A 57,671-nucleotide genomic window follows, 5' to 3' on the forward strand; every position below is an offset into this window, starting at 1 on the left:
AATTTTTGCAAAACTTTTCCAATTTTCATATATATAAAAACTCTGACGACATACTTAATTTTCCTAGTATATCGTAAAAACGTTTTAAGCGATCAACAAGGAATTTGCATAAGATTTCATCGAATCAATATAATTAAGCAGCTCTCCTCTTCTTACTCAAAATGAGACCAGACTACTTGAAAAAGTGATACTATATTCCTTTACAAAATTTAGGTATTTTGATTCAGACGATAAAATTATCAGCTCTGTCGTGTATCTTTGATTACGTAAGAAGTACAATACATCAAATTTTATTTTAGGATACGGATCATATAATCATTAATCTCTATTAAAGATAAATATAAAAAGTGCATTGCTATAATCGAGATACGATGTCTTTTAAATCGCGGTAATCTTATATTTATCAAAAGGTATGCATAATCTCTCTAGCCCTTTTAAAATACAAAGAATCTATACAAAAGAAGGCTTTCCATCTTTACCTATTCAGAAATAAAAAATCTTTGCTCCCATAACATCGAAGTATCAAATGATCCGCAAATTGAAAAACAGTTTTACAATAAGGAAAACCTGAGATGAATGAACCATTCAAACGTACAAACAGCAGCAACATTAAGGGAAAATGATAATATAAATTCATTCATCATGAATGGCTTAAAGTTGTTGAATTTTCTCTGTATTACAATACATGTAGTAACATCTGCAGCACCTGAGCATTTTTATACCAATATGTAATTAAACAGTTTTCCGCTATATTACATCAGAAGGTGAGCTTCTCTAGTTTCTAAAGAAAGATATCAATTTTTTGTTTAATATAATCACAGAAACTTAATTAGAAATCATATGGTTGTGTATAAAATCTAATTTTTATATAATTTATCACAACTGCCCATGGTAGAAAAAACTAAACCAAAAATAAAGAAGAAAATTATTAAAGTAGAGCACTCCGGTTAAGAATTTTTACTGTTCCAGTAAATCAAATGAAATAGCGTTCCGTTATGAACGGCCGCATCAATTTTCATTTTTTAGGCAAGGATTCTCTGCCATAAAATGAAATTATTAATTTAAATACATTTCAATGATTGACCTTTTACGAGAATTTTGTAAGAAAGCGTATTAGTTTGGAGGGGTGGCCGAGCGGTTTAAGGCACCGGTCTTGAAAACCGGCGTGCAGGAGACTGTACCGTGGGTTCGAATCCCACCCCCTCCGCCACTGCACTTTTATCGTGCTATAACTTGTTGATTTTTGTAGCTTGCCACCAGGTTTTGCACCAATTTATTTTTTTTCAAAGAATTTTTAAAGGGCTTTCAAAGGGTCTTCAAAGGGGTTTTAAAGCCCTCTCAAAGAATATTTTTTCTTCTGCTAAAAATCATAATTTGTGATGATTAGTTCTTTAGCTACAGTATTATTTGAAGAGCCACATGTATAAGATGTGCTGACCTCTTTTATATTAAATTGGCTGAAGGTTTTTCGAATCTCTGGCACATCATTTAAAGAAAGAAGAAACTTCCCCTTTAATTGCGAAAGAATCGTTGCCATCACCTGATAATCTTCTCGCTTAAATAAATCTTTTCCGTAGTAATCCTCAACACCCCAATAAGGCGGATCAAGATAAAACAAGATATTTGGTCGATCATAGCGAATCATAAAGTCAGATCAGTTTGACTGTTCAATGCTAACTCCTGCTAAGCGGCAATAAATAAGCTTTAATGATGCTTCAGCCTTAAAATAATTAAATCGCGCACTACGGTCAGTTGAAATGCAAAACGCACGGTTAGCAACTTTGCCGCTAAAGCCTAATTTTTGTAGATATAAAAACCGAACAGCACGCTCTAGATCGGTTTAATCCTTTGGGTCTTGTCGGGAGAGGCGTTGGAACTCCTGACGGCTGCTGATCTGGAACCTTAGCATATCCATAAAGGGCTGATAATGGCGTTGCAACACTCGGAAAATTCACTACATCACCCACACGATTATTAATGACTTCCGCAGCTGATATCAATTTCCTCATGCCTAATAATTGCGTAAAAATACGTTCCTGCTCACTTATTTGGAGCGGCGTATAATGCCATTAACCAAATCAAAGGCACGCCGTAAATCGCTCTCAACCTGCTGTAAAGCAACCGCTACTTTCCGTTGTGCAGATGGCTCCATCTTCACCAGTTTTAGCAATTGTGCTTGATTTGATTATCTGCTAATGCCGTACCACGCAAAATAGACCGCAATTCTGGCTGTAAATGCTGAGCAATACAGTTAAGCCGTTTTACAACATCTTGAGAGAAATCAATGCGATCCGCTACATGTTTAGCAAAAGATAAAGTTCTCCTCTTGCAATCTTCTCCCTCTGTTTGAGAAATAGGTGCAAGTTGCACCAATTTCTCTAAATCTGCACCATCACCGATCAAAGGTGCAACTTGCACCTTTGATTTTCTGTCCCCTCCCCGCTTAATATCTCCATATTTCTTTTCCCATAATTTACGATAAATCTGGAGAAACAACGCACGATTAATCACCGACACAATTCATTCCGAAAAGATTTTCTGCTACCTCTAAAAGTGCGGCACTCTCTTTATCAGCCTTGCACCACAATGGCATCAATTTCACTGTAATTTAAAATCTCAGAAGTGCGTAAGCGATGCTTAGCAGCAATAATGGTATAATCCCCCACTTTGGAATTAAGGGTATGGCGTACTGTATGGGATACATCAATCCTTCTTGTTAGCCTTATGAAAAAGCTTGGTCGCGTAGCTTATACAACCTATCGTGATGCAAAAATTAAATTCCTCCCCCTGAAGATATAGCGTAAATCGCGGCCGAGCTCTTTGGAAAACTGTAGGAGTTTGTCCAAAACATCAAAGATATAGAAGAAGTTGAAGCAACTTTTTCTCTTCTAAAATTGCATTTAAAACGTTAGATCGAAGCTGAAAAAGCACATCTAACAACTACACAAGATACAGCTTAATGTCCCTCCAAAATGAAAAACTGATATGAAAATCTTTTTACATTAAAAAAATTATTTAACTATATGATTTATAATTATATATTGACTATAAAATATAGATAATCACAAATAAGTGAAAATCTTTTTTGCTTTTTTGATCATTTTGGGCTGTTTTTAAAGCAAATTTTACGGTTTGTTTGATTTTTTTCAAAAGGGTTTTCAAAGCCTTCTACTCTTTTTGCTGAAAAATTTTGATTTTTGTAATTTTTGCTCTTTTTTGCAATTTTAGGTGTCAAAATCTAATTTGATAAAAAACGCATTTAATAGTAAAAAATACACATAAAAACAATAAATTATCACATATTCTTAACTCATCCTACCTCTTCCCACTTGGTGCAAAATATACTGTCAAACTACAATCAGTAAAATTTATTTTTATGGATAAGCACTTAATGCTTTCGTTTTAACACACTTTATTTATATTTTACTTATGGAATAAAATTTATAAATTTCATTTTCGTAGCTTTCAAAAGCCATCCAAAACTTTTCTCCTCAATTGTTATCTTGAGAAATAAGCAGTATCTGAATAAAAAGTGGAAAGAGAGTAATCTGCATCAAAAATAATTAATATTTTATAAATTGCTATTACAGTGCAATTATTATTTTAATGTCAAAAACCTAAATAAGATAAAAGCTCATACAGATCTTAATTTATTCAGAAAATGTCTTTCTATAAAATTAAAAATACTTTTCACAAAAAAGATACATCCTATATAACACATAAAATAGCTGTGGAGATATCTTTATGCTAAATATACAAACTGCTTCAATTACATCTGCTTATTCCAAAATTAAAATGTTAAGACAATTTTCAACCACTACTTTCTTGGCAGTTTTAATATTATTTTTAAGTGGCTGCGGATTTAACACGATAGCAATAAACGAAGAAAAAGCACATGCTGCATGGAGTGAAGTGTTGAACCAGTATCAACGCCGTTCTGATCTTATTCCAAATCTCGTAGAAACTGTAAAAGCCTACGCTGCTCATGAACAATCTGTTTTTACGAATGTTATTGAAGCACGTGCTAAAACAACACAAGTAAATGTTAATGCTGATATGTTGAATAATCCGCAAATTATGCGGGAATATCTCAATAATCAAGCAAATTTATCAAGCGCACTTTCACGTCTTATGGCGGTTGTCGAAAACTATCCCGATCTTAAAGCAAATCAGAATTTTCTTGCTCTTCAATCACAATTAGAAGGAACTGAGAATCGTATTTCTGTTGCACGCCGTGATTATATCGAATCAGTACGTATCTACAATACTGCGCTAAAAACAATGCCAACAATGATTTGGGCAAAATTATGGTTTCGTGATGCAAAGCCTATGCCAAATTTTACCATAGAGACCAGTAGCCAAGAAACACCGAAGGTCAATTTTAATTAATGAAACTATTTCGTCACTCCATACAACGCAATATCCTTTCCTGCTTAGTGAATTTTTTAAGCACTTTATATTTGGTCATTGCATTAGGAAGTGTCGCTTACTCGCAGACTAAATTTCCTCCCTTAACTGGCTATGTAAACGATATGGCTCATTTACTTGACAAGGAAACAAAGGAGAATCTAACAAAGAAGTTGGCTGCGCTCGAAAAAAAAACAGGAGATCAAATTGTTATTGTAACTCTTCAGAGCCTTTTAGGAAATGATATAGAGATATATAGTAATTCTCTTTTCCGCGCATGGAAATTAGGTCAAAAAGAGCTCAATAACGGTGTATTACTGGTCATTGCACCAAATGAACGCTCAGTACGTATTGAGGTGGGCTATGGTTTGGAAGGAGAGTTAACAGACGCTATTTCCGCAGTTATTATTAATAACCTCGTGCTTCCAAATTTCCATGAAGGAAATTATCAAAAAGGAATTGCCGAAGCAATTCATGCAATTATTAAGGTAATTACAGAAAGTGAATCTGACTTTTCTTTTAGAATCAAGGAACAAGCTAAAATTATTGAAAAACAACATAAACAAGCTGAAAAAGAAGAAATGCTGACCAATATAGTTATGTTTTTAATCATTTTTATAATGGTTGGTTTACCCATTCTTGCAATGATTTTTGGTAAAAAAGTAGGTCCACAAAAATATCTCTGGATGGGTGTTATTTTCACGCCTTGGTTTTTAAATTTAAATGCTATTGGTAAACGCTCTGGAAGCATTTTTGGTAGTCATTCAAAACGTGGAGGATTCAGAGGTGGTGGTGGTGGATCTTCAGGTGGTGGCGGTGCAACAGGAAGATGGTAGAACGAGTATAGGCTTTTAAGTATAGAGAATTGTATTAAGACAAAATTCATTGCCATATTATTTTAACTTTAATAAACAATTTCAAAGCTTACTCTGTACTTTTTTCTAATTACAGCACAAATCCGAAAACCAGTATCAATATTACTAATGACATTTGAAATGAAACATACTAATCGTAGTAACTTATCACATAACTTTAAAACACTCTCCAGTAATCCACCAGTTGAATGGAAAACAAGCAGTAACTTTGTCGAATATCCTGAAGCACTGCGTTATATGCAAGAGCGTGTAGAAAATATTCTTGCAAAAAACGTGTCTGAACAAATTTGGCTTCTTGAACACCCCTCCCTTTATACAGCCGGTACAAGTACAAATAAAAAGGATCTTTTAGAACCTAATTTGTTTCCCGTTTATGAAGCGGGTCGTGGCGGTGAACTCACATATCATGGCCCGGGACAACGTGTTGTTTATATTATGCTTGATCTTAAACGACGAAAACAAGACATTCGTGCTTTTATTAGTGCATTAGAAGAATGGATCATACAAATGCTTGCAAAATTTAATATTAAAGGTGAGCGTCGCGAAGACCGAGTTGGTGTCTGGGTTCAACACTCTAATTTTTCATCAACACAAGGAAAAAACTTTTCCGAAAATAAGATCGCAGCTATAGGAATTCGCGTACGCAAATGGATAAGTTTTCATGGCATTTCCATCAATGTTAATCCTAACTTAGCGCATTATTCAGGAATTGTTCCTTGTGGAATTGCAAATCATGGCGTAACCAGCTTTTTTGATCTAGGTTTCCCTGTAAGAATGCACGATATTGATATTGCTCTAAAACAAACATTTGAACAAATTTTTGGCCCAACAATTGACGTATCCTAAGTGTGTTGATTTTCAAATGAAAAACAGGCATAAAATTTATTGTAATGAAACATTTATTCTAATGAGGTGGATGATCAAACGCCATGAGCGATAACAGAAAAGATCTTTTTAGTATTTTTAATAGTGCTCAATCTCCAACAAAAACAAAGGAAAAAAATCTACAAACTTCAGAAAGCTTAGAAGCAGTGGCTTCAAAAAAAAATACGAAAGAGGATAACTATAGTGCCCTCTCTATTCGAGTACTTGAGGGCTTAGAACCTGTACGTCTACGGCCTGGGATGTATATCGGTGGGACAGATAGTAGGGCTCTTCATCACTTATTTGCTGAAATTATTGATAATGCTATGGATGAGGCTGTCGCCGGCTATGCAGATTTAATTGATGTATCATTAGATAAAAATGGTTATTTAACGGTTACAGATAACGGACGGGGCATTCCTGTTGAAAATCACCCTCAAATGCCCAACAAATCTACTCTTGAAGTCATTATGACACAACTTCATTCAGGTGGAAAATTTGATAACAAAGTTTATCAAACTGCCGGCGGATTACATGGAGTAGGAATTTCTGTCGTTAATGCTCTTTCTGATGATATGGAAGTTGAAGTAGCACGAGAACGGAAACTTTATCGACAACGTTTTTCACGCGGTATTCCTAAATCTGGATTAGAGGATTTAGGTGATGTTTATAATCGTCGTGGCACACGCGTTCGTTTTCATCCTGATAAAAAAATTTTTGGTGAAAAAGCAGCTTTTGATCCAGAAAAAATTTATAAGATGGCACGCTCCAAGGCTTATCTTTTTGGCGGTGTCAAAATTCGCTGGAATTGCGATTCTACCATACTAGAAGGAAAAAAAAATATTCCCGAAAAAGCCGTTTTTCACTTCCCTGACGGACTTAAAGATTATTTACTCTCATCACTGAAAAATGAATATCGGGTAACATCGGGAATTTTTTCTGGCAAAACAAAACAACCTAACGGCCATGGCTCCGTTGAATGGGCTATCGCTTGGCATAGTGGCAATCCTTGCGTACAGTCTTACTGCAATACTATTCCCACTGGAGAAGGGGGAACACACGAATTAGGACTGCGTCAAGCTCTTTTACGCGGATTAAAATCCTACGCTGAGTTAATAGGAAATAAGCGTGCTGCTATCATTACATCCGATGATATTATGATTTCAACAGCCGCAATATTGTCAGTCTTCATAAAAAATCCTGAATTTGTTGGACAAACAAAAGATCGATTAGCAACAATAGAAGCACAGCGTATCGTTGAGAATGCAATACGTGACCCTTTTGATCATTGGCTGACAAATTCCCCACAAGAGTCAACAAAGCTTCTTGATTGGGTTATTGAACGTGCTGAAGAACGCGTTAAACGACGCCAAGACAAAGAAATAAATCGAAAGACTGCTGTTCGTAAATTACGTTTGCCTGGTAAACTTGCAGATTGTAGCCAAAACTACGCTGCTGGTGCTGAATTATTCATTGTTGAAGGTGATTCTGCCGGTGGTTCCGCTAAACAAGCACGGAACAGAGCGAACCAAGCAATTTTACCTCTTCGTGGAAAAATCTTAAATGTAGCCAGTGCAGCACACGAGAAAATGAACTCAAGTCAGACAATTGGTGATCTTATACTTGCCCTTGGATGTGGCACACGCTCTAAATATCGCGAAAAAGACCTCAGATATGAACGTATTATCATTATGACGGATGCAGATGTTGATGGTGCTCACATTGCCTCACTCCTCATCACCTTCTTTTTTCAGGAGATGCCCGACCTTATTCATAAAGGACATTTATATCTTGCCGTACCTCCCCTTTATAGAATATCGCAAGGAGGAAAAGTCGCTTATGCCCGTGATGATACCCATAAAGATGAATTGCTAAAGACTGAATTTACTGGAAAAGCTAAAATTGAAATTGGGCGTTTCAAAGGACTTGGTGAGATGCGTGCTGAACAACTTAAAGAAACGACTATGCATCCTCAAAAGCGTACATTGCTACGCGTTTCTATTGACACGACAACAATGCAAGAAACTAGAAGTACAGTAGAGAGTTTAATGGGAACAAAACCAGAAGCGCGGTTTCGTTTTATACAAGAAAACTCCACTTTCGCTTCCAATTTAGACATCTAATTTTCAAAAAATCCCTTTCAAATCACCGCAGCTGCATCTATCACGCGCAATTGTGGGCTGATGGTCCCATTCCAATAATTCAAACTAGGATTACCAGCTAAATGGATTATTTCCCCAATATTTTCAGAAAGAAAATCACCAAGAGATGTCCCTACAGCACGGAAAGCTATTCCTTGCAGTTTTTTTCCTTCAATATTGGACATAACAAGGCGCAAGTGCCCTTTACCAACTTCACACAGATTAATTAACCGATGAGAGGGAAGAGCAAAAACAGGTGCATTATTCCCTGAGCCAAATGGCCCAGCTTTTTCAATGGCATCAAAAAGCTCTTTGTTAACACCAGAAGCAGAAAGACAACCATCTATACTAAGGGACTTTTTAGCACGTAATTGTGAAACCATTAAAGAGACTTTTTCGTCAAACCACTCTCGAAAAGCTTCAATTTTTGTCGATTGAATTGTAATCCCTGCTGCCATACTATGCCCCCCACCCTTTTCTAATAAATTTAATATAACAGCTTCGCGAACAAGTGCTCCTAAATCTATGCCACTAATTGAGCGTCCAGATCCGACACCACTTCCATCTTCTTTCAAAGCAATTGCAAAAACAGGACAAAAAAAACGCTCTTTTAAGCGGGATGCAAGAATACCAACGATTCCTGGATGCCATTCTTTCTGAGCAATCACAAGTGACAGTGGTGTTGCTTGGTCCTGATAAAGAAAATCAATATAAGATTCTGCTTGTGCTAATTGAATGCCCTCTATTTCTTGTCGTTCTTGATTAAGTTGATCCAATTGTTTTGCTATTCTGTCAGCCTCATCTTTATCATCACAGCTGAGCAAACGCGCTCCCAAAGCTTGGTCACCAATACGCCCTCCTGCATTAATTCTAGGACCTAACAAGAACCCTAAGTGAAAACTATTAAGCGGCTCACCTATGCGAGAAACTTTTGTTAAAGCCGTTATTCCATGATTACACATAGAACGAGCAACTTGAAGCCCTTTAACCACAAAAGCACGATTAATACCTTGTAGCGGCACAACATCACATATGGTTGCCAATGCAACAAGATCAAGCATACTTAAAAGATCAGGAAGCTTCCCTCCAAATTGCTTCTTTCGCAATAAATTATTAACCCATACCAACGTAATAAAAACAACACCAGCAGCACATAAATGACCTTGCCCAGAAAAATCATCAGGGCGATTAGGATTGACAAGAGCAACAGCTTCTTGATGGACATCTGACATTTGGTGGTGATCTAAAATCACAACATCAGCCCCCGCATATTTTACTGCTTTGACTGCATCTTGACTGTTTGCACCACAATCAACCGTAATAATCAAATGGGCACCTTCTTGCACTAACATCCTCATTGCTTGTTCATTCGGACCATACCCTTCAACAATACGATCAGGAATATAAATTTTTACTTCAATGCCAAAATAACGAAGAAAGCGTGCTACGAGTGCTGATGAACAAGCACCGTCAACGTCGTAATCACCAAAAACTGCAACCTTCTCTTGATTCAAAATAGCCTTGACAATGCGCTCTGCTGCACATTGCATATCCGTAAAACTTTCTGGATTAGGCATTAAAGTACGCAACGTTGGATTGATAAAAGCAACAGCCTCAGATTCATCCACATCTCTTGCAGAGAGAACGCGAGCTAATGCATCTGGAAAACCAAATTTTTGAGAAATAGCGAGCGCATTATTTACTCCTTGAATATCAAGAGCATCTAACCAAGCTTGACCACAAGCAGAAGATTCAACATTGAGAAAATAACGGGATTGCTTCATTCCCACTTGTTCTACAACAAATGACAACAAAATACAATCTGAGAGTTAAAGACAAAAATACTCTTTAGTAGCATCCACTTTGGCTTAAAATATGTATAGGCATCTTTGATGATGATGTAGTACTATAATACCGCAATTATAACATATTGTTTTATAAGTTTTTATTTTTTCTTGACGTAAATAAAAAGACATTATATCAGAGTAGGTAATACGTGTTAAATGTTTCTTTATGGCAACAATTTTTAACGCAAAAATAAAAAATTCCCTCATTATAAAGGGTCTCAATAAAGGATACTTCTATGGCAACTTTTTCACAAAAGCCAACTGAAGTGGTGAAAAAATGGGTTATTATTGACGCAGAGAACCTTGTGTTGGGTCGTCTTGCCACATTTATTGCTAACCGCTTACGTGGAAAACATAAAGCTACATTTACTCCACATGTCGATGATGGTGACAATGTTATCGTGATCAATGCAAACAAAATCTTTCTTACCGGAAAGAAATATACAGATAAAAAATATTATTGGCATACCGGCTATATTGGTGGCATTAAAGAGCGTACAGCGCGTCAAATTCTTGAAGGCCGTTTCCCTGAGCGCGTTGTTGAAAAAGCTGTAGAACGAATGATTCCTCGTGGACCACTTGGCCGTCGCCAGTTAAAGAATCTACGTGTTTATGCTGGGAACCAACACCCACATGCTGCACAACAGCCTGAAGCTCTTGACGTTGGTGCTTTCAACCGCAAAAACAAAAGGATTTCTTAATTATGGCTGAAGTTAATTCTCTTTCTGAGCTTAGCATGGTAGCAACTGCTACAGAAGCTAATGAAAATCTCGCTCCTATCCACGTGCAAAAACTTGATTCACTAGGGCGTGCCTATGCAACAGGAAAACGTAAAGATGCCGTTGCTCGAGTATGGATCAAACTAGGATCTGGAAAAATTACCATTAATAATAAGGAATATGATAAATATTTTGCCCGTCCTGTTCTTAGAATGATCCTTCGTCAGCCAATCGTAGCAACAAATAGGGATACCCAGTTTGATATTATTGCAACTGTTTCTGGTGGTGGTCTTTCTGGACAAGCCGGGGCAGTACGTCATGGTATTTCCAAAGCTTTAACCTATTACGAGCCAGAGCTTCGTAAAATCTTGAAAAAAGGGGGATTTTTGACCCGTGATAGCCGTGTTGTTGAACGTAAAAAATACGGTAAAGCAAAAGCACGCCGTTCTTTTCAATTTTCAAAGCGTTAATTTCAGTCTTTGCGCAACACACAGAGCTCCGTTTTCAACGGAGCTTTTTTGTAATATAATTACAATTATTGCATTAATTTTCCAGTGTTTTTCCCTACTATCACTTAGTAAAGATTCAATTTTAAAGTGCTTTACTCCAAAAAATTTCTTACCATTGTAATAAAATGAGGAACAGAAATAGGTTTTGACATATATTCTTCACACCCACTTGCACGAATGCGTTCTTCATCCCCTTTCATAGCAAATGCAGTTACAGCAACAACAGGGATGGATTTAAGTTTTTCATCCTTTTTTAATTGTTTAATGACATCTATTCCTGATACCTCTGGCAACTGTATATCTACAAGGATAAGAGAAGGCATTGATGAACGTGCTAAATCTAATGCAATGAGACCATTACGTGTTTCAACTGTTTCATAGCCACTTGCCTCTACAAGATCACGGAATAATTTCATATTAAGTTCATTATCTTCCACGATCATGACTTTTTTTGACATCAAAATAACTCCGCACTTAGTCTAAAAAAACAGATAAATGAAACTAACACACATTACCTTTTAACAAAAATAAAACGATAAAAAAGTATAAATAACACATAAATTCAATAACTCCTGGTAAATGCAATTATTGACAACCACTCGTAGCACTAATCGTTATATTTTCAGTTTACCAGAATAAAATCCTTAATAACTGTAAGGTTGTACCATCACATATTTTAAAATTATTATGTAAGGTTTTTAGATATCCAAATTAATTCTTCGCTTTTTTAGTGTATCAAAGATATAAATCGTTGGAATTGGCTCAAACACAGAATTTTAAATAAAAAAATCAATAAAATCATTATATTAAGTAATGTTTACTAATATAAAATTTTAGAAAAAAAGTACAATACATTGATTATATTTATTTTTATAAGAAACTAATATAAAAATAAATATAATTCTAAAAGTTCTCAAAAACATTAATACTAAAAGAATTTTTAAAGCAATTGTAATGCTTTTCACTTTTATTTTTCCCCAGTAAAAACAAAAATTCTCAGGTTTAACTTTTAAAACGATAACGCAGTCCATCAAAGAAACGGATCTAGAAAGGGCAGCCTTAATGAAACTTATACTGATGAACTAAGTAACTGTGAAGTATAATTTTTTTAGATAATTGCAAAGTGGCATCAAAACCAACTTTTAAGAAAAAATCAAATTGGAAATAATTTTTAAAATGCACAAATTGTTTTCCTCCCCAATAATTAGTAAGATAAACCTTATCGTAAAAAGAAACACTACAATCTTTTTCAGATGCTGCAAATGCTTTTGTTACACGTCTACCAACACGCACTAACCATTATCAGTCTTTTTTATCTCAATATCGAATCCGTCAATATCATAAACCTTACTAATCTGATCACACACTCATGAATTTATACAAAATCACCTATAAGAAGGAGCTATATTATCAAGGGAAAATATACTAATTGCCCGCTACATTTTGAAATGTGCTTACAAAGGAACTATTATCGGGCATCCTTCTACCTTAAAATCATTCATCTTTGTATTTCTAACTTAATATTTATTCTTATTCCGGTATATTATATTTTTTGAATTATAAAGTTTAAGTACATAGAAGACAATAACAAGTCCTGTAATCCAACTAGCACCTACGATTAATACCGGCCGCGTATCATCAAAAGACCATAACAAAATAAAAATAAACCCCATAAATAAAATAGAAAAAATTGATCCTATTGGCCAAAACGGAACAGGAAATTTTATACTACAGTGTCGCTCTTTAGAAATTTTAAAACGCATACAAACTTGCGAAAATAGAATCATCATCCAAACAAAAACTGTTGCAAATGTTGCCATTGCTGCAATGAGAAAAAAAAGCCGCTCATGATAAAAATAATTGAGGATAACGCCAAGAAGAAAAATGCAAAAAATCAATAAAATAACAAAAATTGGTATGCCGTTTTTTGATAAATATTGAAACTTTTTAAACGCATAACCTTCTTGCGATAACCCATGTATCATGCGACCAGCACCATACATTGCACTATTCATTGCAGAAATAGCTGCTGTAACGACAACGATATTTAAAATATTAGCTGCTGATGAAATCCTAAGACTCTCAAATATGGCAACGAACGGACTATCCATAAGACCAATTTTATTCCAAGGATAAAGTGACATCAAAATGGCTAAGGTCATGACGTAAAAGAGCAAAATACGAATTGGAACAGAATTAATTGCTCTTGAGATGGTTTTATGAGGATCCTGTATCTCCATCGCTGCCATCCCGATAATTTCTATGCCACCAAAAGCAAAAACAACAACACTAAAGCAAGCTAGAAAACCAAACCAACCATTGGGAAAAACACCACCATTTTTCCACAAATTATGAACACCAACAGCCGAAAAAACTGTACTTTCCTCCCAACTATACAAAATAATTGCTATTCCTAAAACGATCATAGAAATGATAGCAATAATTTTGATAGAAGATAACCAAAACTCTAGCTCACCATATATTTCTACTGCTGCCAAATTAATTCCAGTGATAATCAGTGTAATGCTGAGTGCCCATATCCAAGGAGCAACATCAGGATACCAAAATCCCATATAAGTCGCAAAAGCCGTGATATCAGCTAAACCAACAAGAACCATCTCAAAAACATATGTCCATCCTGTTAAAAAACCAGCCAACGGAGAAATATATTTTGCAGCATAACGAGCAAAAGAACCAGGCAGTGGATTATGAACAATCATCTCACCGAGAGCCCGCATAACCATAAAAATAGCTAAACCAGCAATACAGTAAGCAATCAAAACACTCGGTCCAGCCAATCTAATCGCTTGAGCAGATCCGTAAAAAAAACCCGTTCCAATAGCAGATCCAATGGCTAAAAAGATAACTTGGCGCTTACTCATACCTTGTTTAAGTTCATTTGTTACCATTTCTTTTCTTCTTTAATACAAAGTCAACTAAAACATAGCTACACACAAAACCGGTTTCATGATGAACACAAGCTCACATTTTTCTTCTGAAAATATATTTTAAAAAGCATAGAACAATAGCTAGTCAGACATTCTGCCCTAGACAATAAAAAATATTTTTTGTGAATTACTCAGCTTGTTTAAATTAAATGCTAATGTAATTTTTGCTAATTGTCATTTAATTCATTTTTAAATTTTTTACTTTTTGCAGAAAAAATATAGAGATATTTGAGATAAACACGTTGAGATTTTTGCTGGAGCTCTGGGAAGAGCCTATATTATTTTTTAGTACACAGCACTATCGGCAATTAATGATACGAGACAAAATTAAAAAGCCTGGTGCACCCGACAGAATTCGAATCTGTGACCTCTGCCTTCGGAGGGCAGCGCTCTATCCAGCTGAGCTACGGGTGCTTACAACTAAACTGTGTTCTTTTAACTGATCATACTCTCGGCTTCAATGATGAATTATCATTATTAAGAAATAATACCCACTTATAGTTTATATTGCTATACAATCTTTTTATATTATCATTCCATAATACATTTACTTAAATAGACTACTCTTCATGCATAATCTCTTAATTCTTACACAAGTGGTTTTTATATACAGCTTAAAAACTCTAAAAAATAAGTTGTTAATATCAGGATAGCTCTTAATGATTACATTAGCAAATCGCTTTCATTTTATTTCCGCACAAACTGAAGAAGCCATGAAAGCTACAAAAAAATTAATTTCCATTTACGGACATTTTCCTCTTGAAAAAACCGATGTGGTTATTGCAATTGGTGGTGACGGAACAATGTTACAAACAGTGCGTGATGTTATGAACATCGGAAAACCTATCTATGGTATGAATCAAGGTTCTATAGGTTTCCTTATGAATGAATTTCACGAACAAGAATTGCCAAATCGTATTGCCATCGCACACAAAAAAGAAATTCATCCTTTACGTATGATTGCAAAAGTAGAATCTCAGGAACATATTGAAGCACTTGCCATAAACGAAGTATCTCTATTTCGTCAATCTTATCAAGCAGCCAAAATCCGTATCAGCATTGATGGTAACATACGCATGGAGCAATTAATTTGCGATGGTATTCTTGTTGCTACACCAGCGGGCTCAACCGCATATAATCTGTCAGCACATGGGCCTATTTTGCCTCTTATGGCTCCTCTTATGGCACTCACTCCTGTTAGTCCTTTTCGCCCTAGGCGCTGGCACGGAGCATTACTTCCCAATACGGCAACAATACGCTTTGATATGCTCGAATCTGACAAACGCCCTGTAAATGCCGCAGCCGATAATGTTGAAGTTAAATCTGTCAAGTCAGTTACTATTTCAACAGCAACAGAAGTAACAGCTACAATCCTTTTTGACTCTAATCATTCATGGGATGAGCGTATTTTATCAGAACAATTTCGATATTAATTGTTGTATTATGCTTTCTATGTATATATGGCTGTTATAGTTGACTTTTTTATGAATGCACCTTAATCCTCTCAAATAGTGTAGAATACCTTAATCTTGCAAATAGTCCGGATAGAGAAATTAAAATCGCAGAGCAATTGATAGATAGAATGATAGAACCTCTAAACAGTTTTGATGATCTAGGTCTTTCCACGAAGGTTATGAAAGCAGTAAAGTCAGCGGGATATACAGCTCCAACACCTATTCAGAGTGGGACGATTCCGCACGTACTTCAAAGAAAAGACGTTCTAGGAATCGCTCAAACAGGAACGGGAAAAACAGCCTCTTTTGTTTTGCCCATGCTCACACTACTTGAAAAGGGTCGAGCAAGGGCAAGGATGCCTCGCACTCTTATATTAGAACCAACCCGGGAACTTGCAGCTCAAGTTGAAGAAAATTTCGATAAATATGGAATGAACCATCGTTTAAATGTTGCACTCTTAATTGGTGGTGTTTCTTTTGAACAACAAGATCGTAAACTTGAGCGAGGGGCTGATGTTCTTATAGCAACGCCAGGGCGTCTTCTTGATCATTTTGAACGTGGTAAATTGCTCTTAATGGGGGTTGAAATTCTTGTTATTGATGAAGCAGATCGCATGTTGGATATGGGATTTATTCCCGATATTGAACGTATCTGTAAATTAACCCCCTTTACGCGTCAAACTTTATTCTTTTCTGCAACAATGGCGCCAGAAATCACAAAACTAACAAAGCAATTTCTACATTCTCCTGTATCTGTGGAAGTGACAAAAGCATCCTCAACAGCCACAACAATTACACAGCGACTCGTCAAATCTAAGGATAAATCATGGGACAAAAGAGCAGTTTTAAGAGAACTTATTCACAATGAAGGTGATCAACTTAAAAATGCTATTATTTTTTGTAATCGGAAAAGAGACATTTCTGAACTTTTTAGATCACTCGTCCGACATAATTTTAGTGTAGGTGCACTTCATGGGGATATGGATCAGTATTCGCGAATGAACACACTAGCTAATTTTAAAAATAATAAACTCAAACTTCTTGTTGCCTCTGATGTTGCAGCCCGTGGGCTTGATATCCCAGATGTAAGCCATGTTTTCAATTATGATGTTCCTACGCATGCTGAAGACTACATTCATCGAATTGGTCGTACAGGACGTGCAAATCGTAGCGGAAAAGCTTTTACAATTGTCACAGAAGCTGAAAAAAAATATATCAGCGCCATTGAAGAAATCAGCAATGAAAAAATCAAATGGCTCAACGGAGATCTCTCTACTTTAACGATTGATGATCAAGAAGGTGACATCCTTTTAAAGAAAAAGTCTCCAAAATTGTTAAAGAACACCACTCAAAAAAAGCGTATTGTCCAAACTAAAAAATCGTTAAAAGATGATAAGGTAGATTACGTTCAAACTAAGAATAATAATGCAAAACTACCTGAACAACATCGCACTCAAAAAAATAAAAACTCTACTCCCATTGGATTTGGCGATGATATCCCAGCATTTATGCTCATAAAAATCCGCAGTTAAACTAGGAGCTTACTATCTTTAATAGTGCAAAAACAAAAAAGTGCTTTGAAAAAGCTATCCTTATTCCCCTTGGATAGCCAATCTTTTTATTACTTTCTCTCGCCCTAAAAGCTGCAAAAATTTTCCCATTTCTGGCCCATGATCCATTCCGGTAAGCGCCTGACGCAACGGCATAAACAAAGCTCTCCCACTACGACCTGTTTCCTTTTTTAATGTCTTCGTCCAAATTTTCCAACTTTCATCATTCAGTACACCGTCCGGTAAAAAATGGATAGATTGCTTTACAAATGTACGGTCTTCAAGCGCCACTGTATCAAAATTTTGTTCATCATGAATAATTTTCCACCACAGAATAGCATCAGTTACTTTATTAATATTGCCTCTTATCGCATTCCAAAAACACTCCGCCTTTTCTCCATCAATAGAAAGACTGTTCAATCGCGTCTTAACTTCTGCATAGGTTAACTCATGAACAAGATGACTATTCAAACTGAAAAGATCATCAATATCAAATTTTGCAACTGATCTTGATGTATCTTGCAGATTAAAATGCTCTAAAAGCGCTGCTTGATTAGGATAAGAATGTACATTTTTCGATGTCCCAATTAAAACTGCAAAGCATTGAACAGCCATAGATTCCAATCCTTCCTCCCGTAAAAAACGGATAGAAAGATCATTGTTACGTTTTGAAAGTCCTTTTCCTGAAGCTGTAGTCAATAAATTGATATGCCCAAAAACCGGTAACTTTGCATTAAGAGCTTTAAAAAGGGCTATCTGAGCGCCTGTATTTGTAATATGATCATCCCCACGAATAATATGTGTAATAGCCATATCTATATCATCAACTACAGATGGCAACGTATAAAGGTAGCTGCCATCTTCACGAATTAAAACAGGATCTGAAAGAGAAGACAAATCAATCGTCTGCTTTCCCTTTACTGCATCATTCCAGCAAATCTCCGTTCGCTTTTTTTGCAAAGGATCATTCGCAAAATTAGGAAGAAGAAAACGCCAATGAGGCTTACGACCTTGCGATTCAAATGCTTTTTTATCTTCTAATGTCAGTTTCAATGCGGAGCGGTCATAAATAGGAGGTAATTTGCGAGAAAGTTGGATTTTACGACGTCTATCTAATTCTTCCGCGGTTTCATAACAAGGATAAAGAAGACCACATCGTTTGAGAGTCTCGGCGACTTCATCATATCGACTAAACCGTTTAGATTGATAATAAAGCTCATCTGGTTTTATACCAAGCCACTCAAGATCAATCCCAATAGCATCAATATATTCCTGTTTAGAACGTTCAACATCTGTATCATCGTAGCGCAAAATAAATTTTCCATTATGTGCTTGCGCATAAAGCCAGTTGAACAGGGCAATACGAACATTGCCAATATGAATATAACCTGTTGGAGAAGGCGCAAAACGAACTTTTAACATAAAAAATAATACTCAATTCTTATCGCGAAAATGATTGACAATAGGATAACGACGATCACGACCGAAGTTTTTGCAACTGATTTTTACACCTGGGGCAGACTGTCGCCTTTTGTATTCGGCTACATAAAGAAGATTCTCAATTTTCTCAACCGTTTCTCGTAAATACCCACGCTTAACAATATCACACACACTCATGTCATTTTCGATAAGAGATTGCAAAACACCATCTAGAACAGGATAAGGAGGTAAAGAATCTTCATCTTTTTGATTTTCACGAAGCTCTGCAGAAGGCGCTTTTTTTATAATATTTGACGGAATCACAATTCCTTCCGGTCCCATCAAATTGTGCAAGTGGTTTTTATTGCGCCACTCTGCCAATGCATAAACCTGCATTTTATAAATATCTTTCAAGGGATTAAATCCTCCATTCATATCACCATAAAGTGTTGCATATCCTACAGCCATTTCAGACTTATTCCCTGTTGTTATCACCATTGAACCAAATTTATTTGAAAGAGCCATTAAAATAGTCCCGCGTATACGGCTTTGAAGATTTTCTTCTGTAATATCAGGTAACAGCCCTAAAAAAACAGACGACATTGTATTCAAAAAAGCTTCAACAGATTGCATAATCGGTATTACTTTATAATGACATCCTAAAAGATGTGCACACTCTTTAGCATCTTGCAGTGATTCTTGTGAAGTATAATGATAAGGCATCATTACGGTGTGAACCCTCTCAGCACCAAGAGCATCCACTGCCATTGCTGTAGAAAGAGCTGAATCAATCCCTCCTGAAAGACCGAGAATAACATCCTTAAAGCCATTTTTATTGACGTAATCTCTTAAACCCACAACACAGGCTTGATAATCAGCAGCTAACCCCTCAAGAAGATTTTCATCTGAACCAGAAACACATTGCCATCCAGTTATTTTTCTCTGCCAATGACTTAAAGCAATATGGCTTTCGAAATGTTTCATTTGGAACACTATTTTGCCTTGCCCATTTACCGCAAAAGATCCTCCATCAAAAACGAGCTCATCCTGCCCACCAACTTGATTAGCATAAATAATAGGCATGCCAGATTGAAGAGCTTGTTCACGAACAACTTCTATACGTTTTCGTGTTTTGCTACGACAATATGGGGATCCATTCAAGACAAGGAGAATCTCGGCCCCTTTATTTCCAAGTTCAGTGCAAAGAAAAGAATCATTCCAAATGTCTTCACAAATAACTATTCCTAAACTTACCCCATGATAAACGATCGGCTCAGGGCGTGGACCGGGAGAAAATAGTCTTTTTTCATCAAACTCGGCATAATTAGGTAAATCAAACTTCAAGCTTTCAGCAATTATTCGTCCTTCATCAAGAAGCATAACAGCATTATAAATGTTATTATTACGACTTAGCGGAACACCAATTACGATTCCTGGTCCCCCTAATGTTATCTTTGCTAATTTCTTAACAGCATCCTCACATGTTTTTGTAAAAGAAGATTTAAGAACAAGATCTTCTGGCGGATAAGCACTTATAAAAAGCTCAGTAAATAAAACAAGATCAGCACCTTCTGCTTTAGCTTTTTGATGCGCCATTACTGCAAGAGAGAAGTTTCCCTCAATATCACCAACTGTAGGATTTAATTGGGCAACTGTTACCCGAAAATCATTTTTCATAAGCCTTTGTATCATTTCATAAGTTTAGTAACCAAGACTTTATTTTATTTATTAAAAACATTTCTTTCTTAAGGAATTCTCTTCTTTCATGAACACCTAACATAAAAAAATGTCATGCACCTTTTTATCTAACCATTCGCTAGGAACTAATGAATTAATTCACGATTTTTTTTAAGAAGTTCAGCAACAAGAAAAGCTAATTCTAACGCTTGATCTGCATTTAATCGCGGATCACACTGTGTATGATAACGATGAGACAAATCCTCTACAGAAATAGCATGCGCCCCCCCCATACATTCTGTTACATCACGACCTGTCATTTCAATGTGAATACCTCCTGGATAAGTTCCCTCTTCACAATGCACTGAAAAAAAATTTTCGACTTCCTTTAAAACATAATCAAAGGGACGCGTTTTATAGCCATTTACAGTAATCGTATTACCGTGCATTGGATCACAAGACCATATAACTTTACGCTTTTCACGTTCAACTGCATGGATCAATTTTGGAAGATAATTTTCTACTTTATCATAACCGAAACGCGTAATAAGCGTTAACCGTCCTGGCTCATTTTCAGGGTTTAGAATATCAATCAAGCTCAAAAGCTCATCAGGTTCAATAGAAGGACCACACTTCAGCCCGATAGGATTTTTAATGCCGCGGCAATATTCAACGTGAGCATGATCAATCTGACGTGTACGATCACCAATCCATAACATATGGCCAGAGGTTGCATACCAATCTCCAGAAGTTGAATCAATTCGCGTCAAAGCTTCTTCATAATCAAGCAAAAGTGCTTCATGACTGGTATAAAAAGATGTTTCACGTAATGAAAAATTCGTTTTAGACGTAATCCCTATGGAACGCATAAAATCTATAGCTTCAGAAATACGCTCTGCCAACAGCTTATAACGCTCACCCTGCGGGCTGTTAGAAATGAAACTTAACATCCATGCATGAACATTTTCTAAACTAGCATACCCCCCTTGTGAAAAAGCACGCAACAGATTTAATGTTGCTGCAGATTGACGATAAGCCATAGACATCCGTTGTGGATCAGGAATACGAGAATTTATATCAAACTCAATGCCATTAATGATATCCCCCCTATAAGAAGGAAGTTCAACCCCTTCTTTGCTTTCCATCTCAGAGGAGCGTGGTTTTGCAAACTGGCCAGCAATACGACCGATTTTAACAACTGGTTTAGAACTACCAAAAGTTAAAACAATCGCCATTTGCAAAAATACACGAAAAAAATCACGGATATTATCGGCTCCATGTTCTGCAAAGCTTTCTGCACAATCTCCACCTTGCAATAAAAAAGCCTGGCCCTGTGCAACAGCTGCCAATTCGTTTTTTAAATTACGTGCTTCACCTGCAAAAACCAAAGGAGGATAGCTACGTAGCTTTCGTTCAACATCTGCTAATACAGTTTTATCCGGGTAAGTCGGAAGTTGTTTAATTGGTCTTGCTCTCCAAGAGTCAGGCATCCACTCTTTTATCATTACACTCTCTCCAGAGAGTGAAACTCACAGCTTGTTATAGTAAAAGCTTCATCGTTTAGCATAATTATTTGCTTCTGAATTCTCTATTTTTTTCCCATTTTCATAAACATAACTTGGCTTATACATTGTCACCAATTCTTCTGCCATAGTTGGATGCACTGCCATAGTTGCATCAAAAACATCCTTTGTTAATTTTCCTTTTAGAGATATTCCTATGAGCTGCGCTATCTCACCAGCATTCTCGCCTAAAATATGGGCACCCACAACAACACGACTTTCAGCATCAACAATAAGCTTCATAAACATTTTTTCTAAACTTCCAGAAAAAGCATCGCGCATAGGACGGAAAGTTGTACGATAAACCTCAAGACGCTTATAACGGTGTATCGCATCTTCCTCTAAAATACCTACTGTTCCAATCTCAGGCTGTGAAAAAACCACTGTCGTAATTAAATCATAATCTGGCATTGTGGGCGTATTTTCAAATGCAGTTTTAACAAAGCACATTGCATCATGAATCGCAACAGGCGTCAACTGAACATGACCTGTTACATCACCAACAGCCCAAATGTGAGGTACATTTGTTGTCATTCTTTCATCAACAAGAACTGCACCACATTCATCCACTTTAACACCTGCACGCTCGAGTCCCAAACCTGTTGTATTGGGTACACGCCCTGTAGCCAACATAACCTGATCAGCACTAATCGTTTGCCCAGTTGATAAAGTAATATCATAACAATTTCCTCCAGCCTGTACATTGGAAACTGTCGTTCCATAAATAATGGAAATCCCTTTTTCAATCATCGCATCATTAAGCAACTGTCGCAAATCATGATCAAAGTTACGAAGGATTAAACCACCACGATGAAGGAGCGTTGTTTTCACACCTAATTCGTGAAAAATATTAGCAAACTCAACACCAATATACCCACCGCCAACAATTACTATTGATTTTGGGAGTTTTTTAAGGTTAAAAATTTGATTAGAAGTAAGGCATAAATTACTTCCTCTTATTGCAGTATTTGGTGCAATTTGTGCTCCGGTCGCAATTAAAATCTTTTCCGCACTTACACGCTCACCTGTTGCAGAGAGCTCCAATGTATGCTCATCCAAAAAAACAGCACGGCTTTTATAAATATGAACATTATTATTTTTCAGCCCCTTAAGATAAAGCTCTTCTAATCTTGATATTTCTTTATCCTTAGCTGCAACTAAGTTTTCCCAGCTAAAAATTGGATCAGCACATTTCCACCCAAAGCTAACACTCTTCTTGAACTCCTTTGCGTATTGGGAAGCATAAACATACAATTTCTTTGGAACACAACCGCGAATAACACAAGTCCCCCCTACACGGTATTCTTCAGCTATAGCAACACGCTTACCAAGCCCTCCAGCAAGGCGTGCAGCACGCACACCACCAGAACCACCTCCAATAACGAATAAATCAAAATCAAAAGATCCCACCGCCTATTTCCTTCTCATATGTTTACTATTCGTAACAATAAGCTATGACCATTTATTATCAAATGAAAGTCTTTTTTGTTTTTAAGTGCCCTTTAATTTTATAAAGGATCCTCTAAGAAAACCTATTTATTTTATTAAAAGCGATGGAAAACCACTACTTTTAATAAATTAAAAATTGCACATTATCGTAGCAATATCAGCCAAACTATTTTTTATTTTGTAAAAAGTCCGATTTAGCAGGTGTAATGGAGTTGTTCAAGTTAAGTGTTTCAGACATCTCCTTTTTCACATTTTTTATAAGATCCTGCATAATAGAAGAACGCCATACATCAAATGTAGAATAAGCATCACGTGCAATATTGGGAACTTCCGTCAAAAACTTTTTACCTGTATCAGAGTTATAAAATTCCGTGATTGCATCAAGTTCTTTTTGAGTAAAATATTTTGCATATACATGAGCAATCTCTTGTTCTAATCCAGAACGCCGCTTAACCAAAGCAAGCACCTGCTTATCAACAATATCAGAAATAACAGTCGCTAAATTTGGATCATCGCTGGTCAATTCATTCTTGAGATCGTGTGCTGCATTCGGTAAAAAATTATCAAACTGATCAGTTGCATGAATGGCACGTATAGCCTTTCTTGCTGAATCTAAATGGTGATCACTCACACCTTGTGCATAAGCCATTCCAATACTTGCAACAAAAACGACAACTGCACAAAAATATACACCAAAACGCTGAAAAGAAAATATTGTTTTCATTTAATGATTATCCCGATGACTAATTTATACTTTAGAATTCAAATTCGTTATTTTATCCCACATCTTTAATACCCTTTGTTTATTGCGCTAACATATTGTCATGTAAACCGCCTTCTTTAAAAATCAAATGGTTCTAAAACTTTTATTTGACCATCAGCCATAGCTACAATTGCACGCGATGCCAATCCCAAAAAAAGACCATGCTCGATAACACCAGGAATTGCAAGAAGCGCATCAGATAATGGTTTTGGCTGCAAAATACATCCCCAAAATGCATCAAAAATAAAGTGACCACCATCTGTTTCAAAAGGCTTTTCTCCACTCATTCTTAATACAACTTCTCCAGAAAGCCCTAAATCATAAGCAACTTTTTCGATAGATCTGCATGTGGTATGCAGACCAAACGGATTGACCTCTATCGGCAAAGCAAAAGAACCAAGCGTTTTCACCATCTTTGTCTCATCAGCAATAACAAGCATTGCACGAGATGCCGACGCCACAATTTTTTCATGCAACAACGCTCCCCCCCCCCCTTTAATGAGCGTCATCTCTGGACCAATTTCATCCGCCCCATCAATATCAAGATCTAATTCAGGTGTTTGTTCTAAAGTGGTAAGAGGCACCCCAAATTTACGACAGAGCTGTTCAGAATATAATGAGGTAGCAACACCTGTTACACGCAAGCCACCTGCTATACGTTCACCAAGAAAGCGAATAAACTCATTTACTGTCGAACCAGATCCAATACCAAGAAGCATATCATCCTCAACAAACTCCAGCGCTTTAATAGCCGCCATTTTTTTTAACTGTTGAACATTCATAAATTGCTTTACCTTTTACCAATAACCAGAGACATTCATTACAACTCGATGATCAAAATAAAATATTGATCACCTCAATCTTCCATAAATTTATTTATCACCTTTTGATTAAAAAGTATTAATTGTTATAAAAAGGTATTATGATAATAAAATAGAATAATTAACAATTTTTTTCTTTATACAATTTATAGATATTTTCCGTACCCAATAAGCACTTTTAGCTTATCTTCCATCATCAATAAGGTGCATACATGAAATACCTCTGAAAAATTATAAATTATTCAGATCTCAAAAAGTTATCTGTTTTTTAAAGTACGAGCAACTGATCAGCTCTAGCGGAATTGATAACCTATAACATTACAGGAGATACGCCAAAACATAACTAGAAAAGTGTATAGAATACAGTAAGCTGTATTTTTTATGAATGCCACCTGTACGTATTCCACGGTCTATGCCCTCCTTTTGAAGACCAAATGATGTCTCCACTTTTGGTCATCAGAACACTCCCCCGTGATAACAATTGTTGGGGAGTAAATACTAGAAGTGCCTTTTTGCTGCATGTTTTATTATTCATTGCAAATGTCTTAATTACGATGTCTGCCTCTACGCATTGATCTGTTTTTCCACGTAAAACAAGCACTTTTAATCCATTTTCTAATAAGGAAGTACACGCATATTTATCGCAAATGAACTGTTCATTAAACGAGGGACCATATTTCGTTGGTTTTATCATCTCATTCACACGAAATGATTTCTCCCATATGAATGTCGTGAACTTAGAAAATTGATAACGATCAAGATATAACTTCTTCTCATTGATAACACCCACAAGTCTCATATTATCTGCTATAATTAATTGGATAGGTGAATGCACCAGGCAAACATAAATACCAGCCAAAATGAAAAAACTAAAAAAGAGCCTAATGGATGTTCTATAAAAAACCAGTCCAACCAAACCTATATTCAACAAAACAAATGCAGATAACGGCATAAATCCAGGATTCAAATTAAGCGAAATGGCACTTATTGCGTGAGCAATTTTTATCACAAGATCAATACCAAAACCCATAATTTGAAGCGGTAACCACTCAAGATTCCAAAACATTGCAAGAACCGCGATTAATCCAAAGGGTATGATAAGAATTGATGTTATTGGCAAAGCTAATGCATTGCTGATAACGCTAAGAAATGCAATATTAGAGAAATGGTAAACAGCATAAATTCCACTAGCAGTCCCAGCCACGAATGAAGATACACATATTGAAACAATCGATAAAAACGCGAAATGAATTACTCCACCGTTAGCATAAGATGGTCTTATTTTTATTTTGCGAAAAAATGACCTCCCGCTCCACCATTCAAAAAACGAAATTAAAGCTCCGGTTGCGGAAAAAGACATTTGAAAACTGGGACCTAATATTTCATGCGGCGAAATAGCTAAGGTTATTAAGCCTGCGATAGAAAAATTACGCATTGTGACAGCAGAACGATCACACAATACAGCAATCAACATAACTGCAACCATCACAAAACTTCTCTGTGCTGATACAGTTACACCCGACAGTAGCAAATAAAAAAATGTCACCATTAATGCAATAATAGCGGCAATTTTTTTAATGGGATAATAGGATGAAAAAACTGGAAAAAGTGCTAAAAAACTACGGCTAATCATGAGAATTATACCACTTAATAGCATCATATGCAAACCTGATATTGATAAAATGTGCGCTAATCCAGCCGTACGTAATGCTTCATTTGTATCATTTGAAACACCGCCCCGTTGTCCTGTTATAAGAGCAGCTGCTACACTACCCTTTTCTTCTTCAATCGCCATACGGATTCTTTGTGTCATGCCTGTCCGTAAGTTTTCAATTTTTTGTAAAACTTTACCCAATATTTTATCGGGCTGTGGAACTGATACTTTTATGGGTTTTCCCAAGTACACTCCCTGAGCACCAATCCCTTTAAAATAATTATGAAAACTAAAATTGTAGCTTCCTGGACGTACCGGTCCAGAAAATGCACGAAGCTTAACTTTTCCATATAGCCCATCACCAATTACCAACCCATATGGTAAATGTCTTGCCGATAAACGAACACGATGAGGGACATGGTGTAATACCGGTTTTCCTGTATTTAAAACATCTAGAACTAAACGAAATCCACCACTTTTCTTTGACTCCATAGAAACAATTTGTCCTGTTAATGTAGTGACAATATCACTACTCAACATTGGAGTAGAGATACGCCATGTTTCTATCTTTGCGAACAAAGAACCCAATACGATACAAAATAGCAATCCCGCAATAATCCATATTCTCTGAAAAAAATGCAAAACATATAGTATTCCAAGAAAGACACCAACCAACACACCAAATTGCCCCCAACTTGGCTCCTGGTCTAAGTTAAAATACAAAATGATTCCCGTAGAAAAAAAGACTAAAATTAACGAAAAAAGAATTCCAAAAGAGATTTCTTTGTTGATGCAATTAACCAACCAATTCCAGAAAAAAATTATTGCTTTTTTCAAAAGCGTAAATAAAAAAAAATTTTTTTTGTTATAATTATCGTTATTGGAATCATAAAGGGTGAAAAGAGCATCCAACCAGTTTAAATTTGATTTTTTTATTTCTGAAATATCACTTATAAATAAACTATCTTTACCTATATTTTGATTAAACATCCACAAGTCCCTAATTTAACTTGCAATGTAGCTATTGCATACCAAATAACCTATGCTAACATACCCTTTCAATAAAATTCTATAAGTAATATATTAATTTTAAAGGAAGGTATCCGTGCCCGTTATTACCCGCTTTGCACCCTCACCAACAGGCTTCCTTCACATAGGAGGTGCTCGTACTGCCCTCTTTAACTGGCTTTATGCAAAACACACTGGCGGAAAAATGCTTCTGCGAATTGAAGATACAGATCGAGAGCGCTCAACAGAAGCAGCTGTAAAAGCCATTATAGATGGCTTGCATTGGATGGGACTAAGCTATGATGGTGCTCCTATTTCGCAATTCGAACGAGCAGAACGCCATCGCCAAGTAGCTGAACAGCTGGTAAAAGATGGTAAAGCTTATTACTGCTATGCTTCTCCTGAAGAGTTAGCTGAAATGCGTGAAAGTGCTCGCCTAGAAGGTCGTCCACCACGTTATGATGGGCGTTGGCGAGACCGTGATAGTTTTAAAGCTCCTAAAGATATTAAACCTGTTATTCGCATCAAAGCACCTCAAGACGGGGAAACAATAGTGCACGATCGCGTTCAAGGCAATGTTCGCTTTCCTAATAAAGATCTCGATGATTTTATTATTTTGCGTTCCGATGGCTCGCCAACCTATATGCATGCCGTCGTCGTTGATGATCATGATATGGGAATCACACATATTATACGTGGTGACGATCACCTGACAAATGCAGCCCGTCAAACAATCATCTTCAACGCCATGGGATGGGATATTCCCGTTATGGCGCATATTCCACTTATTCACGGTGAAAATGGAGAAAAATTATCAAAACGTCATGGCGCACTAGGTGTTGATGCCTATCAAACAATGGGGTACCTTCCTGCTGCTTTGCGTAATTACCTAGTTCGTTTAGGCTGGAGTCACGGTGATGATGAATTAATTTCAATCGAAGATATGATTTCTTGGTTTGATATTAATGATATTAATAAAGGTGCAGCTCGTTTTGACTTCAAAAAACTAGACGCCATTAACGGACATTATATACGCATGAGCAAAGACCAAGATCTTTTTGATGCGGTCCTTAATATTCTGCCAAAAATTGAAGGTGGATTGGAACTAATTCAAAGACTTGATAAACAACGCCGTGCTCAATTTTTAGAAGCTATACCAAATTTAAAAGAACGTTCCAAAACACTACACGAACTCATTGACAATGCTTCTTTCATTTTTACGCAACGGCCATTACCTCTTGATGAAAAAGCGAAAACATTCTTGGACGACAATGGTAAAGCCATCTTAAAAGGCATCTATCTTGCTCTGAAAACTTGCCCCAATTGGGATATAAAAACGCTAGATGAAACTCTTCGATATTATGCACACACACAGAATCTCAAATTTGGAGCTGTTGCCCAACCGCTTCGAGCAGCCCTCACAGGACGTACGACATCCCCTGGAGTTTTCGATGTTCTATTTTTATTAGGACCAAACGAATCTTTTAATCGTATTAATGACCAACTTATCACAACCGCAGACTAACTACACGTATCTAGATACATGTAACAGAATAGCTATTAAGTAAAAAACACTTCAACATAAACTGAGAGCTAAATTTTAGCTTAAATAAGCGAAATACATATTTGATGAAATTGCAATTAAAAAATATTTTTAGATTGCATGTGTCAACTTTTAGAGTAAATCTAGCTTCAACCTAGATAGGAACAAGCTTCCATTTACATATCTCCCTATCTGATGAAGCAATGTCTTGATTTTTAGTGCGAAAAATCTGAAAGGAATATCTAATGTCTGAGCATAAAGCACATATCACAGTGAATAATAACAAAATAGAACTCCCCGTACGTAAAGGTACTGTTGGTCCTGACGTCATTGAAATTGCTTCTCTCTATAAAGAAACAGGTGCTTTTACCTATGATCCTGGTTTTACCTCAACTGCTTCTTGTGAATCAAAAATAACTTATATTGATGGTGATAAAGGAATATTACTGTATCGTGGTTACCCTATCGACCAACTTGCTGAAAAAGGAGACTTCCTTGAAAGCTGCTATCTTCTGCTGCACGGTGAACTACCAACAAAACAAGAAAAAGTCGATTTTGACCACTGTATCATGCAGCATACAATGATACATGAGCAGTTTGCACAATTATTCCATAGCTTTCCCCGTGACTCTCATCCTATGGCCGTCATGATTGCATGTCTTGGAGCCATGTCTGCATTCTATCACGATTCTATTAATATTACAGATCCTCAACAAAGAATGATCGCTTCTATTCATCTCATTGCCAAGATTCCAACTCTTGTAGCCATGGCGTATAAATACAGTATTGGACAGGCTTTTGTTTATCCACGCAATGACCTTACTTATGCTGAAAACTTTCTTCGTATGTGCTTTTCCATTCCTTCTGAAGACTATAGAATCAATCCAGTATTTGCTAAGGCTATAGATCGAATATTTATCCTTCATGCGGATCATGAACAAAATGCTTCTACATCCACTGTACGTCTTGCAGGATCATCGGGCGCTAACCCGTTTGCATGTATCGCAGCAGGTATTGCATGCCTTTGGGGACCAGCTCATGGTGGAGCCAATGAAGCATGCTTAAAAATGCTACAAGAAATAGGCTCCGTCAAAAAAATTCCTGAATTTATTGCTCGCGCAAAAGATAAAAATGATTCTTTTCGTCTTATGGGTTTTGGTCATCGCGTATATAAAAATTATGATCCACGCGCAAAAATCATGCAACAAACCTGTCATGAAGTCTTAAAAGAACTGAACATTCAAAATGATCCACTTCTTGATATAGCTATCGAACTCGAAAACATTGCGCTAAATGATGACTACTTTGTTGAAAAACGACTTTATCCTAACGTCGATTTCTATTCTGGCATTACACTAAAAGCTCTAGGTTTCCCAACTAAAATGTTTACTGTTCTTTTTGCATTAGCACGCAGCGTTGGCTGGATTGCACAGTGGAAAGAAATGATTGAGAGTTCCTCACAAAAAATTGGCCGTCCACGCCAACTTTATACAGGTCATGCTATGCGTGAATATGTTTCCACAGATAAACGCATACACTAAAAAATAAAAAACCGATCAATAAAGTTTCAATTTATTGAAGCTTTATTGGGGGTAATCAACTACTCTAATCTAAAAATATTTTTAGTAAACTTTTGTCTTAAAACTCTTTAATTATAGCTATAATATTATTACAAAAGTCGTGATGAAAGTTTTCTAATAACCTTCACAAATGGATAGTCTAGAATCTAAAATATTATTTTAGCAAATCAGTAACACATTTTCCCGGAATATATAAAAATTTCTGACTTGTAATTTTAAATTAAACACATCACTCTATATATAAAATAGCTATAGTCACATAAGAAAAAGCCAAGTAATTGCAAAAACTGCACCCCCTGCTCCTAAGAAGCATCATAAATGTACTACCAAAGTGTTTTTTTATACCTCAAAACTTATTAGACCTCTTCAGTGGATTAAAAAAATATGAAAAGTAGTCTTAAAATTTTCTCACATCAAATGGCTCTTTAGCTATAAAGTGCGATAGAAATACCGTTGTGTGCCTACAATAGCCCCATACAAAATTTTTCTTAAGGCCACCTATTAGAGCAACATGCTTGTTTAAAAAAAAATCAAAAAAGAAATTTATTCTGATGTTTCTCTATATACAAGTGGCTCACAATACCCATTATGAGAATAGTATTTATCGGAATGATAGCAAAATGAACATCAATAAATTTTTACATTGCTCCTAAAAGATCTTACAGATTATAAAAGTACATGATGAACTAATATTTTCCGCTTATTCAACAGGAGAACATGATGAAATCGTTAGCTGTAGCTCTTATAGTAAGCGCAACACTATTCGCCCAATCACTCAATGCCAAAACGCTAAGAATTGCAAGTGATGCTTCCTATCCCCCATTCAGTTACATTGATTCAAATAACAAACTTCAAGGTTTTGATATCGATATATCTTATGCACTTTGTAAAAAAATGAACGTTGAGTGCACGATTATCACTCAGGATTTTGAGGGAATGATTCCCGGACTTCTTGCAAAAAAGTACGATGCTATCATTGCTTCCCTCTCTCGCACACAAGAGCGCTTACAAAAGATCGACTTCACAAATCCTTACTATAATACAGAACTCGCTGTAATTGTTACAAAAAATTCAGAAATTAAAGAGATTTCTGTAGAAGCTTTTAAAGGTAAAAATCTTGGTGTGCAATCAAATACAACACAAGCTTCATACGCAGAAGATCATTATGCTTCTGAAGGGGTGAATATTAAACTTTATCCTACCGCAATAGAAGTTAATCGCGATCTTTTAAGCCATCGACTTGATGTGGTCATCTTTGATAAATTACAAGCCTTAAACTGGCTAAAAAATGAAGGAAAAAATTGCTGCCAACTTTTAGGAACTTTGGAAAAAACAGAGTTTCCGATTGCAATTGGCATACGAAAAAATAATAGCGACCTAAAAAATAAATTCAATGAAGCTATAAAAGAGATTCGCCTAAACGGAACTTATGATAAAATTATGAAAAAATATTTTACAGTTGATACTTATTAGATCTCAATATGAACTAAAATTAAATAGACTGTTTATTTCTAAAAAATATTATCTAACCCTTTGATGAGATATGCAAAATAATTGAAAATTTAGCATTGTTATCATTTGTTGTAGGAAAAACATTTGTTATTTATCAAAATAAAAAAATTATTCTGATGTTTCTCTATATACAAGTGGCTCACAATACCCATTATGAGAATAGTATTTATCGGAATGATAGCAAAATGAACATCAATAAATTTTTGCATTGCTCCTAAAAGATCTTACAGATTATAAAAGTACATGATGAACTAATATTTCTCGCTTATTCAACAGGAGAACATGATGAAATTGTTAGCGGTAGCTCTTATAGTAAGCGCAACACTATTCACCCAATCACTCAATGCTAAAACGCTAAGAATTGCAAGTGAGGGTTCCTATCCCCCATTCAGTTACATTGATTCAAATAACAAACTTCAAGGTTTTGATATCGATATATCTTATGCACTTTGTAAAAAAATGAACGTTGAGTGCACGATTACCACTCAGGACTTTGACGGCATGATCCCCGGACTTCTTGCAAAAAAGTACGATGCTATCATTGCTTCCCTCTCTCGCACACAAGAGCGCTTACAAAAGATCGACTTCACAAATCCTTACTATAATACAGAATTCGCTGTAATTGTTACAAAAAATTCAGAAATTAAAGAGATTTCTGTAGAAGCTTTTAAAGGTAAAAATCTTGGTGTGCAATCAAATACAACACAAGCTGCATACGCAGAAGATCATTATGCTTCTGAAGGGGTGAATATTAAACTTTATCCTACCGCAATAGAAGTTAATCGCGATCTTTTAAGCCATCGACTTGATGTGGTTATCCTCGATAAATTACAAGCCTTAAACTGGCTAAAAAATGAAGGAAAAAATTGCTGCCAACTTTTAGGAACTTTGGAAAAAACAGAGTTTCCGATTGCAATTGGTATACGAAAAAATAATAGCGACCTGAAAAATAAATTCAATGAAGCTATAAAAGAGATTCGCCTAAACGGAACTTATGATAAAATTATGAAAAAATATTTTACAGTTGATACTTATTAGATCTCAATATGAACTAAAATTAAATAAACTGTCTATTTCTAAAAATATTATCTAACTCTTTGATGAGGTATGCAAAATGATTGAAAATTTAGCATTGCTATCATTTAGCAATGGCGGTTGGGGTTGGGTTATACTTTCTAGTGCAGGAATGACATTGTCATTGGCTTTGTGCTGTGGGCTCTTAGGATTTCCGTTAGGTCTTCTAGGAGCAGTGATGATTCAATCCAATATCAAGATAGCTAAAACGATAGCTACCCTTTTTTCATCGATATTCCGTGGCTTGCCAGAACTTTTAACCCTATTTTTAGTTTACTATGGCTTACAAAATATTATTCAAATTATTCTTGATTATCTTAATATTGAAATAATATTTAGTATAAACGCTTTTGTTGCCGGTGTTCTTGCACTCAGTATGGTTCTTTCAGCCTTTTCTTGTGAAGTCTGGCTTGGAGCATTCAATGTTTTTGATAAAGGCCAATATGAAGCAGCAAAAGCTCTAGGACTTTCGAACTCAACCACATTTTTTCGTATTGTCTTTCCTCAACTCATTCGCAATGCCTTACCGGGGCTTTCTAACAACTGGCTTACTTTGCTTAAAGATACATCTCTCGTATCAACCATTTCACTGGTTGACCTTATGCGACAAACTAATTTAGCTGTTGCAACCACTGATAAACCTATGTTGTTTTATCCGGTTGCATGCTTAATTTATTTGTTATTTTCAGCGTTTTTTTCTACGATCCTGCGCCATTTGGAAACATACACTAAAACAGGATACCGAAAGGTTTTGAACTGATGATCCCTGAATGGCTTTATTTCCTTTTTAATCCTACTATTCTAAATCGTTACGGGCTAAAATTTATTGATGGATTTATTGTTACCTTTGAGCTTGTTTTTATTGCTTGCTCTGTGGGTTTTTTTCTTGGTATGCTCATTGCGTTTGTACGTTTATCACATAATAAGTTTTTACAATATATTGCACATGCTTATGTCTATTTTTTCCGTGGATCTCCTTTATTAGCCCAACTTTTTCTCTTTTACTACGGACTTGGTTCAATGAATGACTTCTGGAAACAAGTTGGTCTGTGGTGGTTCTTTCAAAATGCATGGTATTGTTGTCTTTTTATTTTTGCACTCAATTCTGCTGCCTATCAATCTGAAATCTTTAAAGGAAGTTTTCTATCAGTAAAGACTGGACAACATGAAGCATCAAAGGCATTAGGCTTGAGCAGTTCTGTAACCTTTTTTAAAATTATTCTCCCGCAAGCAATGGTTTTAGCATTACGGCCTTTAGGAAATGAGTTTATTTTAATGATTAAATCCAGTGCCATTGCCTCACTCATCACTATTTATGATTTGATGGGAATTGCCAAACTAACTTATTCGCGTACATTTGACTTTCAAGTTTACGTTTGGGTAGCTCTTATCTATCTTTTTATCGTTGAAATAATTCATCGTTTTATTGTTTTTATCGAACATCGTCTAACCCGATATTTACGCTAAATAAAATGATCACGCCAATCGTTACCAAGACAAATTGTTAAATTAATAAATTTATTGATCAATGAAAGAATACAACAAGATGAATTTGGAAAATAATAAATCTATTCATACCTCTAAAAAATCCGTGATTTCTATTCGAAATTTAAACAAATGGTATGGAGATTTCCAAGTACTCTACGACATTAACTTCGATGTTAAAATTGGTGAACGCATCGTTATCTGTGGTCCTTCCGGATCTGGAAAATCAACTTTGATTCGGTGTATTAATCAATTAGAAAAAGCACAAAAAGGCTCAATTTGTATCCATAATGTTGATATTCACACTGCCCCTCTATACCAGCAAAAAAATGTTCTGCGTAAAATAGGAATGGTCTTTCAAAACTTTAATCTATTTCCCCATATGAGTGTCATACAAAATTGTATTTTAGCACCTATGACAGTTCAAGGGCTTTCTCAACAACAAGCAAAAGAACGTGCAGTCCGTTATCTTGCAGATGTTGGAATTGAACAGCACTGTGACAAATATCCTTTACAACTTTCTGGTGGGCAACAACAGCGTGTTGCAATTGCCCGTGCACTTTGTATGGAACCAGAAGTGATGCTTTTTGATGAACCAACATCAGCTCTTGATCCAGAAAGTGTCGGAGAAGTTTTAGAAGTTATGGTTCAATTAGCAAATACAGGTATAACTATGCTCTGCGTTACCCATGAAATGAGCTTTGCTCGCGAAGTTTCAGAAAGAATACTCTTTCTAGAAAATGGAAAAATTATTGAAGATACAACATCTGATGAATTTTTTACCAACCCTAAAAGCCAACGCGCTTGTGATTTTCTTGCTAAAATTAAACATTAGGCAGAAACATTGTTGTATTTACAAAATTTTATTTAGTCCTGTTGTTTTTTAGAAGAGTTATAATCGTTTGTGCCCCAACCATTCCTGAAGGTAATTCAGTTTTCATTTTTTGTTCCACAACCTCAAAAGCATCGAGCTGCGCTTTTCGTAATAAAGGATTATACAAAAGTTGTTCTATCTGCCGTGCCAACATACCAGGGCGTAGAAATTCATTGAAGTATTCCGGAACGATAGGCTTATCAGAAATGATATTTGGAAGAGCAGCACTCCATAACCTCACTTTGGAAAAAATGAATAATTTTGACAAATAATCAAGCTTATAGCAAAGAACCATAGGAATTTTTGCTAACGCTAATTCGAGTGAAGCTGTCCCAAGTGCTGAAAGTGCAACATCTGCATCCGCAAAAGCACGCCATTTTGCATCTTCACCAACAACAATTTCCACTTTATTTTCCCAGCTCTGTACAAAACCATAAACCTTATTCACCAAATATGGCAAAGTTGGTAAAATAATGCGTAAATTAGGGATGCGTTCTAAAAGGAGTTTTACAACTTCTCGAAAAACAGGCATTAAGCAACGAATCTCTAAATTGCGTGATCCTGGTAAAAGAACCAATGTAGGCGATGAAGTTTGTTTAGCACACAAATATTTTTTTTCTGAGCGGTGTTTTCTTTCTTCTTGAACAGCTAAAAGTGGAGGATAAGTTAAAAGACGATGTCCAATATAAGTAGTGGCAGGACCTTCAAAATCCTTCATAACCTTTTCTTCAAAAGGAAAAATTGCCAAGACATGGTCAACAAATTTACGCATAACCTTAGCGCGCTCTGGACGCCATGCCCAAACGGTTGGGGCAATATATTTAATAATAGGAATAGAAGGCGCTAAGATACGCACTTTTTTTGCAACGCGATGGGTAAAATCAGGGCTATCAATAATAAGTAAACAATCGGGTTGTTCTTGTACAATAAACTTAGACAAATTGTGAATACGAATCAACAATGATGGTAGTTTTTTTAACACTGCACTTAAGCCTATTAAAGCAATCTCACGGAAATCAAAGACGCTTTTTAAACCCAATGCCTTTAAATGCCTTCCACCCACACCAATTAAATGAATATCGCAACCCGTCTGCTGCGATAAAAAAGAAATTAAATCTGCTCCAAGAGCATCACCAGATTCCTCACCTGCAATGACAGCAATTTTTAAGGAACGATCATTCATGATCAACCTTTTCAAAGGTTTCTATAAAAAGAGAATATTGGTTAGCTTTTTCTATTGTTGTTTTCATCGATAATATCAAACTTCTATTTGCCTCCACCGCAACACCAGACAACCCACTCTTTGCAATATTCATTATTGTCACAGGTCCAATTGATGGCAAATCAACGCGATGATCCTGTTGTGGTTTTGCACATTTTACAAGAACACCACCTTTAGACGGAATTTGTCCTCTTTCGCGCATTTCACAAACCCGCCATAGCATATTATCGGTTCCTTCTGCTCCCTCGACCGCAATCACCCTCCCATTGATAGCTACAGCTGCTTGCCCTATATCGAGCTGACCTAAACGCTTTGCTGCCCTCGCTGCTAAGAAAATATCTTTTTTCTCTTTTTTAGTAGCTCTCCGTGATGTTAAATTAAACTTTATTGGAGCTAAAAGATCTGGAACTATTTCATGGGCACCAATAACACAAAAACCATGCGCTTCAATAACCCGTATAAAAGCTTTTAGTAACGCGTCATCCCCACTTCTTAAAGCCCAAATTAACTTAGGTAAAGCTAAAAACGTAGTCCAATCCAGCCGTAATTGTGTAAGAAGTGGTCGTTTTTTAACACCACCGGCCAAAACAATATTACAAATCCCAGCTGTTTTCAAAATTTTAACAAGTCGAGCTAATTCAACAATTGACAATTCGCAATGCTCATAGCGGTAAAGCACAGCATCTGCTTCATCACGCAAAAGAACAAGAAAAGGATTCTGTCCATATTTTTCAAGCTCCTGAGCTACATTGATAGGCAAAACACCATTACCGGCTATGATAGCAGTTCGACCGGAAAAAAAAACTCTGGCATCGGAGATAGACATCTCTTAGTCCTTACTCGCTTTTATTCTGTTCTCTTAATATTTAGGTGTACAATAAAAACGTTTTCCTTCTTCCTTAATAAAATCCACCACATCAAGAACAGATTGAGAATTAGAATAGAAAGAAGAAACATCGCTTACACGCTCTTTAAACGGTTTACTACGATCAAAAAGCATAGCAACCGCGTGACGTAATGCATGAATATCTTTACGCTCAAGACCTGCACGTTTCATACCAATGATATTTAGCCCAGCAAGTTTTGCCTGCACACCAACAGCTGTTCCATAGGGAATTAGATCGCCGACCAGTGCAGATACACCGCCAACAAATGCATGATGCCCAATGCGAACAAATTGATGAACAGCAGAACCACCACCAATAATAACATAATCATCAACAATAACATGACCAGCAATCATCACATTATTCGCGAATGTTACGTGATTTCCTACATGGCAATCGTGAGCAATATGCGCATAACAAAAAAATTGGCAATTATCACCAACAATTGTCATCCCCATACTCGAATCAGAGCCTCTATGCATTGTAACTCCTTCACGAATCGTACAATTTTTACCAATAGAAAGAGTTGTAGAGCCTCCTTTATGTTTATTATTTTGCGGTTCAGCCCCCAAAACTGCATGTGAAAACACTTTACTATTGGCTCCCAACGTTGTCTTCCCCATTACCACAACATGACTCATCAAACTGCATCCATCACCAATAACAGCCTCTGAACTAATATGACAAAACGGCCCAACGTGTACATTCTCACCAAGCTGCGCCCCCTTCTCCACAAGAGCAGTTGGATGGATTCTCGTACCGGACATTCTTAAATTCCCATTATATTATTTACTCTTCTTTTATGATCATTGCAGCAATTTCGGCTTCAGCAACGCAGATGTCCTCTACTTTTGCAACACAAGAAAAACGCCTCATGCCAGATCTCTTTTTTAAAAGCTGAACATGAATCTTTAGCTGATCACCAGGCAAAACTGGTTTACGAAATTTCGCATTATCAACAGTCATAAGATAAACTAGATTCGTCTGCTTATAACCTAACCCTAAAAGTGAAATTGCTCCTGCCGTTTGTGCCATAGCTTCTAAAATTAGTACTCCAGGCATAACGGGTTTTTCAGGAAAATGTCCCGAAAAATATGGTTCATTAATGGTTATATTTTTTATACCAATAGCTCTTTGCTCACCATCAATTTCAACTATGCGATCAATCAATAAAAATGGATAGCGATGGGGTAATATTGATAGCAATTTTTCAATATCCACAACCTCTAAATCTTTAGCCTTTTCGGTGTTGACCATATTAGCGTTTCTCCTTTTTTACTTTGCCAATATTACGCAACGCCGCCACTTCACGAAACCACTGTTTAAGCGGCCGCGCTGGACTTCCTCCCCACTTTTCTCCATCTGGAATATCATTCATAACACCACTACCAGCAGCAATCTGAACACATTTACCTATAACTATATGATCTGCTACCCCAACGCTTCCACCAAGTTGAGACATATCACCTATAGATGTACTCCCAGCAACTCCACATTGTGCGGCAATAAGACAATAACGACCAATTTTCACATTGTGAGCAATCTGCACCAAGTTATCAATTTTGCTCCCTTCACCAATGACGGTATCTTCAAATGTTCCTCGATCAATCGTTGTATTCGCACCAATTTCCACGCCATTCTCAATGATAACACGACCAAGTTGTGGGATTTTCTCAATTCCGGAAACACTACCAACATAACCAAAGCCGTCTTGTCCAATGCAGACCCCAGGATAAAGCTGGACTCTATCACCTATTAAAGAATATTGAACGGTTACCTTTGGGGCTATATAGCAATCACGCCCAATACGGCAATTTTCACCAATAACAGCGGTAGATGAAATAAGAGTCCCTGCACCAATTTCAACATTTCGACCAATAATAGCTCCCGCTTCAATACACACATCATGTGCAAACTTAGCACTTGGATGAATATGCGCATGCGGCGAAATTCCTCTCTTCCCAAACCAAGGCATGGGCTTAACAGAATCAGGAAATAAGATACGGCCAATCTGAGCAAAATCACGCTGTGGTGTGGATGTCACCAAAATTGCCATAGATTCAGGAACTTTAAAAACAATTTCATTTGTACAAAAAACTGCAACCGCAGAACTACCTAATAGAGCATCAGAAAACTTCCGATGCTCTACAAACACAAGAGAACCCTCTACAGCACTCTCAAGTGAAGAAAGAGTATTTATAACTGTGTTAGAAAACTCTGGATTAAGAAGTTTTGCACCTGTCAACTCCGCAACATTAGCAACCGTCAATCGCCGGGACGGCATAAAAAAAAATGTATCCGCCATTAAAATACTTTCTCTCCAAGCCTAACCCATTCTTTAGAATAACTCAAATCAGAATTTTGTAGAAATACCAAAGTTGAATTGCTGCAACTGATCACCTTCCTGCTTTCTTATTGGCCAAGCATAATCAAAACGCAGCGGACCAAACGGTGAATCCCACATCAAACTCACACCTGCAGATGAACGCCATGAACTTTTTATATTGGTAACAGACGCTTCACCCTGCACAATTGGCTGATAATTATTACCATAAAGCGTTGCAGCATCTGCAAATAAAGCACCACGAAATCCCAACTCCTCAGGCACAAAAGGTATAGAAAATTGCACTTCAGCAGTTGCATTCATATACTTCGTTCCCCCTAAGAAATAAACTTCACCTTTATTCGAAATCTGACGTGGACCTATTCCATTATATCTAAAACCTCGAATCATATCAGAACCAGCTTTAAACATATCGAAGATACGAACACCCTCATTGCCTATTTTGTGGATATAACCACCACCAAAAGAAAGCAACCCAACAAGATCTACCTGTTCAGAAAGTGTCCTGTACATCATCGCTTTACCAGTCGTCTTCAAGAACTTTGCATTCCCACCAAGTCCTGCATACTCCTGAAGAACATGAACATACCAACCGTTATGGGGATCTCGTAGATCGTCAATAGTATTATAGGTCAAACCATAACTAATTGATGAACGTTTCCACGGACTTTGTTTTGCGGCTTGGACAATTGCACCAGAATATTTTTCATATAACTCTCTTATATCCTTTTCTTTGTTGAAATCATAATCTCCACCAAAATCATATTCTTCCTGCACATAAGAATAGGATAAACTAGCAGATAATTGACTATTAATAGGCACCCCAAAGCGTAGCGCTCCACCTGTTTCTCGTACATCATACGCATTATCAGCACGATAAGTCTTGCGAAAAAGACTAACACCAGAAGACAAATGATACCCCAAGAAATAAGGATCAACAAATGACAAATTGTAATTACGGGATTTTTCTTGCCCAGCTCCTAAACCTAAACGAAAATACTGACCCCGCCCTCCAAGACTATGCTCGGTAACAGATACTTCCAACGACATACCAGGACTTGTACCACCCGTCGTATACCCTCCGGAAAAAGAAAGGTCTCCTGTTGGAGCTTCAACTACATCTATAACCAAAATAACCTGATCAGACTGATCCGTCGGAACCATCGAAATGTTAACCGCTTTAAAAAAGCCCAAACTTTCTAAACGACGTTTTGCCCGTTGTATTAAAGTTTGATTGTAAGCATCCCCTTCATTTAAATCAATCTCACGGCGAATGACATAATCACGCGTCCGTTCATTACCACGCACTTCAATGCGCTGAATATAAGCCCGCGGACCTGGTGCAATGTTATACAAAATCGAAATTGTATGATTCTCTAAATCACGATTCCCTCGTGGTTCAACTTTAACAAAAGCATATCCAGAATTAGCAACCTTATTATTGATAATCGCAACAGACTGCTCAATGTTCTCTGCACTATAAACATCGCCTGATTGGGTTTTAAGCATCCTCTTAACAGATTGAAGGTCAATTCCAGAAATATCGCTTTCAACCTGAATATCACTAATTTTATAACGCACACCTTCATCGAGAACAAAATAAACTTTGTATGCATTAGTAGCCTCATCAAAAGTTGCTCCAGAGGAAACAATACGAAAATCGGCAAAACCGCGATTATAATAAAAACGACGTAGAGATTCCTCATCAGCAGCTAAACGCTCTTTACTGTAAATATCTCCTCCTAACAACAATGTAGATAATCCTGAAGGCTTCGTAGAAATTACATCACGCAAACGATGGCTACCAAAAGCGTGATTTCCCTTAAAAATTATATTGCTAATCTTTGTCTTTTGGCCTTCAACAACATTAAAAACTACGTTTACACGCCCTTTTCCCAAGTTAATGGTTCGCACTGTAACCACAATATTGTTACGACCAACAGTTTTATAAGCTTCGCGAATCGTCTTAACATCAGCTGAAAGCTTAGCAGAATTAAAAGGTTCATTTGCTTTTAAAGAAATAAATCGTTTAAGATCAGTATCCTTAATAGATTTATTTCCCTTAAACAACACCTGATTGACTACCTCATATTCTTTGACAAAAACAACTAACTTATTTCTAACCTGATTTATTTTAACATCATAAAACAACCCTAATCCGAAAAGATTCTTCACCGCAGCATCCAAATCACCACTGGAAAAGCTCTGTCCAGCTTTAATGCCCACATTATCTCGAATTACCTGAGCACTTACCAATTTGTTCCCGTGAACTTCAATAGAATGGACGACAGACGCCTGCACTTCTCCAACCATTGCAACTGACATAAAAACTGTTGTTGGAGCAATCAACCCTATCCCCAATACAAACACAGATACTGCATTTAAAAACTTCGAATTTTTACTCATTGACTTTTTTTACCCTATACTATTCCCTTGACACGTTTCTTCAAAAAGCTAACTGCTATCGCGCCTCTCTTATTCACGGTGAGACCCTTTGCCCCTTAGTGAACATTATAACGGGCAGCGCTACAATATTCTATGAATACGGTAAACGACCATTAATTTATATTCTTCTACTATTACCCAATTTATAAAATGTTTTCCATAATTTAATTAGCCAAACCAACAAAAATAATCATTTAAAAATGCAAAGATCATAAATAGGAGAACGACAAAAAAGCCTATACGAAATACAGTTTTTTGCATTTTAGTTGAAATTGGTTTCCCCACGAAGATCTCAATCAGGTGAAATAATAAATGCCCACCATCAAGTGGTGGAAGAGGAAAAAGATTAATAAGTCCAGTACTTATCGAAAGAAAAGCCGCAAAATTTAATAAATGTATAAAACCTGTTTCACTTACTTTCCAAGCAATTTTAATAGTCTTAGAAGGCCCACTGAGCCGACAATAATCTTCTTTACCCTTTATTAAACGATTAATAAAAAAAACTGTTTGAGTAACGATGAACGTAGCACGTTTTGATGCTTCTCTTACAGAGCTCAAGAAGCCATAACGAATATGTTTTACATAAGCTGGATCTAAACGCGTAGGATTATCTGGATCAATAGGAACCCCTACACCTATAACTCCACTTTGAACCTGATTACCAAACACATCATCTCGTTCAATTAGCTTTGGTGTAATCACCGTTGTGAATAAACGCCCCATGCGCTCCATTTTAAATTCTATAGGATTTTCACCATGGAAAGTCACATAATTCATTAAATCTTCAAAACTTTCAACTTGTTGACCATCCATTTCAACAAAACGATCACCCAATTCCAAACCGGACTGAACTGCAGGAAAATCTTTTACCAAAGAACCAACAACTGGCTCAATAGCTACACGACCATAAATAAAGAAAAAAAATGTTAAAATTACAACTGTAAAAAGCGCATTAAATAGGGGACCAGCAAAAACCGTTGCAGCTTTTTTCCAAGCATGCGCACTGGAAAATGAACCATCAACTACCGGAGATGATTGGGACGATGGCACAGCAGCTTCCGTTTCATCTCCAATAAACTTTACATACCCCCCTAAAGGAATAACTGCTAAACGCCACTGTGTACCACACTTATCTGTATACCCTACGATTTGTGGTCCAAATCCCAGTGAAAAAACCGATGCCTTAATACCACACCACCGCCCAATAAGATAGTGCCCAAATTCATGCACAAAAATAATAACCACAACGACGAAAAGAATACCCAAGCTTCTTAAAAAAACATCACCTATAGCAGTCATATGATTTAAAAGTTCCAAAGTATTTTCTCCAATTAAATCATATAAAAAAGATTAAAAGGTGTATCCATACTAAACATAAGCGAACCAATTAAATAAAGAAGAAAAGCAGCTCCAACCAATCCGTCCATACGATCCATAAACCCACCGTGTCCAGGCAATAAAGAACCAGAATCTTTAACAGAAAATTTCCTCTTTAGCCCCGATTGTCCTAAATCACTCATCTGCGAAACAATTGATAAAAGGAGAGTAAGAAATGGTAGAAAAAAACTGGGTGAATTTATATCAAAAAACTGAAAAGCAATCAATATACCACCGGAAACTCCAACAAACGTACCACCAATCGCCCCAGACCATGTTTTATTGGGAGAAAATTGTGGTGCTAATTTAGGACCACCAAGCAAACGTCCGATAAAATACCCAGCAATGTCTGTTCCCCATACTATCGTCAGTAAAAAAATAACAACCCGAAACCCTAACGCCTCATGTCCCCGCAAAAAGGATAAAGCAACGACTGGAAAAGATGCATATAAAAAACCAAAAAAAACCCAACCACTCTTTTTCACAGTTCCAACAACCAACAACGCTGCCAAAACTATCAAAACACAAAAGATCAAAAAAGCAGGTAAATTCGATACCAAAAGTGAACCAAAAACCACATAAAAAATAGCTGATAATACCTTCTGTGAAAAACACCACTTCTCTTGAGTGATACTTATCCATTCATAAAGAATAAAACCGCCTATACCCCATACAAACAAAAAAAATAGAGTCCCTCCAACCCATGCTAAAGACAAGGTCATAATGCCAAAAACTAAAGCCGTTATAATACGATAAACAAGATTAGACAAAACAAAATCCAAACAATAAAAACAGAAAACACAAGCCAAAAACTTGACCTCAGAAAAAACTCTGCTGCGCAATATCTTTATATTCACACCTTTGCAATTTTTTCATAATTTAGCACAGATGAGCTAACGTACAAAGACAGCGCTTATAAGATAAATAAGTTAGCAAAAACTTATTTCAAAAGGCTATATATAAAAATAAACTAAAAATATGATTCTAAACGTTTTATAAATCGTAAAAAATGAAAAAGCTTCCGATTACTGCTATAATTTAGGTCTGGTTATTTACCTCAAACAGAAGCACTCTTCCATAAAACTATCAGTTATATGCTTAAAAATCACAAGTAAATTACACAAAACGATGATCATGTGACCTATACCTCTACCTCTCTAAATAACTAACAAACGAGAAAAGAAAGACTATGGCATATTCTTAAGCACCCCCATCTACCAATACCTACTGTGACATATTTTAATAAAGATCCGATAATAAAAAATTTTTATAATGCAACTCAACAAAAAGCTATCACTACCCTATTAAATGACCTACTCTAGAAGAGCAGCTTCATTCAATCCATAGATAAAGATCTCAAATTTCTCTTCAAAACAATCTTGTTTATAGTACACAGTTATAGAACAATGCATCTATTTCTGCCTCATACTCCTTCCATCAATAACATAGAAGCCTCTACATTCCACCCATAAAGGATGTTATACGACATAAATAGATACTCTTCTTATCGAAACAAAAGCACCTTAAAGATGCATAATTTCAGATTCTTTTACAGCTAAAATTTTATCGATGTCAACAATGGTTTCATCTGTAAGTTTTTGAACTTTATCAGAAAAGCAATGAGCTTCATCTTGACCGATTACACCTTCTTTTTCCAACTTTTTCAAATTATCCATGCCATCACGGCGAACATGACGAGTAGCAATACGAGCTTGTTCCGCGTACTGATTCGCGATTTTTACAAGTTCTTTACGGCGTTCTTCATTCAATTCAGGTAAAGGAATACGTAAATTCACACCATCAGTGATAGGATTTAAACCGAGCCCAGAATCACGAATAGCACGCTCCACAGCTCCGACCATAGATTTATCCCACACAGAAACTGAGAGCATTCGTGGCTCCGGAACAGAAATATTCGCCACTTGATTTATATGTACAACAGAACCGTAAGCCTCAACCGTCAATGGCTCCAATAAGCTAGCGGAAGCTCGCCCAGTCCGTAATCCACCTAATTCATGTTTAAAAGCTGAAATAGCACCATCCATGCGACGTTTCAGATCATCCATAATCGATGCAACATCCATGTTTTCATCTCCTTTAATTTTACCTTGAAGATTATCTTCATTCCGATACTATTGTAAACCGCCCCGTTCCCTTTAATACTTTAGCTAAACCACCTTTTTCATGAATGGAATACACAATAATCGGCACATTGTTCTCACGTGCCAAAGTAACTGCTGTAGTATCCATAACAGACAACCCCCATTGCAAAATCTCCACATGTGTTAATTGTTCAAAGCGTTTAGCAGTAGGATCTACCCTTGGGTCTGCAGAATAAATACCATCCACTTGTGTTCCTTTCAAAAGAACATCTGCACCGATTTCTGCTGCACGTAAAGTCGCGGCAGAATCAGTAGTAAAAAATGGATTACCCGTACCACCTGCAAAAATAACGACTTTTCCTTGATTCATATAACTTATCGCTTTACGTTGTGAAAAACTCTCACAAATTTGCGGCATAGAAATCGCAGATAACACAACCGCTTCAACCCCTAATTTTGTCAATGATGTTCGCAAGGCTAAAGAATTAATAGCAGTTGCAAGCATCCCCATATGATCACCTGTTACCCGATCTCCCCCATGCGAAGCAACGGCCACTCCACGAAAAATATTTCCACCACCTATAACAACCGCAACCTCTCCCCCCATAGCTCTAACTTCAGCAATATCAGCGGCGATACGGTCTACAACGGAAACATCAATTCCAAAGCTTTGCCCCCCCATAAGAGCTTCACCAGAAACCTTTAAAAGAATACGTTTATACTGCAGCGCTAATGTCATCGACAATCTCCCAAAAGCACACTACTCTTTGCTTTCGACATCAGTAAGGGCACCACTTTATTACGTGACGCCCCTCTTAATAATAATATCTTACAATTACAGTTTTTTGTATCAGCGATTTTATAGCCAATGATATGATTTCAAATCTCTGACATTGTGCGACAAACAACTACCCTTTTGCCGCTGCAGCAACCTCTGCAGCAAAATCAGATTCTTCTTTTTCTACACCTTCTCCTAAAGAAAAACGAATAAAACCTGTGATTTTCGCTGGAGCACCAATTAACTTTTCAGCATCTTTTAAAGCTGTTTCAACAGTCATTTCAGGATTTATAACAAAAGCCTGAGAAAGCAAAACAACCTCTTCGAAAAACTTACGCATACGCCCTTCTACCATTTTTTCAATGATATTTTCAGGCTTTCCCGACTGACGTGCCTGGTCTGAAAAAATCGCTTTTTCACGCTCAACAGCGCTGGCATCTACAGCCTCCGTTGTTAGAGCTAATGGATTGGTTGCAGCAATATGCATCGCTACCTGCCTACCAAAAGTAGCAGCAGCCTCTTTATTGCCTGTAGTTTCAATACCAACCAAAACACCAAGCTTTCCAAGCCCCTCAGACACACTATTGTGTACATAAGTAGCGACAATACCATCTTTAACAGACAATTTAGCAGAACGGCGAAATGTCATATTTTCACCAATGGTACCAATCGCGTCCTTAATTGTCGCTTCTACTGTCTTCTCAGAACCAGGGTAAAAAGATTCAGAAACAGATTCAAGACTACCTTGTGTATCCAAAGCAGCTGTTGCTACATTGCGTACAATGTCTTGAAATACATCATTGCGTGCAACAAAGTCTGTTTCAGAATTGATCTCAACTAAAACTGCGCTTGAATCTTTTGATGCAATTCCAATTAATCCCTCAGCTGCCGTACGACCAGCTTTTTTATCTGCTTTAGCTATCCCTTTTTTACGAAGCCAATCAACAGCAGCTTCCATATCACCATTTGTATCTGCCAAAGCTGCCTTACAATCCATCATACCAGCGCCCGACAACTCCCGAAGTTCTTTTACTTGTGCAGCAGTAATGCTCATATTTGCCTCTTTGCTCTACATTGGTAAAAGCGCGCAAGAGAAAAAAACTCTGTACACGCCTATAACCTCTCTTTATAGAAAATAAGTATCTTAATAGACGTTTTCAATTATTATTCAGAAACTGAAACCGAATTTTTCAAAACAGGCTCCACAGGCGCATCAACTTGAGCTCCTACATCAACACCCATTGCACCTTGTTGACGAGCAATTCCATCCAGAGCTGCACGAGCAAAAAGATCACAATAAAGAGAAATTGCACGCGAAGCGTCATCATTACCTGGAATCGGATAAGTAACGTTATCAGGGTCACAGTTGGTATCAATAATGGCAATAACGGGAATACCTAAACGTTTTGCCTCTTGGATAGCAATATTTTCTTTGTTTGTATCTATAATAAATATAAGATCTGGAACAGACCCCATATCCTTAATTCCACCCAATGCACGATTAAGCTTTTCACGATCACGCTCAAGATTTAAGCGTTCTTTTTTGGTAAAACCTTGTGCTTCAGCCGCAAGAATTTTGTCCAACTTACGTAAACGGTATATTGAATGGGAAACTGTTTTCCAGTTTGTGAGCATACCGCCAAGCCAACGTGCATTAACATAATATTGTGCCGAACGATTCGCTGCGTCAGCGATAATGTCAGATGCTTGCCGCTTAGTACCAACAAAGAGAATGCGGCCACCACGCGCAACCGTATCTGAAACAAGCTTAAGTGCTTGATGTAAAAGAGGCACAGTCTGAGCAAGATCAATAATATGGATATTATTACGCTGACCGTAAATATAAGGAGTCATTTTTGGGTTCCAGCGATGCGTCTGGTGGCCAAAATGCACACCTGCTTCTAAAAGCTGGTGCATAGTAAAATCTGGTAGTGCCATAGTTTATCCTTTCCGGTTTAACCTCCGCGGAAAAAGTAGGTACTACACCTACTACCGGCGGACGTTTGCTAAACTTTTCTCGCAAACACCCAAACTCCGCGTGTGGAATAGCGCAAACATACTAATATTTGATTATTTTTCAAGTCATTTTCTGCAATCATTTAATACTTACAGTTATTAAGCTTCTTTCCAACCTCGAGAAATTCAAGACTATTTAATTTTGCACGCACTGAAAAAGTTCCATAATCTATACGAAGATCACGCATCACACCATTCTCATATAAGAGAAAACTGGTACGATAAACCGGCAAACCATCTTTTTTTTCTACATCATCAAAATAAGAAATCGTAACAGGCCAATATTCCTCCTCATCCAATTTTCCTATTTTTTTCGCTTCAGTATCGGATAGCTGTGTCTTCTTTTCACCGATGACTACACTTTCTTTTATGACTTTGTCTGCTTTATCCGTTCCATCAAATACGGTAACACGGTAAAAATGGTGTCCTGCTTTTGCATGGCGAATAATATTCTTCAATTGCATAACTGGAAATTCAGCCATTGCAAGTTTGTACTCTTTTTCTTTTGGTTTTTTTAATTTAACTGTAATCCCATCTCGTCCACGCTCAGCTACCCCTTCCGTACTGTGAGCAACCTCTTGTCCAACTTGATCTATAACACTAAAACGAAATATACGACTATCACCTGTTTCGTAACTCGTCGTCTGTTGATCAGTTAAACGCACAGGCATATCTTCAATATGAATACGGCTAATAAAACGAAAACGCGTAGTATAACCTTGGCATTCTGAACCAGTGAGCTCATAAACCATTCGCCCTGACATCCCAGAAATTGCCATTTCATGAGAAACACTATCGAGATAAAAATCATAAACTGCCCGATGAGGAGCAATAACAATGGACTCTTCAGCTCTCACTGCACATAAAAAAGAAACATATAAAATTATTACAAATACTGACCTGATCATTCCCAACTTCCATTTCTATCCCCGTTGCATAACACCACACAATAAAGAAAAAAGTTTAAGCTCTCAATTAACCACACATTTCTTTGAATTAGAAAATAGTTTATGTAACAGATGAATTATAGAACAGCTACGGAGTTTAAATTATGACAAACACAATTGAAAACCACCTAAAAAATTTTGGAATTACTCTGCCTGAAGCAGCGCAACCCATCGCCAACTACATAACAACTTCACAAAGCGGAAACCAACTCTTTATCTCTGGACAGCTTCCTCTTTCTGATGGAAGACCAATAGCAATTGGTAAAGTTGGTGCTACCGTTAGCGCCGAACAAGCGAAAAAATCAGCAGAAGCTTGTGCTATCAACATTCTCGCTCAGGCCAAGGCAACTCTTGGTGATTTACATAAAGTAAAACGCGTGGTAAAAATCACCGTTTTTGTTGCTGTAGATCCACATTTTACTGATATTCCTTTTGTCGCCAACGGAGCTTCTGATTTGTTCGTAAACATCCTCGGTGAAGCTGGAAAACATTCACGTTCCGCTATTGGTGTTGCATCTCTTCCTATGGATGTTCCAGTAGAAGTTGAAGCCATTATAGAAGTGTAAGCCTTTTAATCAATGAAAGCTCATCTACATGAAATAACAACTAAACATGGAATCTCTCTTTTTATACTCTTACTTAAATCTATACATTCCTCATTTCTACATCAAAACTCATAAAAGGAGATATTTTTATGAAACAAACTTATGACAATAACAATGTTTTTGCTAAATTAATTCGTAATGAAATCCCTGCTGTTCGTGTTTATGAAGATGATGATGTCATTGCATTCATGGATATCATGCCACAAGCACCAGGACATACACTAGTCATTCCCAGAAAAGGCTCTAGAAACCTACTAGATGCAGATACTGAAACATTATTTCCAGTTATTAAAGCTGTTCAAAAAGTAGCCAATGCCGTAAAAAAAGCTTTTCAAGCAGATGGTATAACAATTATGCAATTTAATGAAGCAGCTAGTCAACAAACTGTCTATCATCTCCATTTCCATATTATACCACGCATGGAAGGAATAGCGCTTACTCCCCACAATGAGGTCATAACGCCCACAGAAATACTGGAAGAAAATGCAAAAAAAATACGTGCCGCGCTTTAACACACTCTTAAGTTATAGAGCTTTTTTTCCCTACACGCTTTTTTGTAAAATATATCATTTTTCTATTTTTTGAGCCAACAGACATATCAGAAGATGAAATTTTTAGCTGCAGCTTTTCTTTTCCCTCAGCTGATTTTTGTGTTGATACATGAACCATACCGCCATTGCGCAACTTTCCAAATAAAATTTCCTCAGCTAACGGCTTCTTAATATGTTCTTGTATAACACGACTCAATGGGCGTGCCCCCATCTGAGAATCATGTCCTTTATTGGAAAGCCAAATCATTGCAGAACGACTTAATTCAAAACAAATTCCCCGATCAGCTAATTGCGCTTCAAGCTGAAAAATAAATTTTTGTACAATCTGATTGATAATTAGCTGAGATAAAGGTGCAAAGGGAATAATTGCATCTAGGCGGTTACGAAATTCTGGCGTAAATAACCGGTTAATTGCTTCAATATCATCACCATTACGATCTACTTTTCCAAACCCGATAGCAGACCTTGCCATATCTGAAGCACCAGCATTTGTTGTCATAATTAAAATGATATTGCGAAAATCAATTTTTTTGCCATTATGATCTGTTAACTTCCCACAATCCATCACTTGCAATAAAATGTTAAATAATTCTGGGTGTGCTTTCTCAATCTCATCCAGCAATAAAACTGCGTGAGGACTCTTATCAACTGCATCGGTAAGAAGCCCCCCTTGATCAAATCCAATGTAACCGGGAGGAGCCCCGATTAAACGTGATACTGTATGTCGTTCCATATATTCTGACATATCAAAGCGCAACAGCTCAACCCCTAAAGAAGATGCAAGTTGCTTTGCAACTTCAGTTTTTCCTACACCCGTTTGCCCTGAAAATAAATAACTTCCTATTGGTTTGTCTGATTCGCGCAACCCTGCTCGTGCCAGTTTAATTGATGACACTAACGCGGAAATTGCTTGATCTTGCCCATAAACAACATGCTTGAGTTCTCTTTCAAGTTTGCTAAGCATCTTCCGATCATTGCCAGAAACTGTTTTTGGCGGAATCCTTGCCATAGCAGCAACAGTCGCTTCAATTTCTTTAACCCCTATACTTTTTTTCCGTTGTTTTTTTGGTAAAAGCTTTTGCGCTGCACCACTTTCATCAACAACATCAATTGCTTTATCAGGTAACCAACGACCAATCATATAACGCGAAGATAATTCTACAGATGCCTTCATCGCCTGATCTGTATATTTTATCTGATGAAAATCCTCAAAGTAAGGCTTGAGTCCCTGCAAAATCTTAATTGCATCAGCAATAGAAGGCTCATTAACATCAATCTTCTGGAAACGACGCTCTAAAGCACGATCTTGTTCAAAAATTTTGCGATATTCTTTGTAAGTCGTTGAACCAATACATCTAATAGCTCCAGAAGATAATGCGGGTTTTAAAAGATTTGCCGCATCCATATTCCCTCCTAATGTAGCTCCTGCTCCAATTAAGATGTGAATTTCATCAATAAATAAAACAGCATCTGGATGCTGCTCAAATTCTTTAATAACTTGCTTTAGCCGTTCTTCAAAATCACCACGATAACGTGTACCAGCAACAAGCCCTCCCATATCAAGGGAAAATATCGTTGCATCTGATAAAACCTCTGGTACTTGTCCATCCACAATGCGTTTTGCTAATCCTTCAATTATAGCGGTTTTTCCGACACCAGGATCACCAACCAAAAGTGGACTATTTTTTGACCTGCGACATAAAATCTGAATCATGCGTGAAACTTCCACATCACGACCAATCAATAAATCAATTTTTCCATTGCGTGCTTTACAATTAAGATCAACACAATAAGCAGTAAGTGCACTCGTTACCTTTTCGCTATTGTCCAAAATTTGCTGATCTAACTGCTCTTCAAGCCCTTCAAGTAACATTGATAATCCATCATCTCTCGTGACACCATGTGAAATAAACCGCACAGCTTCACAGCGTGTCATACCCATTTCTTGGAGAAAATAGGCTGCATGACTTTCACGTTCAGAAAAAATTGCAACGAGAACATTTGCTCCTGATACTTCATCCTTTCCAGATGATTGAGCATAAATCACTGCACGTCGTATAACACGTTGAAAAAATGTTGTTGGTTTTGCATCCTCAATATCTCTAATTTTTACATCCAGTTCTGACTGGATATAATTGGTTAAGCGCTCTCGTAATTCTTCCACATCTACCTGACAAGCCTGAATCACTAAATTTGCATCAGCATCATCTAGAAGAGCAAGCAGAAGATGCTCTAATGTTGCATATTCATGCCGCGCTTGAGCAGCGATTGCTAATGCGCGGTGCAAAACCTCTTCAAGACTAGGTGTAAAAGATGGCATAATCCCTCACTTCCATTCCATTATACATTGCAATGGATATTTATTTTGATGTGCGCACTCCCCAATTTGTACTACTTTCATTGCAGCTACTTCACAACTATAAGTTCCGCATGTTATCCTATTTTGATAAAGATCCAAGATAATATGTGCTACTTCTTCGAAACAAAAAATTTTTCAAACTAAAAATGACATAACCATATATATACGATCACCATTAAGGGCTTCTGCTAATTTAAGTGTTATAAAGGTACTGTTCTTTCTCTTATTCCAATTCTTGCCCTTTTCATTGTATATAATGTGAGCTATAAGATTTGCTATTAGCTCCCGGATCATCATCCTTTCTCTTGTAACGCACCTTTTATTAATCTTAAGTTCTTTCATAACTATTGCAATAGCTGTTTATGTAAAGAATAAAACTTTCTTTTATGGTTAAAGTAATATCAAATATGAAAACTCACAAAATAATGTCTGTAAACAAATTAGTAATACCATTCGTCTAGATTGCATCAGAAAACTGCAGAAAAAGAGCTTTAAAGAAGTTTTTTGCAATTTTCAGAATAAACGGAGAAACAGGATACTACAAGTGTATATTAACTGCCAAAAAATTGTACATAACTACAAAAAGGTAGCAATTGCTTTTGTTATTTTAGCTCTTTCTTATTCCAGGGCGTCAGCTACCCCTCAAGGAGCCTATCCTGATAAATACGCTGCTATCGTTATAGATGCAAATACAGGAAAAACTTTATTTCAAGCCAACGCAACACTGAAACGTTATCCTGCTTCTTTAACAAAAATGATGACACTGTACATACTCTTTGAAGCGATGCAGATGCGTCGTGTAACACCAAATACACCTATCCCCATCTCACGTTATGCAGCAACGCGCCCACCAACAAAGATTGGATTTAAAGCAGGTCAAACAATTTCAGCAGAAGAAGCAGCTAAAGCACTCATTACAAGATCAGCAAATGACGTTGCTACCGCCATTGCAGAATACCTCGGAGGCAGTGAAAAAAAATTCTCTCGAATGATGACAGCTAAAGCCCGCAAACTTGGTATGCTACATACACATTTTGCAAATGCTTCAGGACTTCCAGATATACGTAATTATTCTACAGCACAAGATATAGCTACTTTGTCATTATCTCTACGCAAACATTTTCCACAACAATATAAGTTATTCAAAATAAAAAGTTTTAATTTTCGCGGACATACAATTAATAATCACAATAAGCTCGTTAAAGTAATGAAGGGCGTCGATGGAATTAAGACAGGCTACACACAAATGTCAGGTTCTAATTTGGCAACCTCAATGCGCCTTATGGGACGCTCTATCATTGCTGTTGTTATGGGTGCTAAATCGTCTACCGCACGCGATGAATATATGGCCAGCTTATTGAATAAATATTTACCCAAAGCAAGAAAAACGGAAAATAATAAACACTTAATAGCTTCTGCGCACTATAACTTACCCACTGGTGCAAATACTCCTATACCGATTGTAAAAGCTGAGATAGCTAATTTCGATGATGAAATTTCTACCATTTTAGCAACGTTTTCAGAAAAGCCTAAAAACTCTAATACTGCAGTAGCCACTGTAACAAAAGCAATTATACCAACCCCGAATCCCCAAAGAACCATACCCTTGGAAACTAATAAAATTGTTACAGCCTCTTTGTCCACAAATGGCGGGTGGGCCATCCAAATTGGTTCTCTTCCTAGTAAAGAACAAGCAAAAATTCTACTTTTAAAAGCAAAAAATACAGCTTATTCTGCCTTAAAATACTCATCTTCACATATGCAATTGTTTGAAAAAAATGGACGTCGCTATTACCGTGCACGATTTATAGGCTTTCAATCAAAAAAAGCTGCATTTAATGCTTGTTCTACGTTAAAGAAAGCAAATTTTAACTGCTATACTATAACTTACTAAAAATTTTTGAATTCTGCGTTAAGAGTTAAGGACAGTATCATGACACATAATGCTCTTGCTTCATTTACTAAAAAAGAAAAATTATTGAAGCAATCATCTCTCCTCTCATTGCGTTCTCTTCACAATGCCGTGACAAAACTTGCTGGTTTAAAGTATACTCCAGCTACATTAAACACGCAGTCTCTTGTCAATCTTCTCATTTGCCAAACAACGCGAAACCGTCGCCTTACAATGCCTCTTGTACGCATTCATTTGCGCGTTGCAAGCCAAAGCAGCAATAACGTACCCATTAAAATTCGTCTAGGTGTAACAAATAGTTAACTCTATAAGTAATTTTTGCGAGAATTAGTTTGTTAATAAAAATATTCGGATATTACCCACAGTTTTTAAAAATTCTTTAGTAAACACAACCCTTTTTTAAACTTACAAGAATTCTACCTGCAAGCTTCTGTCCAATCTTTTTATCAGCTTTCCAATAAATACATCTTTAAAGTATACATATTCGGATTTAATATTATAAAAAAGCGATTACCTTTAAATGCGAGATTTACTATTAATTAGAGATTCTCTCAAATAATCTAACGAAAAAAAACCTTCCTCAACAACATACAACTTTACCTAAAATATACACGTTGTAAAAAATCGTTTTGAACACTCCTAAAGTCTTACTTTTTAAAACCCTAAAGTAACAAATCTTTTTATTTCTAAACAATCCGTAAAGAGTTTACTAAATCAAATAAGCTGCGCGCTTTAACAAGATATTGCATTAACTGCAAGACCAGCTTTACTTGTTTCTTTATAGCGTTCACTCATATCATGTCCAGTCTGACGCATTGTCTCTATACAAGCATCAAGAGAAACGAAATGGTTCCCATTACCCTGCAATGCAAGAGAAGAAGCTGTCACTGCCTTAACAGCCCCCATTGCATTGCGCTCGATACAAGGAATCTGCACAAGACCAGCAACCGGATCACACGTCATTCCCAAATGATGCTCAAGCGCAATCTCTGCTGCGTTTTCAATTTGAGTCGGCGTACCACCTAACACCGCAGTTAATCCTGCAGCTGCCATTGAAGATGCTACCCCAATTTCACCTTGGCAACCAACTTCTGCCCCAGAAATAGAGGCGTTATGTTTAATGACACCACCAATAGCTGCTGCCGTCAATAAAAAGTTATGTATTCCCTCTCGATCTGAATCATCATTACACTGAAGATAGTAACGCAAAACTGCAGGTATAACGCCAGCTGCTCCATTCGTCGGTGCCGTAACAACACGACCACCAGCCGCATTTTCCTCATTCACTGCCATGGCATATACTGCAAGCCAATTATTTGCATAAAGTGGGCAATTACGATTTTTCTTTTGATTTTCCAAAAGAATCTTGTGCAGCTTTTTAGCACGCCTTAGAACGTGCAACCCACCTGGCAACTCACCTTCCTGTGAAAGACCTCTATCAATGCAATTTGTCATAGCTGAAAAAATTTCATCGAGTCCCGTCTCAAGAGCAAAACGCTCTATCCTAGTTTCTTCGTTTAGACGCTTCATTTCAGCAATCGAAAGTCCTGATTTTTCTGCCATAGATAACATTTCACTCGCAGAATCAAAGGGATATGGCACTTCAAACGTTTCTTGTCGTATATTCCCATTCATATGATTCAACTTATCCTCGGTCACAACAAAACCACCACCAATAGAATAATAGATTTTCCGCAAAAGAACATTCCCATTAGCATCAACCCCTTCAAATGCAAGTCCATTAGCATGCCCAGGTAAAACTTTATTTTGCTCAAAAATAAGATCACTTTGCACATCAAACTGATAAGCAGGATGGCCTCTTGGCTGTACTTTTTTTTCACGTATAACTTTTTCTAACAAGAGTTCTATACAATCAAGATCAACCGTAGAGGCTTTTTCTGCCAAAAGCCCTAATATGATAGCTCTATCTGTAGCATGACCAATTCCTGTGAAAGCTAAAGAACCGTAAAGGTAAACACGTATACGAGAAATTTTAGTATCAGATAGCTGAGAAAAATTTCGTGCCAAAACCTCTTGCAGAAACATATCAGCTGCCGTCATTGGCCCCATTGTATGTGAACTAGAAGGACCAATTCCAATTTTAAAAATTTCAAAAACAGACAAAAACACCCGCTACCTCAACACTATATTGTACAGGGCTTTAGCGCGACCTTTGATTTACCACGCTCATTTTATTTAAAATCAAATTGCGAGATAAACTAAAAAAATGAAAGCAATAAATACAAATGTCGCTCGCTTTGCTACAATCCAACAGTTTTTTTCTATAGCACGTTCCATAATCACCCTTCAAAACAGAAAATAGACCCTACAATGATTTTTAAAAATCACTCTTTTAACTGCTCCAGGCGGAGTAAAATAAGTCTTAACGGC

At 36.8% G+C, this 57,671-nt stretch carries 45 protein-coding genes, 2 tRNA genes and 3 pseudogenes; 21 read left to right on the forward strand and 29 right to left on the reverse strand.

Annotation, left to right across the window (positions count from 1 at the left end; all coding sequences use genetic code 11):
• The first annotated feature begins 1,120 nt into the window (after window positions 1–1,120).
• A tRNA-Ser gene (locus WCP76_RS03860) sits at window positions 1,121–1,210 on the forward strand.
• 150 nt (window positions 1,211–1,360) lie between these two features.
• On the opposite strand, the pseudogene WCP76_RS03865 reads toward WCP76_RS03860, so the two are convergent.
• Both WCP76_RS03865 and WCP76_RS03870 read right to left on the reverse strand, forming a co-directional pair.
• Window positions 1,361–2,009 (reverse strand): annotated as a pseudogene (locus WCP76_RS03865) (DNA adenine methylase).
• Window positions 2,007–2,716: pseudogene (locus WCP76_RS03870) on the reverse strand (ParB N-terminal domain-containing protein); the annotation flags it as partial. The pseudogenes WCP76_RS03865 and WCP76_RS03870, both read right to left, overlap by 3 nt.
• 5 nt (window positions 2,717–2,721) lie before the next feature.
• On the opposite strand from WCP76_RS03870, the pseudogene WCP76_RS03875 reads away from it, so the two are divergent.
• The 5 genes and pseudogenes from WCP76_RS03875 to parE form a co-directional block, all read left to right on the forward strand.
• Window positions 2,722–2,912: pseudogene (locus tag WCP76_RS03875) on the forward strand (helix-turn-helix domain-containing protein); the annotation flags it as partial.
• Between the two features lie 832 nt (window positions 2,913–3,744).
• Window positions 3,745–4,389: a LemA family protein gene (locus tag WCP76_RS03880; RefSeq protein WP_336294371.1), complete on the forward strand. Its 645-nt coding sequence runs from the start codon at window positions 3,745–3,747 to the stop codon at window positions 4,387–4,389.
• Window positions 4,389–5,243, forward strand: coding sequence for a TPM domain-containing protein (locus WCP76_RS03885; RefSeq protein ID WP_336294372.1), 855 nt, complete (start codon window positions 4,389–4,391; stop codon window positions 5,241–5,243). Before WCP76_RS03880 ends, WCP76_RS03885 begins: the two co-directional genes overlap by 1 nt.
• A gap of 147 nt (window positions 5,244–5,390) precedes the next feature.
• Window positions 5,391–6,128 carry a lipoyl(octanoyl) transferase LipB gene (gene lipB / locus WCP76_RS03890; RefSeq protein WP_336294373.1) on the forward strand — a complete coding sequence of 246 codons (738 nt, stop codon included), beginning with the start codon at window positions 5,391–5,393 and terminating at the stop codon, window positions 6,126–6,128.
• Between the two features lie 83 nt (window positions 6,129–6,211).
• Window positions 6,212–8,269, forward strand: a complete 2,058-nt coding sequence (gene parE / locus WCP76_RS03895) for a DNA topoisomerase IV subunit B (protein ID WP_336294374.1) — start codon at window positions 6,212–6,214, stop codon at window positions 8,267–8,269.
• 17 nt (window positions 8,270–8,286) lie between these two features.
• Here the strand turns inward: parE and recJ are convergent, their stop codons facing one another.
• Window positions 8,287–10,071, reverse strand: a complete 1,785-nt coding sequence (recJ, locus tag WCP76_RS03900; protein ID WP_336294375.1) for a single-stranded-DNA-specific exonuclease RecJ — start codon at window positions 10,069–10,071, stop codon at window positions 8,287–8,289.
• 299 nt (window positions 10,072–10,370) lie between these two features.
• On the opposite strand from recJ, the gene rplM reads away from it, so the two are divergent.
• Entirely contained in the window at window positions 10,371–10,835 is a 465-nt protein-coding gene (gene rplM / locus WCP76_RS03905; RefSeq protein WP_336294376.1) for a 50S ribosomal protein L13, read from the forward strand.
• A gap of 2 nt (window positions 10,836–10,837) precedes the next feature.
• Window positions 10,838–11,323 (forward strand): 30S ribosomal protein S9, encoded by a 486-nt coding sequence (rpsI, locus tag WCP76_RS03910; protein ID WP_336294377.1) that lies wholly within the window; start codon window positions 10,838–10,840, stop codon window positions 11,321–11,323.
• Window positions 11,324–11,454: 131 nt separating this feature from the next.
• On the opposite strand, the gene WCP76_RS03915 is transcribed toward rpsI, so the two are convergent.
• From WCP76_RS03915 to WCP76_RS03930, 4 genes are all read right to left on the reverse strand, one after another.
• A complete protein-coding gene (locus WCP76_RS03915) occupies window positions 11,455–11,820 on the reverse strand; it encodes a response regulator (RefSeq protein ID WP_336294378.1) in 366 nt (121 codons plus the stop codon).
• Between the two features lie 601 nt (window positions 11,821–12,421).
• Entirely contained in the window at window positions 12,422–12,655 is a 234-nt protein-coding gene (locus WCP76_RS03920) for a hypothetical protein (protein WP_336294379.1), read from the reverse strand.
• A 224-nt stretch (window positions 12,656–12,879) separates the two neighbouring features.
• Window positions 12,880–14,271 (reverse strand): amino acid permease, encoded by a 1,392-nt coding sequence (locus WCP76_RS03925; RefSeq protein ID WP_336294380.1) that lies wholly within the window; start codon window positions 14,269–14,271, stop codon window positions 12,880–12,882.
• Window positions 14,272–14,647: 376 nt separating this feature from the next.
• Window positions 14,648–14,724, reverse strand: a tRNA-Arg gene (locus WCP76_RS03930).
• A gap of 245 nt (window positions 14,725–14,969) precedes the next feature.
• On the opposite strand from WCP76_RS03930, the gene WCP76_RS03935 reads away from it, so the two are divergent.
• Window positions 14,970–15,743 (forward strand): NAD kinase, encoded by a 774-nt coding sequence (locus tag WCP76_RS03935; protein WP_336294381.1) that lies wholly within the window; start codon window positions 14,970–14,972, stop codon window positions 15,741–15,743.
• Window positions 15,744–15,892: 149 nt separating this feature from the next.
• On the forward strand, window positions 15,893–17,296 hold the full coding sequence (locus tag WCP76_RS03940) for a DEAD/DEAH box helicase (RefSeq protein ID WP_336294382.1): 1,404 nt from the start codon (window positions 15,893–15,895) through the stop codon (window positions 17,294–17,296).
• 60 nt (window positions 17,297–17,356) lie between these two features.
• On the opposite strand, the gene gltX (WCP76_RS03945) is transcribed toward WCP76_RS03940, so the two are convergent.
• The 7 genes from gltX (WCP76_RS03945) to WCP76_RS03975 all read right to left on the reverse strand — a co-directional run bounded on the left by gltX (WCP76_RS03945) (window position 17,357) and on the right by WCP76_RS03975 (window position 27,649).
• Window positions 17,357–18,736 (reverse strand): glutamate--tRNA ligase, encoded by a 1,380-nt coding sequence (gene gltX, locus WCP76_RS03945; protein ID WP_336294383.1) that lies wholly within the window; start codon window positions 18,734–18,736, stop codon window positions 17,357–17,359.
• Window positions 18,737–18,748: 12 nt separating this feature from the next.
• Window positions 18,749–20,410 carry an NAD+ synthase gene (locus WCP76_RS03950; protein WP_336294384.1) on the reverse strand — a complete coding sequence of 554 codons (1,662 nt, stop codon included), beginning with the start codon at window positions 20,408–20,410 and terminating at the stop codon, window positions 18,749–18,751.
• 146 nt (window positions 20,411–20,556) lie between these two features.
• Complete coding sequence (locus tag WCP76_RS03955; RefSeq protein ID WP_336294385.1) at window positions 20,557–21,915, reverse strand: class II 3-deoxy-7-phosphoheptulonate synthase; 1,359 nt, start codon at window positions 21,913–21,915, stop codon at window positions 20,557–20,559.
• 48 nt (window positions 21,916–21,963) lie between these two features.
• Window positions 21,964–23,382 carry a glutathione-disulfide reductase gene (gene gor, locus WCP76_RS03960; protein WP_336294386.1) on the reverse strand — a complete coding sequence of 473 codons (1,419 nt, stop codon included), beginning with the start codon at window positions 23,380–23,382 and terminating at the stop codon, window positions 21,964–21,966.
• A 205-nt stretch (window positions 23,383–23,587) separates the two neighbouring features.
• Window positions 23,588–24,145, reverse strand: coding sequence for a DUF2059 domain-containing protein (locus tag WCP76_RS03965; RefSeq protein ID WP_336294387.1), 558 nt, complete (start codon window positions 24,143–24,145; stop codon window positions 23,588–23,590).
• A 116-nt stretch (window positions 24,146–24,261) separates the two neighbouring features.
• On the reverse strand, window positions 24,262–24,966 hold the full coding sequence (gene rpiA, locus WCP76_RS03970; RefSeq protein WP_336294388.1) for a ribose-5-phosphate isomerase RpiA: 705 nt from the start codon (window positions 24,964–24,966) through the stop codon (window positions 24,262–24,264).
• Between the two features lie 418 nt (window positions 24,967–25,384).
• Complete coding sequence (locus WCP76_RS03975) at window positions 25,385–27,649, reverse strand: ComEC/Rec2 family competence protein (RefSeq protein WP_336294389.1); 2,265 nt, start codon at window positions 27,647–27,649, stop codon at window positions 25,385–25,387.
• Window positions 27,650–27,764: 115 nt separating this feature from the next.
• Here WCP76_RS03975 and gltX (WCP76_RS03980) point away from each other — a divergent pair, with 115 nt between their 5' ends.
• The 7 genes from gltX (WCP76_RS03980) to WCP76_RS04010 all read left to right on the forward strand — a co-directional run bounded on the left by gltX (WCP76_RS03980) (window position 27,765) and on the right by WCP76_RS04010 (window position 35,696).
• Window positions 27,765–29,192 carry a glutamate--tRNA ligase gene (gene gltX, locus WCP76_RS03980; protein WP_336294390.1) on the forward strand — a complete coding sequence of 476 codons (1,428 nt, stop codon included), beginning with the start codon at window positions 27,765–27,767 and terminating at the stop codon, window positions 29,190–29,192.
• 263 nt (window positions 29,193–29,455) lie between these two features.
• Complete coding sequence (gene gltA / locus WCP76_RS03985) at window positions 29,456–30,751, forward strand: citrate synthase (protein WP_336294391.1); 1,296 nt, start codon at window positions 29,456–29,458, stop codon at window positions 30,749–30,751.
• 759 nt (window positions 30,752–31,510) lie between these two features.
• Entirely contained in the window at window positions 31,511–32,263 is a 753-nt protein-coding gene (locus WCP76_RS03990) for a transporter substrate-binding domain-containing protein (protein WP_336294426.1), read from the forward strand.
• A gap of 324 nt (window positions 32,264–32,587) precedes the next feature.
• Complete coding sequence (locus WCP76_RS03995; protein WP_336294427.1) at window positions 32,588–33,340, forward strand: transporter substrate-binding domain-containing protein; 753 nt, start codon at window positions 32,588–32,590, stop codon at window positions 33,338–33,340.
• A gap of 76 nt (window positions 33,341–33,416) precedes the next feature.
• Window positions 33,417–34,136, forward strand: coding sequence for an ABC transporter permease (locus WCP76_RS04000; RefSeq protein ID WP_336294392.1), 720 nt, complete (start codon window positions 33,417–33,419; stop codon window positions 34,134–34,136).
• Complete coding sequence (locus WCP76_RS04005) at window positions 34,136–34,843, forward strand: ABC transporter permease (RefSeq protein WP_336294393.1); 708 nt, start codon at window positions 34,136–34,138, stop codon at window positions 34,841–34,843. Before WCP76_RS04000 ends, WCP76_RS04005 begins: the two co-directional genes overlap by 1 nt.
• 79 nt (window positions 34,844–34,922) lie before the next feature.
• Window positions 34,923–35,696, forward strand: a complete 774-nt coding sequence (locus WCP76_RS04010; protein ID WP_336294394.1) for an amino acid ABC transporter ATP-binding protein — start codon at window positions 34,923–34,925, stop codon at window positions 35,694–35,696.
• A gap of 28 nt (window positions 35,697–35,724) precedes the next feature.
• Here WCP76_RS04010 and lpxB read toward each other — a convergent pair whose 3' ends face one another.
• The 13 genes from lpxB to WCP76_RS04075 form a co-directional block, all read right to left on the reverse strand.
• Window positions 35,725–36,918, reverse strand: a complete 1,194-nt coding sequence (gene lpxB / locus WCP76_RS04015) for a lipid-A-disaccharide synthase (protein WP_336294395.1) — start codon at window positions 36,916–36,918, stop codon at window positions 35,725–35,727.
• On the reverse strand, window positions 36,911–37,783 hold the full coding sequence (locus WCP76_RS04020) for an LpxI family protein (RefSeq protein WP_336294396.1): 873 nt from the start codon (window positions 37,781–37,783) through the stop codon (window positions 36,911–36,913). The genes lpxB and WCP76_RS04020 overlap by 8 nt, the downstream gene beginning before the upstream one ends.
• A 33-nt stretch (window positions 37,784–37,816) precedes the next feature.
• On the reverse strand, window positions 37,817–38,611 hold the full coding sequence (gene lpxA / locus WCP76_RS04025) for an acyl-ACP--UDP-N-acetylglucosamine O-acyltransferase (protein WP_336294397.1): 795 nt from the start codon (window positions 38,609–38,611) through the stop codon (window positions 37,817–37,819).
• A gap of 22 nt (window positions 38,612–38,633) precedes the next feature.
• Window positions 38,634–39,101 carry a 3-hydroxyacyl-ACP dehydratase FabZ gene (gene fabZ, locus WCP76_RS04030; protein ID WP_336294398.1) on the reverse strand — a complete coding sequence of 156 codons (468 nt, stop codon included), beginning with the start codon at window positions 39,099–39,101 and terminating at the stop codon, window positions 38,634–38,636.
• A 1-nt stretch (window position 39,102) separates the two neighbouring features.
• Window positions 39,103–40,149: a UDP-3-O-(3-hydroxymyristoyl)glucosamine N-acyltransferase gene (gene lpxD, locus WCP76_RS04035; protein ID WP_336294399.1), complete on the reverse strand. Its 1,047-nt coding sequence runs from the start codon at window positions 40,147–40,149 to the stop codon at window positions 39,103–39,105.
• Window positions 40,150–40,197: 48 nt separating this feature from the next.
• Window positions 40,198–42,594 carry an outer membrane protein assembly factor BamA gene (gene bamA, locus WCP76_RS04040; protein ID WP_336294400.1) on the reverse strand — a complete coding sequence of 799 codons (2,397 nt, stop codon included), beginning with the start codon at window positions 42,592–42,594 and terminating at the stop codon, window positions 40,198–40,200.
• Window positions 42,595–42,801: 207 nt separating this feature from the next.
• A complete protein-coding gene (gene rseP / locus WCP76_RS04045; RefSeq protein ID WP_336294401.1) occupies window positions 42,802–43,950 on the reverse strand; it encodes an RIP metalloprotease RseP in 1,149 nt (382 codons plus the stop codon).
• 14 nt (window positions 43,951–43,964) lie between these two features.
• A complete protein-coding gene (locus tag WCP76_RS04050; protein ID WP_336294402.1) occupies window positions 43,965–44,780 on the reverse strand; it encodes a phosphatidate cytidylyltransferase in 816 nt (271 codons plus the stop codon).
• 753 nt (window positions 44,781–45,533) lie between these two features.
• Window positions 45,534–46,094: a ribosome recycling factor gene (gene frr, locus WCP76_RS04055; protein ID WP_336294403.1), complete on the reverse strand. Its 561-nt coding sequence runs from the start codon at window positions 46,092–46,094 to the stop codon at window positions 45,534–45,536.
• Window positions 46,095–46,131: 37 nt separating this feature from the next.
• Entirely contained in the window at window positions 46,132–46,851 is a 720-nt protein-coding gene (gene pyrH, locus WCP76_RS04060) for a UMP kinase (protein ID WP_336294404.1), read from the reverse strand.
• Between the two features lie 169 nt (window positions 46,852–47,020).
• On the reverse strand, window positions 47,021–47,944 hold the full coding sequence (tsf, locus tag WCP76_RS04065) for a translation elongation factor Ts (protein WP_336294405.1): 924 nt from the start codon (window positions 47,942–47,944) through the stop codon (window positions 47,021–47,023).
• Between the two features lie 110 nt (window positions 47,945–48,054).
• Window positions 48,055–48,828 carry a 30S ribosomal protein S2 gene (gene rpsB, locus WCP76_RS04070; RefSeq protein ID WP_336294406.1) on the reverse strand — a complete coding sequence of 258 codons (774 nt, stop codon included), beginning with the start codon at window positions 48,826–48,828 and terminating at the stop codon, window positions 48,055–48,057.
• Window positions 48,829–48,989: 161 nt separating this feature from the next.
• Window positions 48,990–49,814, reverse strand: coding sequence for a cell envelope integrity EipB family protein (locus WCP76_RS04075; protein WP_336294407.1), 825 nt, complete (start codon window positions 49,812–49,814; stop codon window positions 48,990–48,992).
• Window positions 49,815–49,957: 143 nt separating this feature from the next.
• Here WCP76_RS04075 and WCP76_RS04080 point away from each other — a divergent pair, with 143 nt between their 5' ends.
• Window positions 49,958–50,419: a RidA family protein gene (locus tag WCP76_RS04080; protein WP_336294408.1), complete on the forward strand. Its 462-nt coding sequence runs from the start codon at window positions 49,958–49,960 to the stop codon at window positions 50,417–50,419.
• Between the two features lie 128 nt (window positions 50,420–50,547).
• On the forward strand, window positions 50,548–50,970 hold the full coding sequence (locus tag WCP76_RS04085; protein WP_336294409.1) for an HIT family protein: 423 nt from the start codon (window positions 50,548–50,550) through the stop codon (window positions 50,968–50,970).
• A gap of 7 nt (window positions 50,971–50,977) precedes the next feature.
• On the opposite strand, the gene clpA is transcribed toward WCP76_RS04085, so the two are convergent.
• Window positions 50,978–53,329 (reverse strand): ATP-dependent Clp protease ATP-binding subunit ClpA, encoded by a 2,352-nt coding sequence (gene clpA / locus WCP76_RS04090; RefSeq protein ID WP_336294410.1) that lies wholly within the window; start codon window positions 53,327–53,329, stop codon window positions 50,978–50,980.
• A 583-nt stretch (window positions 53,330–53,912) separates the two neighbouring features.
• On the opposite strand from clpA, the gene WCP76_RS04095 reads away from it, so the two are divergent.
• Window positions 53,913–55,262, forward strand: a complete 1,350-nt coding sequence (locus WCP76_RS04095) for an SPOR domain-containing protein (protein ID WP_336294411.1) — start codon at window positions 53,913–53,915, stop codon at window positions 55,260–55,262.
• A gap of 39 nt (window positions 55,263–55,301) precedes the next feature.
• On the forward strand, window positions 55,302–55,583 hold the full coding sequence (locus WCP76_RS04100) for a hypothetical protein (protein ID WP_336294412.1): 282 nt from the start codon (window positions 55,302–55,304) through the stop codon (window positions 55,581–55,583).
• A 429-nt stretch (window positions 55,584–56,012) separates the two neighbouring features.
• On the opposite strand, the gene WCP76_RS04105 is transcribed toward WCP76_RS04100, so the two are convergent.
• Window positions 56,013–57,410 carry an L-serine ammonia-lyase gene (locus tag WCP76_RS04105; RefSeq protein WP_336294413.1) on the reverse strand — a complete coding sequence of 466 codons (1,398 nt, stop codon included), beginning with the start codon at window positions 57,408–57,410 and terminating at the stop codon, window positions 56,013–56,015.
• Between the last annotated feature and the right edge of the window lie 261 nt (window positions 57,411–57,671).

The organism is Bartonella vaga (assembly GCF_037070895.1).
Lineage (GTDB): Bacteria > Pseudomonadota > Alphaproteobacteria > Rhizobiales > Rhizobiaceae > Bartonella.

What these genes read in the sequence shown, in the direction of transcription:
- WCP76_RS03880 (WP_336294371.1), top strand. Translation starts at nt 3,745, where the DNA reads ATGCTAAATATACAAACTGCTTCAATTACATCTGCTTATTCCAAAATT.
- WCP76_RS03885 (WP_336294372.1), top strand. Translation starts at nt 4,389, where the DNA reads ATGAAACTATTTCGTCACTCCATACAACGCAATATCCTTTCCTGCTTA.
- lipB (WP_336294373.1), top strand. Translation starts at nt 5,391, where the DNA reads ATGACATTTGAAATGAAACATACTAATCGTAGTAACTTATCACATAAC.
- parE (WP_336294374.1), top strand. Translation starts at nt 6,212, where the DNA reads ATGAGCGATAACAGAAAAGATCTTTTTAGTATTTTTAATAGTGCTCAA.
- recJ (WP_336294375.1), bottom strand. Translation starts at nt 10,071, where the DNA reads ATGAAGCAATCCCGTTATTTTCTCAATGTTGAATCTTCTGCTTGTGGT.
- rplM (WP_336294376.1), top strand. Translation starts at nt 10,371, where the DNA reads ATGGCAACTTTTTCACAAAAGCCAACTGAAGTGGTGAAAAAATGGGTT.
- rpsI (WP_336294377.1), top strand. Translation starts at nt 10,838, where the DNA reads ATGGCTGAAGTTAATTCTCTTTCTGAGCTTAGCATGGTAGCAACTGCT.
- WCP76_RS03915 (WP_336294378.1), bottom strand. Translation starts at nt 11,820, where the DNA reads ATGTCAAAAAAAGTCATGATCGTGGAAGATAATGAACTTAATATGAAA.
- WCP76_RS03925 (WP_336294380.1), bottom strand. Translation starts at nt 14,271, where the DNA reads ATGGTAACAAATGAACTTAAACAAGGTATGAGTAAGCGCCAAGTTATC.
- WCP76_RS03935 (WP_336294381.1), top strand. Translation starts at nt 14,970, where the DNA reads ATGATTACATTAGCAAATCGCTTTCATTTTATTTCCGCACAAACTGAA.
- WCP76_RS03940 (WP_336294382.1), top strand. Translation starts at nt 15,893, where the DNA reads ATGATAGAACCTCTAAACAGTTTTGATGATCTAGGTCTTTCCACGAAG.
- gltX (WP_336294383.1), bottom strand. Translation starts at nt 18,736, where the DNA reads ATGTTAAAAGTTCGTTTTGCGCCTTCTCCAACAGGTTATATTCATATT.
- WCP76_RS03950 (WP_336294384.1), bottom strand. Translation starts at nt 20,410, where the DNA reads ATGAAAAATGATTTTCGGGTAACAGTTGCCCAATTAAATCCTACAGTT.
- WCP76_RS03955 (WP_336294385.1), bottom strand. Translation starts at nt 21,915, where the DNA reads ATGATAAAAGAGTGGATGCCTGACTCTTGGAGAGCAAGACCAATTAAA.
- WCP76_RS03965 (WP_336294387.1), bottom strand. Translation starts at nt 24,145, where the DNA reads ATGAAAACAATATTTTCTTTTCAGCGTTTTGGTGTATATTTTTGTGCA.
- rpiA (WP_336294388.1), bottom strand. Translation starts at nt 24,966, where the DNA reads ATGAATGTTCAACAGTTAAAAAAAATGGCGGCTATTAAAGCGCTGGAG.
- WCP76_RS03975 (WP_336294389.1), bottom strand. Translation starts at nt 27,649, where the DNA reads ATGTTTAATCAAAATATAGGTAAAGATAGTTTATTTATAAGTGATATT.
- gltA (WP_336294391.1), top strand. Translation starts at nt 29,456, where the DNA reads ATGTCTGAGCATAAAGCACATATCACAGTGAATAATAACAAAATAGAA.
- WCP76_RS03990 (WP_336294426.1), top strand. Translation starts at nt 31,511, where the DNA reads ATGAAATCGTTAGCTGTAGCTCTTATAGTAAGCGCAACACTATTCGCC.
- WCP76_RS03995 (WP_336294427.1), top strand. Translation starts at nt 32,588, where the DNA reads ATGAAATTGTTAGCGGTAGCTCTTATAGTAAGCGCAACACTATTCACC.
- WCP76_RS04000 (WP_336294392.1), top strand. Translation starts at nt 33,417, where the DNA reads ATGATTGAAAATTTAGCATTGCTATCATTTAGCAATGGCGGTTGGGGT.
- WCP76_RS04005 (WP_336294393.1), top strand. Translation starts at nt 34,136, where the DNA reads ATGATCCCTGAATGGCTTTATTTCCTTTTTAATCCTACTATTCTAAAT.
- WCP76_RS04010 (WP_336294394.1), top strand. Translation starts at nt 34,923, where the DNA reads ATGAATTTGGAAAATAATAAATCTATTCATACCTCTAAAAAATCCGTG.
- lpxB (WP_336294395.1), bottom strand. Translation starts at nt 36,918, where the DNA reads ATGAATGATCGTTCCTTAAAAATTGCTGTCATTGCAGGTGAGGAATCT.
- WCP76_RS04020 (WP_336294396.1), bottom strand. Translation starts at nt 37,783, where the DNA reads ATGTCTATCTCCGATGCCAGAGTTTTTTTTTCCGGTCGAACTGCTATC.
- lpxA (WP_336294397.1), bottom strand. Translation starts at nt 38,611, where the DNA reads ATGTCCGGTACGAGAATCCATCCAACTGCTCTTGTGGAGAAGGGGGCG.
- fabZ (WP_336294398.1), bottom strand. Translation starts at nt 39,101, where the DNA reads ATGGTCAACACCGAAAAGGCTAAAGATTTAGAGGTTGTGGATATTGAA.
- lpxD (WP_336294399.1), bottom strand. Translation starts at nt 40,149, where the DNA reads ATGGCGGATACATTTTTTTTTATGCCGTCCCGGCGATTGACGGTTGCT.
- bamA (WP_336294400.1), bottom strand. Translation starts at nt 42,594, where the DNA reads ATGAGTAAAAATTCGAAGTTTTTAAATGCAGTATCTGTGTTTGTATTG.
- frr (WP_336294403.1), bottom strand. Translation starts at nt 46,094, where the DNA reads ATGGATGTTGCATCGATTATGGATGATCTGAAACGTCGCATGGATGGT.
- pyrH (WP_336294404.1), bottom strand. Translation starts at nt 46,851, where the DNA reads ATGACATTAGCGCTGCAGTATAAACGTATTCTTTTAAAGGTTTCTGGT.
- tsf (WP_336294405.1), bottom strand. Translation starts at nt 47,944, where the DNA reads ATGAGCATTACTGCTGCACAAGTAAAAGAACTTCGGGAGTTGTCGGGC.
- rpsB (WP_336294406.1), bottom strand. Translation starts at nt 48,828, where the DNA reads ATGGCACTACCAGATTTTACTATGCACCAGCTTTTAGAAGCAGGTGTG.
- WCP76_RS04075 (WP_336294407.1), bottom strand. Translation starts at nt 49,814, where the DNA reads ATGATCAGGTCAGTATTTGTAATAATTTTATATGTTTCTTTTTTATGT.
- WCP76_RS04080 (WP_336294408.1), top strand. Translation starts at nt 49,958, where the DNA reads ATGACAAACACAATTGAAAACCACCTAAAAAATTTTGGAATTACTCTG.
- WCP76_RS04085 (WP_336294409.1), top strand. Translation starts at nt 50,548, where the DNA reads ATGAAACAAACTTATGACAATAACAATGTTTTTGCTAAATTAATTCGT.
- clpA (WP_336294410.1), bottom strand. Translation starts at nt 53,329, where the DNA reads ATGCCATCTTTTACACCTAGTCTTGAAGAGGTTTTGCACCGCGCATTA.
- WCP76_RS04100 (WP_336294412.1), top strand. Translation starts at nt 55,302, where the DNA reads ATGACACATAATGCTCTTGCTTCATTTACTAAAAAAGAAAAATTATTG.